The organism is Sphaerisporangium melleum (assembly GCF_014646695.1).
Lineage (GTDB): Bacteria > Actinomycetota > Actinomycetes > Streptosporangiales > Streptosporangiaceae > Sphaerisporangium > Sphaerisporangium melleum.
The window spans coordinates 118152-175822 of the sequence record NZ_BMNT01000013.1 but is presented as its reverse complement, the minus strand read 5'-3'; the positions used below and the strand labels follow the sequence as shown (position 1 = coordinate 175822).

At 73.4% G+C, this 57671-nt stretch carries 47 protein-coding genes (2 of these 47 cut by a window edge); 23 read left to right on the top strand and 24 right to left on the bottom strand.

The genetic code is table 11. The annotated features are described in order from the left end of the window. Positions 1–1158, top strand: the 3' portion of a protein-coding gene (locus tag IEY93_RS13760) for a PucR family transcriptional regulator (protein ID WP_189163416.1). Its footprint begins 381 nt before the window's first position; the window shows 1158 of its 1539 coding nt (coding positions 382–1539); its start codon lies off the left edge, out of view; it ends in the stop codon at positions 1156–1158. Here the strand turns inward: IEY93_RS13760 and IEY93_RS13755 are convergent. Continuing rightward, complete coding sequence (locus IEY93_RS13755; RefSeq protein WP_189163415.1) at positions 1112–1756, bottom strand: TetR/AcrR family transcriptional regulator; 645 nt, start codon at positions 1754–1756, stop codon at positions 1112–1114. The two genes, IEY93_RS13760 and IEY93_RS13755, sit on opposite strands and share 47 nt — an antisense overlap. 227 nt (positions 1757–1983) lie before the next feature. Here IEY93_RS13755 and IEY93_RS13750 point away from each other — a divergent pair, with 227 nt between their 5' ends. Next, positions 1984–3411 (top strand): aldehyde dehydrogenase family protein, encoded by a 1428-nt coding sequence (locus IEY93_RS13750; RefSeq protein ID WP_189163414.1) that lies wholly within the window; start codon positions 1984–1986, stop codon positions 3409–3411. Between the two features lie 142 nt (positions 3412–3553). On the opposite strand, the gene IEY93_RS13745 is transcribed toward IEY93_RS13750, so the two are convergent. After that, on the bottom strand, positions 3554–4693 hold the full coding sequence (locus IEY93_RS13745) for a trypsin-like serine peptidase (protein WP_189163413.1): 1140 nt from the start codon (positions 4691–4693) through the stop codon (positions 3554–3556). Positions 4694–4744: 51 nt separating this feature from the next. After that, complete coding sequence (locus IEY93_RS13740; protein WP_189163412.1) at positions 4745–5884, bottom strand: trypsin-like serine peptidase; 1140 nt, start codon at positions 5882–5884, stop codon at positions 4745–4747. A 282-nt stretch (positions 5885–6166) separates the two neighbouring features. On the opposite strand from IEY93_RS13740, the gene dxr reads away from it, so the two are divergent. From dxr to IEY93_RS13705, 7 genes are all read left to right on the top strand, one after another. Further along, positions 6167–7477 (top strand): 1-deoxy-D-xylulose-5-phosphate reductoisomerase, encoded by a 1311-nt coding sequence (gene dxr, locus IEY93_RS13735; protein WP_189163411.1) that lies wholly within the window; start codon positions 6167–6169, stop codon positions 7475–7477. 139 nt (positions 7478–7616) lie between these two features. Then, positions 7617–8786, top strand: coding sequence for a flavodoxin-dependent (E)-4-hydroxy-3-methylbut-2-enyl-diphosphate synthase (gene ispG / locus IEY93_RS13730; protein WP_189163410.1), 1170 nt, complete (start codon positions 7617–7619; stop codon positions 8784–8786). A gap of 119 nt (positions 8787–8905) precedes the next feature. Further along, entirely contained in the window at positions 8906–10027 is a 1122-nt protein-coding gene (locus IEY93_RS13725) for a PP2C family protein-serine/threonine phosphatase (RefSeq protein ID WP_189163409.1), read from the top strand. Positions 10028–10206: 179 nt separating this feature from the next. Next, positions 10207–11796 (top strand): alpha/beta hydrolase, encoded by a 1590-nt coding sequence (locus tag IEY93_RS13720; RefSeq protein ID WP_229691109.1) that lies wholly within the window; start codon positions 10207–10209, stop codon positions 11794–11796. A gap of 47 nt (positions 11797–11843) precedes the next feature. Beyond that, positions 11844–12686 carry a GNAT family N-acetyltransferase gene (locus tag IEY93_RS13715; RefSeq protein WP_189163446.1) on the top strand — a complete coding sequence of 281 codons (843 nt, stop codon included), beginning with the start codon at positions 11844–11846 and terminating at the stop codon, positions 12684–12686. A 34-nt stretch (positions 12687–12720) separates the two neighbouring features. Continuing rightward, on the top strand, positions 12721–13506 hold the full coding sequence (locus IEY93_RS13710) for a HipA family kinase (RefSeq protein WP_203968050.1): 786 nt from the start codon (positions 12721–12723) through the stop codon (positions 13504–13506). 98 nt (positions 13507–13604) lie between these two features. Further along, positions 13605–13997 (top strand): DUF3037 domain-containing protein, encoded by a 393-nt coding sequence (locus tag IEY93_RS13705; RefSeq protein ID WP_229691112.1) that lies wholly within the window; start codon positions 13605–13607, stop codon positions 13995–13997. Position 13998: 1 nt separating this feature from the next. On the opposite strand, the gene IEY93_RS13700 is transcribed toward IEY93_RS13705, so the two are convergent. Then, positions 13999–15366 carry an alkyl sulfatase dimerization domain-containing protein gene (locus tag IEY93_RS13700; RefSeq protein WP_189163406.1) on the bottom strand — a complete coding sequence of 456 codons (1368 nt, stop codon included), beginning with the start codon at positions 15364–15366 and terminating at the stop codon, positions 13999–14001. Between the two features lie 277 nt (positions 15367–15643). On the opposite strand from IEY93_RS13700, the gene IEY93_RS13695 reads away from it, so the two are divergent. The 3 genes from IEY93_RS13695 to IEY93_RS13685 are packed head-to-tail and all read left to right on the top strand — an operon-like array spanning position 15644 to position 20642. Then, positions 15644–17242 (top strand): outer membrane protein assembly factor BamB family protein, encoded by a 1599-nt coding sequence (locus IEY93_RS13695; protein ID WP_189163405.1) that lies wholly within the window; start codon positions 15644–15646, stop codon positions 17240–17242. Then, positions 17239–18135 carry a hypothetical protein gene (locus IEY93_RS13690; RefSeq protein ID WP_189163404.1) on the top strand — a complete coding sequence of 299 codons (897 nt, stop codon included), beginning with the start codon at positions 17239–17241 and terminating at the stop codon, positions 18133–18135. The genes IEY93_RS13695 and IEY93_RS13690 overlap by 4 nt, the downstream gene beginning before the upstream one ends. Continuing rightward, positions 18129–20642 carry an outer membrane protein assembly factor BamB family protein gene (locus IEY93_RS13685; protein ID WP_189163403.1) on the top strand — a complete coding sequence of 838 codons (2514 nt, stop codon included), beginning with the start codon at positions 18129–18131 and terminating at the stop codon, positions 20640–20642. The genes IEY93_RS13690 and IEY93_RS13685 overlap by 7 nt, the downstream gene beginning before the upstream one ends. Here the strand turns inward: IEY93_RS13685 and IEY93_RS13680 are convergent, their stop codons facing one another. The 5 genes from IEY93_RS13680 to IEY93_RS13660 all read right to left on the bottom strand — a co-directional run bounded on the left by IEY93_RS13680 (position 20643) and on the right by IEY93_RS13660 (position 29608). Then, positions 20643–21713 carry a hypothetical protein gene (locus IEY93_RS13680; RefSeq protein WP_189163402.1) on the bottom strand — a complete coding sequence of 357 codons (1071 nt, stop codon included), beginning with the start codon at positions 21711–21713 and terminating at the stop codon, positions 20643–20645. Continuing rightward, entirely contained in the window at positions 21710–22048 is a 339-nt protein-coding gene (locus IEY93_RS13675; protein WP_229691108.1) for a PadR family transcriptional regulator, read from the bottom strand. The genes IEY93_RS13680 and IEY93_RS13675 overlap by 4 nt, the downstream gene beginning before the upstream one ends. A 162-nt stretch (positions 22049–22210) precedes the next feature. Beyond that, entirely contained in the window at positions 22211–25858 is a 3648-nt protein-coding gene (locus IEY93_RS13670) for a S8 family serine peptidase (protein ID WP_229691107.1), read from the bottom strand. A 429-nt stretch (positions 25859–26287) separates the two neighbouring features. Then, positions 26288–28966, bottom strand: a complete 2679-nt coding sequence (locus IEY93_RS13665; RefSeq protein ID WP_189163401.1) for an ATP-binding protein — start codon at positions 28964–28966, stop codon at positions 26288–26290. A gap of 3 nt (positions 28967–28969) precedes the next feature. Further along, positions 28970–29608: a helix-turn-helix domain-containing protein gene (locus IEY93_RS13660; RefSeq protein ID WP_189163400.1), complete on the bottom strand. Its 639-nt coding sequence runs from the start codon at positions 29606–29608 to the stop codon at positions 28970–28972. A 134-nt stretch (positions 29609–29742) separates the two neighbouring features. On the opposite strand from IEY93_RS13660, the gene IEY93_RS13655 reads away from it, so the two are divergent. Continuing rightward, on the top strand, positions 29743–31995 hold the full coding sequence (locus IEY93_RS13655) for an MMPL family transporter (RefSeq protein ID WP_189163399.1): 2253 nt from the start codon (positions 29743–29745) through the stop codon (positions 31993–31995). Between the two features lie 73 nt (positions 31996–32068). Beyond that, entirely contained in the window at positions 32069–32605 is a 537-nt protein-coding gene (locus IEY93_RS13650) for an NUDIX hydrolase family protein (RefSeq protein WP_189163398.1), read from the top strand. A gap of 83 nt (positions 32606–32688) precedes the next feature. Here IEY93_RS13650 and IEY93_RS13645 read toward each other — a convergent pair whose 3' ends face one another. Beyond that, positions 32689–33390 carry a CHAP domain-containing protein gene (locus IEY93_RS13645; RefSeq protein ID WP_189163397.1) on the bottom strand — a complete coding sequence of 234 codons (702 nt, stop codon included), beginning with the start codon at positions 33388–33390 and terminating at the stop codon, positions 32689–32691. Positions 33391–33860: 470 nt separating this feature from the next. Here IEY93_RS13645 and IEY93_RS13640 point away from each other — a divergent pair, with 470 nt between their 5' ends. Beyond that, positions 33861–34502, top strand: coding sequence for a PaaI family thioesterase (locus tag IEY93_RS13640; protein ID WP_189163396.1), 642 nt, complete (start codon positions 33861–33863; stop codon positions 34500–34502). 21 nt (positions 34503–34523) lie between these two features. On the opposite strand, the gene IEY93_RS13635 is transcribed toward IEY93_RS13640, so the two are convergent. Continuing rightward, positions 34524–35696 carry an alpha/beta hydrolase gene (locus IEY93_RS13635; RefSeq protein ID WP_189163395.1) on the bottom strand — a complete coding sequence of 391 codons (1173 nt, stop codon included), beginning with the start codon at positions 35694–35696 and terminating at the stop codon, positions 34524–34526. On the opposite strand from IEY93_RS13635, the gene IEY93_RS13630 reads away from it, so the two are divergent. The 3 genes from IEY93_RS13630 (at position 35578) to IEY93_RS13620 (ending at position 39878) form a co-directional block, all read left to right on the top strand. Beyond that, positions 35578–37647 (top strand): phosphatidylglycerol lysyltransferase domain-containing protein, encoded by a 2070-nt coding sequence (locus tag IEY93_RS13630; RefSeq protein WP_307837553.1) that lies wholly within the window; start codon positions 35578–35580, stop codon positions 37645–37647. The genes IEY93_RS13635 and IEY93_RS13630 overlap by 119 nt on opposite strands. Further along, the gene (locus IEY93_RS13625; RefSeq protein WP_189163393.1) at positions 37644–37781 is read left to right on the top strand and encodes a hypothetical protein; all 138 of its coding nucleotides are present in this window, start codon (positions 37644–37646) and stop codon (positions 37779–37781) included. The genes IEY93_RS13630 and IEY93_RS13625 overlap by 4 nt, the downstream gene beginning before the upstream one ends. 504 nt (positions 37782–38285) lie before the next feature. Then, positions 38286–39878: an MptA/MptB family glycosyltransferase gene (locus tag IEY93_RS13620; protein WP_189163392.1), complete on the top strand. Its 1593-nt coding sequence runs from the start codon at positions 38286–38288 to the stop codon at positions 39876–39878. Here the strand turns inward: IEY93_RS13620 and IEY93_RS13615 are convergent. Further along, a complete protein-coding gene (locus IEY93_RS13615) occupies positions 39875–41464 on the bottom strand; it encodes an NsdA family TPR-like regulatory protein (RefSeq protein ID WP_189163391.1) in 1590 nt (529 codons plus the stop codon). The genes IEY93_RS13620 and IEY93_RS13615 overlap by 4 nt on opposite strands. Before the next feature lie 297 nt (positions 41465–41761). On the opposite strand from IEY93_RS13615, the gene IEY93_RS13610 reads away from it, so the two are divergent. Next, on the top strand, positions 41762–42166 hold the full coding sequence (locus IEY93_RS13610; protein ID WP_189163390.1) for an ATP-binding protein: 405 nt from the start codon (positions 41762–41764) through the stop codon (positions 42164–42166). Positions 42167–42249: 83 nt separating this feature from the next. Here the strand turns inward: IEY93_RS13610 and IEY93_RS13605 are convergent, their stop codons facing one another. The 12 genes from IEY93_RS13605 to IEY93_RS13550 all read right to left on the bottom strand — a co-directional run bounded on the left by IEY93_RS13605 (position 42250) and on the right by IEY93_RS13550 (position 54678). Next, positions 42250–42603: a VOC family protein gene (locus IEY93_RS13605; protein ID WP_189163389.1), complete on the bottom strand. Its 354-nt coding sequence runs from the start codon at positions 42601–42603 to the stop codon at positions 42250–42252. Between the two features lie 372 nt (positions 42604–42975). Continuing rightward, a complete protein-coding gene (locus tag IEY93_RS13600; RefSeq protein WP_189163388.1) occupies positions 42976–45510 on the bottom strand; it encodes a serine/threonine-protein kinase in 2535 nt (844 codons plus the stop codon). A gap of 449 nt (positions 45511–45959) precedes the next feature. Beyond that, positions 45960–46610, bottom strand: a complete 651-nt coding sequence (locus IEY93_RS13595; RefSeq protein WP_189163387.1) for a MerR family transcriptional regulator — start codon at positions 46608–46610, stop codon at positions 45960–45962. A gap of 103 nt (positions 46611–46713) precedes the next feature. Next, positions 46714–47436, bottom strand: coding sequence for a TetR/AcrR family transcriptional regulator (locus IEY93_RS13590; RefSeq protein WP_229691105.1), 723 nt, complete (start codon positions 47434–47436; stop codon positions 46714–46716). 500 nt (positions 47437–47936) lie between these two features. Continuing rightward, on the bottom strand, positions 47937–48299 hold the full coding sequence (locus IEY93_RS13585) for a hypothetical protein (protein WP_189163385.1): 363 nt from the start codon (positions 48297–48299) through the stop codon (positions 47937–47939). Between the two features lie 43 nt (positions 48300–48342). Then, the gene (locus IEY93_RS13580) at positions 48343–48879 is read right to left on the bottom strand and encodes a (2Fe-2S)-binding protein (RefSeq protein ID WP_189163384.1); all 537 of its coding nucleotides are present in this window, start codon (positions 48877–48879) and stop codon (positions 48343–48345) included. Continuing rightward, positions 48876–49814 (bottom strand): FAD binding domain-containing protein, encoded by a 939-nt coding sequence (locus IEY93_RS13575; RefSeq protein WP_189163383.1) that lies wholly within the window; start codon positions 49812–49814, stop codon positions 48876–48878. Before IEY93_RS13575 ends, IEY93_RS13580 begins: the two co-directional genes overlap by 4 nt. Further along, positions 49811–52168 (bottom strand): xanthine dehydrogenase family protein molybdopterin-binding subunit, encoded by a 2358-nt coding sequence (locus IEY93_RS13570; RefSeq protein ID WP_203968048.1) that lies wholly within the window; start codon positions 52166–52168, stop codon positions 49811–49813. Before IEY93_RS13570 ends, IEY93_RS13575 begins: the two co-directional genes overlap by 4 nt. A 237-nt stretch (positions 52169–52405) precedes the next feature. Then, on the bottom strand, positions 52406–52810 hold the full coding sequence (locus tag IEY93_RS13565) for a type II toxin-antitoxin system VapC family toxin (RefSeq protein ID WP_189163382.1): 405 nt from the start codon (positions 52808–52810) through the stop codon (positions 52406–52408). Beyond that, positions 52807–53073 carry an antitoxin gene (locus tag IEY93_RS13560; protein ID WP_189163381.1) on the bottom strand — a complete coding sequence of 89 codons (267 nt, stop codon included), beginning with the start codon at positions 53071–53073 and terminating at the stop codon, positions 52807–52809. The genes IEY93_RS13565 and IEY93_RS13560 overlap by 4 nt, the downstream gene beginning before the upstream one ends. A gap of 235 nt (positions 53074–53308) precedes the next feature. After that, complete coding sequence (locus tag IEY93_RS13555) at positions 53309–54007, bottom strand: flavin reductase family protein (RefSeq protein WP_229691104.1); 699 nt, start codon at positions 54005–54007, stop codon at positions 53309–53311. A 326-nt stretch (positions 54008–54333) separates the two neighbouring features. Beyond that, a complete protein-coding gene (locus IEY93_RS13550; protein WP_189163380.1) occupies positions 54334–54678 on the bottom strand; it encodes a hypothetical protein in 345 nt (114 codons plus the stop codon). 152 nt (positions 54679–54830) lie between these two features. Between IEY93_RS13550 and IEY93_RS13545 the strand changes: the two genes are divergently transcribed. The 4 genes from IEY93_RS13545 to IEY93_RS13530 all read left to right on the top strand — a co-directional run. Beyond that, entirely contained in the window at positions 54831–55580 is a 750-nt protein-coding gene (locus IEY93_RS13545) for a GntR family transcriptional regulator (protein ID WP_189163379.1), read from the top strand. Positions 55581–55938: 358 nt separating this feature from the next. Then, positions 55939–56550 (top strand): GNAT family N-acetyltransferase, encoded by a 612-nt coding sequence (locus IEY93_RS13540; protein ID WP_189163378.1) that lies wholly within the window; start codon positions 55939–55941, stop codon positions 56548–56550. 196 nt (positions 56551–56746) lie between these two features. Next, positions 56747–57427 (top strand): copper homeostasis protein CutC, encoded by a 681-nt coding sequence (locus tag IEY93_RS13535; protein WP_189163377.1) that lies wholly within the window; start codon positions 56747–56749, stop codon positions 57425–57427. Position 57428: 1 nt separating this feature from the next. Continuing rightward, a protein-coding gene (locus tag IEY93_RS13530) for a DUF6986 family protein (RefSeq protein ID WP_189163376.1) crosses the window boundary here: on the top strand, positions 57429–57671 show its 5' end (the start). It continues 972 nt past the right edge of the window; 243 of the gene's 1215 nt are visible here — the first part of the coding sequence; its start codon is at positions 57429–57431; its stop codon lies off the right edge, out of view.

Below are 57671 nucleotides of genomic sequence, written 5' to 3'. Positions count from 1 at the left end.
TACGAGGAACTCGGCGACGCCTTCGCCGCCCAGGGCAGGCTGACCCGCGCCGCGCTCGGTGGCGGGGGGATGGCCGCGGTGGTCCGCCGGCTGGCCACGGAGATCCACGGCTGGGCGGCGCTGTTCGACGAGACGGGCGCCGTGCTGCACACCGCGGGCGCGGGCGCGGACGACGGCGCCGAGCAGGTACGGGACGAGCTCGGCCGGCTGCGCGGCACCGACGGCGCGCCCGCCAGTCTCGCGCTGTCCGGACCGCACGAGCACGTCATCGTCCTGCCGCTCGGCGACCAGCGGCGGATCAGCGGCTTCTTCGCCGTGGGCGGGCCGCGGCCGTTCTCCCCGGTCGGGCACACCGTCGTCAACACCGCCGGATCGCTGCTCGCCCTCTCCCTGGAACAGCGCCGCGGCCGGCTGGCCGCCGAGCGCCGCGTCAACGCGGCCGTGCTGCGGTTGCTGCTGGCCGGCGAACGCGACTCCGCCACCGACGTCCTGGCCGCCCTGCCCGCCGGGCAGGAGGCGAGGGACCTCCTCGGCGACGGCCCGCTGGTCGTGGTCGCCTGCCTGCCGGACGACGCCGAGGAACTGCAGGACGCCCTGCCGGGGTTCACCGCGCCGCTGGACGACCTCGTCGTGGCGCTGGCGCCCGCGGACCGGGCCGCGCCGCTCGCCGAGATCGCGGCGCGCGGCGGCCGGGCCGGGCTCAGCGCGCCGGTCGACCCGTCCGACCTGGTCACCGGCCTTTCCCAGGCGCGGCGAGCCCTCGCCTTCGCCGACCCGGTCATGCGCTTCCCCGACCTCGCCGGGCAGCGGCTGCTCGCCCTGGTCGACCCCGGCCTGCTGTCGGGGTTCGCCGCCGCGCTGCTCGCCCCGCTGCGCGAGTACGGCTCCCGGGCCGACCTCGCGGACTCGCTGCGCGTCTACCTGGAGTGCAACGGCCACTGGGACGCGGCCGCGCAGCGCCTCGGTGTCCACCGGCACACGCTGCGCTACCGGATGCGCCGGGTCTCCGAACTGCTCGGCCGCGACCTGGACGACCCCGGGGTGCGCGCCGAGCTGTGGGTCGCGCTCGCGGCGCCGGAACCCGGCCGCAGGGAGCCGGTCGCCCGGGAGGTCAGTACGGGTAGGGCTGGCCGTCCTTCTGCACCAGGTAGCGGCTGATCGCGGCCAGCGTCACCGAGGCGTAGACTCGGTCGCCGTTCAGGAACCCGGCACGTTCCAGGCTCACGGCGCCCTGCGCCGCCGCCCACAGGCAGTCGGCGATCTTGCGTGGCTGGGTGGGCACCAGGTAACCGGCCGAGATGCACTCGGCGATGGCCCGGTCGAGGATGTTCATCGCCGCCCGGGCGAGCGTGCGCGCCCGCTCACTCGGCTCGAAGCCGGGGATCGCCTTCTCGAACATCACGCTGTAGTACCCCGGCTCGGCCAGGCACGCCTCGCGGTAGGCCGGGCCCAGCGAGGTGAGGTACTCAAGCGGGTCGGGGTGGCGGGGGACCGCCGCGAGCGTGCGGCGGAACCGCTCGAAGCCCTCCAGGTAGAGCGCTTCCGCCAGCCCTTCCTTGCTGCCGAACATGGTGTACACCACGGTGGTGGCACACCCGGCCTCGGCGGCGATGCGCCGGACGGTGAGGCTGTCGGCGCCCCGGGTCACCAGTAGCTCGCCGGCCACCGTGATGAGCCGGGCACGCAGCTCATCCTGGGAGGACTGGTTGCCCGGCGTGTAGGCGCCCTGGAGGCCGAGCGGCGCAGGCGAACCCATGAGCGACTCAGCCCCTTCTCCCCGCGGATCCCACGCGGACCCGCATCTTGACTTAACCATGTGTCGCGACCTTCAAACCGTCATGCGACAGAAAACATCCGGAAAACTCGGCATGTTCGTTACAGAACGGGGAAAGAATGTTCTTTATGCGGAGTGGAGCGATCCCGGTGAGCGCTTGTCCGCAGTGGAGTAGCGCCCCGGTTCGCGGGAAGGCATAGCGTCGGCTCATGGACGTACGCCCCTTCTGGCTCGCCGGTTCGCCCGCGACGGGCGAAGACGAGCTCACGGTGACAAACCCCCACGACGGCCGGGTCGTCGGCGTCGCGTCGGTGCCGGACCCCGGCCAGGTGGAGCAGGCGGTGGCGGCCGCGCACGCCGTCCGTAAGCAGGCCGCCGCCCTGCCGATCCACGTGCGCGCGGAGGCGCTGGCCCACATCTCGCGCCGGCTGGCGGAACGCGCGGAGGAGACGGCCCGGCTGATCAGCGCCGAGAACGGCAAGCCGATCTTCTGGGCGCGCGGCGAGGTCGGCCGCGCGGTCTCCACCTTCCGCTTCGCGGCCGAGGAGACCCGCCGCTTCAGCGGCGACGTCCAGCGGCTCGACACCGAGCCCGCCGCCGCCGGCCGCCTGGCCTACGTCTCGCGTCAGCCGTACGGGCCGGTGCTGGCCGTCACGCCGTTCAACTTCCCGCTCAACCTGGTGGCGCACAAGGTGGCGCCCGCCATCGCGGTCGGCGCGCCCGTGATCGTCAAGCCGGCGCCGGCGACCCCGCTGTCGGCGCTGCTGCTCGGCGAGATCATCGCCGAGACCGGCCTGCCGGAGGGCATGTTCTCGGTGCTGCCGGTGCCGAACGAGCGCGCGGGGGCACTGGTCGACGACCCGCGCCTGCCGGTGGTGTCGTTCACCGGGTCCGGGCCGGTCGGGTACGCCATCAAGGACCGCGTGCCGCGCAAGCACGTCACGCTCGAACTCGGCGGCAACGCCGCGGCGGTCGTGCTCGCCGACGCCGACCTCGACTGGGCGGCCTCCCGCGTCGCGCTCTTCTCCAACTACCAGGCAGGGCAGAGCTGCATCGCCGTCCAGCGGGTGATCGTCGAGGAACCGGTGGCCGAGGCGTTCACCGCCAAGCTCGTCGCCGCCGTCGAGGGCCTGGTCGTCGGCGACCCCGCCGACGACAAGACCCAGGTCGGGCCGCTGGTGTCGGTCGAGGCGGCCGAGCGCGTGGAGCAGTGGGTGGCCGAGGCGGTCGCCGCGGGGGCCACGGTGCTCACCGGAGGCACCAGGGACGGCGCCACCGTCGCCCCCACCGTGCTGACCGGCGTCCCGCGGGATGCCAAGGTCGTCAGCGAGGAGGTCTTCGGCCCGGTGATGGTCCTCCAGCCGGTCGCCTCGGTGGACGAGGCGTTCGCCGTCGCGAACGACTCCAGGTTCGGCCTGCAGGCGGGAGTCTTCACCTCCAGCCTGGAGACGGCCTTCCGCGCCGGCAAGGAGCTGGAGGTCGGCGGTGTGATCATCGGGGATGTGCCGTCCTACCGCGCCGACCAGATGCCCTACGGCGGGGTCAAGGAGTCCGGCATCGGCCGTGAGGGCCTGCGTTCGGCGATGGAGGACTACACCTACGAGAAGGTCATGGTGCTCACCGGCCTGACCCTGTGACACGGGCCGGTCGTGGCCATGAGCCCACCGGAGTGCCGGGTGACCGCCGCGCCGGCCAGGGGCGCCCGGCCCGCCTCCGCCTGTGAGAGAGCCGTGATCGCGGGCCGGTGCGCCCGCGGCACGCGCGAGGATCGTCGCCACGTCAGGCCCGCTGCGCCGCCTCGAACAGCCGGCGGGCCTGGTCTCCCAGGTAGGGCCCGTACATCGTGCCCGGGTCGTCGCTGTACTTGAAGCTGCTCACCGACGTCACCACGCCCTCCCCGGTGGCCGGGTCGAAGGAGCTCAGCCACGGCCCGCCGCTCGAGCCCGCGGTCAGGTCACAGCGCATGCCCTGGTCGTGGGTCTGGCCGTGCGGATCAGGGCCCGTCCCGCCCGCGCAGTACATCAGGTGCTCACCGTCATAGGGCGGGTCGGCCGGGAAGCCGAACCCGGCCGCCGGCCGGCCACGCGGCACGCCGAAGCCGATCCGCTGGCCGCCGACGACCTCGCCGAGGTGCCGGCCGGCCACGGGGTTGACCGCGACCATGCCGAGGTCGTGGCTGTCGTCGCCCTTGCGCGACCACGGCTCGGGCACCAGCATGCGGCGGGCGGTGAACATCCCGAAGGGCCGGTCGCCCGCCTTGTAGCCCGGCACGAACGTCCAGTTCTCCGCCCAGGCGCCCGTGCCGTCCTTCACGCAGTGCCCGGCCGTGACCACGACGTCCAGGTTGCGGCTGCGCACCGCCCCCGCCGAGCAGACGTAGTCCACTCCCCGCATGGTGAGGAAGACCCGCCCGGTGGTGCGGGTGACCGCGCCGCCGGAGGCCCACCGCGCGCCGCTCGTGCTCACCATCGGCCTGCCCGCCGTCGTTCCCGCGGCCGAGGGCGCGCGGGTCGCCGGCGCGGTGCCGGGCGCGCCGGGGTGCTCGCGGGGAGGTGCGCCCGCGGACGGCCGGACGACGGGCGGCCGCACCGCGGCGAGGCGCAGCGGAAGAGCGCCCAGAGCCGGTCGGCCGATCGAGGCCAGCGAGCCGAGCAGGCCGCCGGGCAGCGCGCGCGCCATGCGCTGTGGCGTCCAGTACGCCAGGACGCGGCGCTGATCGACGGCGGTGAGGGCGGCCGGGCGCCGGGCCACTCCCTCCGTCGCGGCGGCCGCGGCGGAGGGGACGGGTAAGGAGGTGGAGGAGGCCGCCGGGGGACGATGGCCCCCCGGCGGGACGACCCGCGCGGGTGCGGCGGGACCGGTGCCGCCCGGCCCCGCGGCGAGCGACACGGCGGCGATCAGGGGGAGGATCGGGGTCATGGCTCCCGAGTGTGGACTACGGATGGTCGCCTTGCGGATACTTTCGGTAAATCAGGCGGCGTCCTGGTTCTGCGCCGCGTTGTAGACCGCCTGGGCCTCCGCGCCGAAGTACGGGCCGAACATCCAGTACGGCGCGAAGTTGTACTTGAAGCTGTTCACCGAGTTCAGCGTGCCCGCGCCGGTGCTCTCGTCGAAGCCGAGGAACCAGCCGCCGCCGCTGGAGCCGCCGGTCATGTCGCAGGTGAGGCCCTGGTCGGTCGAGACCAGGTAGTCGTTGAACACCCGGCCGCCGCAGTAGATCAGCCTGGACCCGTCGTACGGGCTCGCCGCGGGGTAGCCGAAGGCGTACATCTGCCGTCCGCGCGGCTGGTTGAACGCGATGCCCTGCCCGCCGACCACGTCGACCAGCCGCCGCCCGTCGAGCGGGGCGACCACGGCCGCGGCCATGTCGTGGTTCATGTCCTCGCTCGCGTTCCACTGGGGCGTGGTCAGCAGGCTGGTGGCCACCCAGGTGCCGTGGGGGCGGTTGCCGGCGTTGTAGCCCGGCACGAACACCCAGTTGGTGTGGAAGGCGCCGCCGAGCTTCACGCAGTGCCCTGCGGTGATCACCACGCTCTTGTTGGCACTGGTGACGGCGGTGCCCGAGCAGGAGGCGTTGCGTCCCTGATAGGTGAAGAACACCCGTCCCTCGGTCGCGGTGATCGCGCCGCCCGCCGTCCAGGGGGCGCCGCCCGAGCGGGCCGCGAGCGCTGAGCGGGACGGCGACGGGGGCGCGCTGGGCGAGGCGGAGGGAGAGACCGAGGGAGAGGAGGACGGCGCGGGGGGCGCGGGCGTGGTGGGCACGGCCTGGGTGGGGGCAGGGGAGGCGGGCGGTTCGTCCGCGGCGGCGGCGCGCCCGGCCACGTGCGCGCCGGGGGCCACCTGGGTGACCTTGCCGCCGCCCGCGGTGCTGGTCGTCCGTCCGCCGCGTGAGCGCACCAGGTCCAGCGGCCGGGCGGCGGCCATCTTGGCCGGGGTCCAGAACCGCTTGACGTCGCGCTGCTCCTTGCCGGTGTCGGCGGCGCCGTGCACGGAGGGCCGGGGGGCGGCCGACGGCCGGGCCGCCTCGGCGGTCGAGGCGTTCAGCAGGATGCCCGCCGCCAGAGGGGAGATCGCGAGAACGGGGATGAGACGTCGTACCGTGCGCTGCATGCGGGGTCCTCCATGCGATGGTCGCGGCGGCCGGGCCGCGCGCCGGGGCGCCGTGTGCCTCCCGGCGGCGCGCGGCGTCCTCACGCGGGCCCGGCTCCCGCGGGGTGGGGTGCCGTGCTCTGACCGGGGAAGGTAATGCCGCCCAATTCGGCATTTCTCGCGATTCGTCGAGACCGGTATGACGGGTTTCGGGCATTGAGCTGCTCGTTTCCCACCAGTCGCAGCCGTGACGGCCGGCCGGAACGGCGGGCGGTCCCCCGCCGGGCCGCGATAATGGGGGGCATGCAGACCCCTCTCGCCGGCGGACCCGCGGGCGCGGTCCCGGCCGCTCCGCCATCGACGGGCGCCGTTCCGACGGGCTCGGCCGCCGCGGGCGACGCCCAGCAGGCCGCCCTCGCCGGACCGGCAGGCCCGTCCCGCCCGGACGAGCCGCGTTCGATCGTCGTGCTCGGCTCCACCGGCTCCATCGGCACCCAGGCACTGGAGGTCATCGAGCGCGACCCCGCGCGGTTCCGGGTGGCCGGGCTGGTCGCCGGAGGCGGGCAGATCGAGCTGCTGGCGCGGCAGGTGCGGCGGTTCCGGCCCGAGGTGGTCGCGGTCGCCGACGAGCGGGCCGTCCCCGAACTGCGCGAGGCGATCGGCCCGGTGCCGGTGCTCGCCGGCCCCGAAGGAGTGGCGCAGGTCGCCGCCTGGCCCTGCGACCTGGTGCTGAACGGCATCACCGGCGCCGTCGGCCTCACCTCGACGCTCGCCGCGCTGTCGGCGGGCCGGGTGCTCGCGCTGGCCAACAAGGAGTCGCTCATCATCGGCGGCCCGCTGGTCAAGCGGCTGGCCGGGCCGGGCCGCATCCTTCCGGTCGACTCCGAGCACTCGGCGCTCGCCCAGTGCCTGTGGGCGGCCGGGCCGGGCGGCTACGACCCGGCACAGGTACGGCGGCTGGTGGTCACGGCGAGCGGCGGGCCGTTCCGCGGCCGCGGGCGGGACGAGCTGGCCGATGTGACCCCCGAGCAGGCGCTCAAGCATCCCACCTGGGACATGGGGACGGTCATCACCCTCAACTCGGCGACCCTGGTCAACAAGGGCCTGGAGGTCATCGAGGCCAACCTGCTGTTCGACATCCCCTTCGACCGCATCACCGTGGTCGTCCACCCGCAGTCGGTCGTCCACTCGATGGTGGAGTTCGTCGACGGGTCGACCATCGCCCAGGCCAGCCCGCCCGACATGCGGCTGCCCATCTCGCTGACCCTGGGCTGGCCGTCGCGGGTGCCGGGCGCCGCCGCCGCGGTCGACTGGACCAAGGCCCACACCTGGACCTTCGAGCCGCTGGACGACGAGGCGTTTCCCGCCGTGGCGCTGGCGCGGCACGTGGGGGCCGAGGGCGGCACCGCCCCGGCCGTCTACAACGCCGCCAACGAGGTCTGCGTGGCGGCGTTCCTCGGCGGGCGGCTGCCGTTCCCCGGCATCGTCGACACCGTCGCGGCCGTGGTCGCCGAGCACGTCGTGACCCCGGCGGACACGGTGGAGGAGGTCCTGGCCGCCGACGCCTGGGCCCGCGCCCGGGCCGGCGAGCTGGTGGCCGCCCCGGCGCGGTGACCGCCGGAGGCGAGCCCCGATGGACCCGAGCACGGTGGCCCGGAGCCCCGGCTTTGTCGGGCCAACGCGTGTTCCGGTCCACCCGGGTCCCTAGACTGGGGATCGTCCTGACGCTCATCGACCAAGGTGCTGGAAGAAGATGACATCCGTAGAGCTGGGCATCCCTTCGGTTCGGAGCAAGCCGATCGCCGAGAGGCGGGTGTCGCGGCAGATCATGGTCGGTTCGGTGCCGGTGGGCGGGGGCGCCCCGGTCTCGGTGCAGTCCATGACCACCACCCTGACCGCGGACATCAACGCCACGCTGCAGCAGATCGCCGAGCTGACCGCCGCCGGCTGCCAGATCGTCCGCGTCGCCGTCCCCTCGCAGGACGACGCCGACGCGCTGCCCGCCATCGCGCGCAAGTCGCAGATCCCGGTGATCGCCGACATCCACTTCCAGCCGAAGTACGTCTTCGCCGCCATCGACGCCGGCTGTGCCGCGGTCCGGGTCAACCCCGGCAACATCAAGAAGTTCGACGACAAGATCGGCGAGATCGCCAAGGCCGCCTCCGCGGCCGGCGTGCCGATCCGCATCGGGGTCAACGCCGGCTCGCTCGACCCGCGCCTGCTGGCCAAGTACGGCAAGGCCACCCCTGAGGCGCTGGTGGAGTCGGCGCTGTGGGAGTGCTCGCTGTTCGAGGAGCACGGCTTCCGCGACATCAAGATCTCCGTCAAGCACCACGACCCGGTGGTCATGGTCCAGGCCTACCGCCTGCTCGCCGCGCGCTGCGACTACCCGCTGCACCTCGGCGTCACCGAGGCCGGCCCCGCGTTCCAGGGCACGATCAAGTCGGCCGTGGCCTTCGGCGCGCTGCTCGCCGAGGGCATCGGCGACACCATCCGGGTCTCGCTGTCGGCGCCGCCGGTCGAGGAGGTCAAGGTCGGCACCGCCATCCTGGAGTCGCTCAATCTCCGCGAGCGCGGGCTCGAGATCGTCTCCTGCCCCTCCTGCGGGCGGGCCCAGGTGGACGTCTACACCCTGGCCGAGCAGGTTCACGCCGGGCTCGACGGGCTGAAGGTCCCGCTGCGCGTCGCCGTGATGGGCTGCGTGGTGAACGGTCCAGGCGAGGCCCGCGAGGCCGATCTCGGTGTCGCCTCGGGCAACGGCAAGGGCCAGATCTTCGTCAAGGGCGAGGTCGTCAAGACCGTCCCCGAGTCGCAGATCGTCGAGACCCTCATCGAGGAGGCCCTGCGCCTGGCCGAGGAGATGGGCGTCGAGGTCGACCTCGACGACGACGAGGCCCCCGGTCCGCAGGTCGTCGTCGGCTGAGCCGCACGACGCGGGCCCCGCTCGCGCAGTGCCGCCCGAAGCGGCCATGAGCCTCCCACCCGCCGGAGTTCCGGCAGGTGGGAGGGGGTGGGATTTCGGCGAGCGGGCCACCGTGGTGTATGCATGAAGGTGTGCGGCACGGGCGCTCGGCACCTCATCCGCACCGGTGGTGGCGATCGGGCCACGCGCTGGTGGCGATCCCGTTCGTCGTCATCATCTTGATCACCGTTGCTGATATCGGCACCCCTGCCGAGGTCCGCCTGACCCCGTTGCTGATCACCGCGCCGGCGATCACCGGGGCGTTCGCCGGGCCGCGGATCACGGGGTTCATCGGCGCGCTGACCATCGGTGACCAGCTCATGCTCGACATCCACGCCGAGGTGCTGGGCAGGCGTCCGGTGCAGACCGAGCTCGCCGCCACGGTCGTGGTCACCGCGTTCCTGGTCGTGTTCACCTACCTGCGCGACCGGCACCGCAAGGTGCTCATCCGGGTCCGCTCGGTGGCCGAGGCGGCCCAGCGTGCCCTGCTGCGCCCGCTGCCGCCCGACATCGGCCGGCTGCGGTTCGCCTCCCTGTACCTCGCCGCCGAGCAGGAGGCGCAGATCGGCGGCGACCTGTACGCCGCGGCGCGGGCCGAGCGATCGGTGCGCGTCCTCGTGGGCGACGTGCGCGGCAAAGGGCTTCCCTCGGTGTCGGAGGCCGCTTTGCTGCTCGGTTCCTTCCGCGAGGCCGCGCGCCGGCGCGCGACCCTGCCCGAGGTGGCCGCCTACCTGGACGAGAGCGTGCGCGCCGACCTGGCCGAGCATCTCGGGAACTGCACCCACGCCGAGGAGAACTTCATCACCGCCGTCCTGCTGGAGATCTGGCACGACCGGCCGGTGGTCGAGCTGGTCGACTGCGGGCATCCGCCGCCGCTGCTGCTGCGTGATCGGCAGGTGACGGCGATGCAGTCGCCCAGTTCCTCGCCGCCGCTCGGCCTCGGCGACCTCGCCGAGCCGTCGTACGAGACGGAGACCTTCGACTTCAAGGCCGGCGACGTTCTCCTGCTCTACACCGACGGGGTCATCGAGGCCCGCAGCCCGGACGGGCGCTTCTACCCGCTGGCCGAGCGGCTGCTGGAGTGGAGCGGTGACGAGGCGGACAAGCTGATCGAGCACGTCCGCAGCGACCTGCTCGCCCATGTGGGCGGACGCCTCGCCGACGACGCGGCCATGGTGGCGATCCAGCGCCTGCCGGACTGACGGCGGCGGGACGCCCGGCCGGTCCGCAGAAAGGGCCGATGCCACCCCCGTCACCCTTGATCTATTACGCGGCGCAATCGAATGACTACAGATCGGTAAACGTTGGGCCCGGTCACCCGCCCCGGCGCGCTCCGGTCCGGGAACATCGCCTCTGCCACAGCAGCAGAGGGAGTTGACGGGTGAAGCGCGTTTTCTGTGTGATGGCGGGTGCGGCCACGCTGGTCGCGGCGGCCACGGTGCTGCCGGGTGGGGCGCGGGCCGCCGCGCCGCCCGGCGGTCCTTCCTGGGCCGCGTGTCCAGGGCCCAAGATGCTGGTCTCGGCCGAGTGCGCGACGGTGAACGTCCCGCTCGATCCCTCCCGGCCCGAGGGGCGCACCATCGCCCTCGCGCTCAGCCGGGTGAAGGGCGCCGAGTCCCACGACCGCCGGCAGGGCCTTGGTGTGCTGCTGGTCAACCCGGGCGGCCCCGGCGCGCCGGGCGTCAACCTGGCGAGGTACGTCGCCGCCGCGCTGCCCAAGGACGTCGCGGAGCGGTACGACATCATCGGCTTCGACCCGCGCGGCGTGGGCGCCAGCGAGCCCGCCATGCACTGCGTCGACCACAAGAAGCACTTCGCCGCGCCGCGCCTGGACGAGGTGCCGGCCAACGACGCGGCCGAGGACGCCCTGCTGGCACGGGCCAGGCAGTACGCCGCGGCGTGCGGCGCCCGCTGGTCGTGGCTGCTGCCGCACATGAACACCGAGAACTCCGCGCGCGACATGGACGCCATCCGGCAGGCGCTCGGCGAGGAGAAGATCAGCTATCTGGGCTACTCCTACGGCACCTACCTCGGCGCGGTCTACGCCACGCTGTTCCCGAACCGGGTGCGGCGGCTGGTGCTGGACAGCGTGGTCGACCCCGAGGGCGTCTGGTACGACTCGAACATCGCCCAGGACTACGCGTTCGACCGGCGCCACCGCCAGTTCCTGGCCTGGGTCGCCAGGCACCATGACGTCTACCGGCTGGGCCGCACGCAGACCCAGGTGAGCGCGGCCTGGTACGCGCTGCGCCGCCGGCTCGCCGAACGCCCGGCCGGGGGCATCGTCGGGCCGAGCGAACTGGGCGACATCTTCACCGTCGGGGGGTACACCAACGCGGTCTGGCCGCAGTTCGCCGCGGCCTTCTCCGCCTACGTCCGCAAGGGCCGCTCCGACGGCCTGGTGGCCGCCTACCAGCGCCACGTGGACCATGACGCCGCGGCCGAGAACAACTACGCGGTCTACCTGGCCGTGCAGTGCCGCGACGCCGAATGGCCGCGCGACTGGTCCCGATGGAAGGCCGACACCGCCCAGGTGAACGCCAAGGCGCCGTTCATGGCGTGGTCCAACGCCTGGTACAACGCGCCGTGCGCCTTCTGGCCGGCGAAGGGCGGCCGGCCGTTGCGCGTCGGGAACGTCGGCCACCTGCCGCCGATCCTGCTCGTCCAGTCCCGCAACGACGCCGCGACACCGTTCGCCGGGGCGCTGCGGGTGCGCGAGCGGTTCCCGACCTCCCGCCTGCTGGTGGAGGGGGGCGGCAACCACGGGGTCTCGCTCGGCGACAACTCCTGCGTCGACCGGCATCTGGCCGCCTACCTGCGGGATGGGACCGTTCCCGGCGGCGGGGCCGAGCAGCGCGCGGGCCACCGGCCGGACGCCGAGTGCGAGGCGTCCGCCGAGCCCCGGCCGTTGCCGGCGGTCGCGGCGACCGCGGCGCATTCGAAAACGGCCATGGCGACCAACAGCCGATAGGGTCGGTTCGTTCCAAAATCGGGACGGTCGCGTAGGCTAAGCCCGTGATGCTGCGAACATCGGCGTCGCGCGTGCTCGACGACCAGGACCGCGAAGAGGTGCTCACGCTCCTCGACGCGGACCCGGTCGCCAACGTCTTCGTCGCCTCCCGGGTGCGGTCCGTCGGCCTCAGCCCGGCCCGGCTCGGCGGGCAGATGTGGGGATTCGGCCCGCGCGGCGGGCTGACCTCGCTGTGCTACGCCGGTGCCAACCTCGTCCCGGTCAACGCCGGGCCCGAGGCGGTCCAGGCGTTCGCCGACCGTGCCCGCAGGCAGGGCCGGCGCTGCTCCTCGATCGTCGGCCCGGCCGACGCGGTCGAGAAGCTCTGGGAACGGCTGGAGCCCTACTGGGGGCCCGCGCGGGCCGTCCGCTGGGCCCAGCCGGTCATGGCCACCTCGTCGCCCTCGGCCGTGCCGCCGGACCCGCTCGTGCGCCAGGTGCGTCCCGAGGAGTTCGCCACGCTGCTGCCGGCGTGCGTGGCGATGTTCACCGAGGAGGTCGGCATCTCGCCGGACCTCGGCGACGGCGGCGCGCTGTACCGCTCCCGGGTGGCCGAGCTGATCCGCATCGGCCGGTCCTATGCCCGCATCGAGGACGGCCAGGTCGTGTTCAAGGCGGAGGTCGGGGCGGTCACGCCGCAGGTCTGCCAGATCCAGGGCGTGTGGGTGCACCCCGACCACCGGGGGCGGGGGCACGCGGTCGCGGGCATGGCGGCCATCGTCGGCCTGACCCTGCGGCACTTCGCCCCGGTGGTGTCGCTGTACGTGAACGACTTCAACGTCGCCGCCCGCGCGGTCTACCGCCGGGTCGGCTTCAAGGAGGTCGACACCTTCATGTCCGTACTTTTCTGACCTTTCCGGCGCCTGCCGCGGCAGGTCCGCTGCGATGTTCCGGCTGCGGCCTGGGTACCCTTGGCGGGTGCTCGAAGAGGTGACCGCGACGCGCTACGTGACCCCGCTGCGCGAGGGGGGTTCGTTGCCGGGCGTCGTCGAGGCGGACGACCTTGGGACCTACGTCGTGAAGTTCCGCGGTGCGGGGCAGGGGCGGCGCGTGCTGGTCGCCGAGATCATCTGCGCGGAGCTGGCCCGCCGGCTGGAGCTGCGCACGCCGGATCTGAAGGTCATCGATCTCGATCCGCGCATCGGCGCCCGCGAGCCCGACCAGGAGATCCAGGACCTGCTCCAGGCCAGCGAGGGCCGAAACCTCGCGGTGGACTTCCTGCCGGGAGCGCTCGGCTTCGACCCGCTGGCGTGGACGCCGGACCCGGGCCTGGCCTCGCGCGTCCTGTGGTTCGACGCTCTCGTGCACAACGTCGACCGGAGCTGGCGCAACCCCAATCTGCTGGTGTGGCACGGGAACATCTGGCTGATCGACCACGGCGCGGCCCTGTGGTTCCACCACAACTGGCCCACCGCCGACCCGCAGCGCCGCTTCGACGCTCGCGACCACGTGCTGGCGCCCTTCGCCACCCGGGTCAAGGAGGCCGACGCCGAGCTGCCCGCTCTGATCACCGAAGACCTGCTGCGCACGGTCGTGGATCTGGTGCCCGGCGAGTGGCTCGACGGCGAGCCGGGCTTCGCGGACGCGGCGGCCGTGCGGCAGGCGTACGTCGACCACCTGCTCGCGCGCGCCCACGGCCCGCGTGCCTGGCTCCCGGAGGTCCCGCGATGAACACCGCGCAGGCATACCCGTCCGCGACCGGCGACGGGGCGGGCGCGGAGCGGGCCGCCGGGACGCGCTCGTCCGGCGACCGGCGGGCGGAGGCCCCGGTGGAGCGGGCCGTGTACGAGTACGCGGTGATCCGGGTCGTGCCCTGCGTCGTCCGCGGTGAGTTCCTCAACGCCGGGGTGATCCTCTACTCCCAGCCGCACGCCTACCTGTGCGCCCGCACCGAGCTGGACGGCTCCCGGCTGCGCGCGCTCGACGAGAGCATCGACCTCGCGGAGGTCGGGCGCGCCCTGGCGGCCTATGAGCGGGCCTGCTCGGCCGACTCGGGCCCGCTGCGCGGCGAACCGCTCGGCAGCCGGTTCCGCTGGCTGACCGCCCCGCGCAGCACGGTCGTCCAGACCGGGCCGGTGCACGCGGGTCTCACCGGCGACCCGGCCGCCGAGCTGGAGTGCCTGCTGGACCGGCTCGTCCGCAGGGGAGCCGGCGGGCGATAGGTCACCTGCGCGCCCGGCCGCCGGCATCGGGGGCGGCGGGCTCGGGACCGGTCTCGGCGGCGGGCACCCACCACAGCCGGCCGCCGGCGATCTCGTGGTACACGTCCAGCAGGTCCTGGCCGGTGGTCACGCTGCGCGACTCTGCCGCCGCCCAGGTGTAGACGCCGCGTGACATGGTGGAGGTCTCCTGGCGCACCCGCAGGGTGTAGACCCGTGCCCTGATCTCGTGCACCTTCGGGTCGCCCGGGTCGGCCTGCGCCGCCAGTTCGGCGAGCTGGCAGGCCAGCCGCAGGTCGCCGTCGGCCGCCGCGGTCGCCGCCCGCGCGGCCAGGGCGTGCGCGCCGCCGGTCAGCTCCGCGAGCGCCCGGGCGAGCACCTCGTCGGGCGCGGGCTTGAGGTGGGCCGGGTTGCCGTCGTGCCAGCCGCCGTACAGCCGCCACACGTTGCGCACGACGAACTCGGGCTCGTCGTAGTGCGGCTGCAGGTAGGGCCGGCAGGCCAGCGCCTCCGGTGGGCTGACGGCGTGGATGACCTCGTCCAGGCGGGCCCCGGCGTTCATCAGTTCCAGCGTCTGCTCGACCAGCGCGTCCAGGTAGTCGGCCGTGTCGATCAGCGCCTGCCGCACCCGGGCGGCGCCGACGATGGGCAGCCCGTGCCCGGGAAGCAGCACCTCGGCCGACAGGCCCGCCATCCGCCGCAGCGCGAGGGCCCACTCGTCGGGGTAGCGCTGGACCTTCTGCGGGTTGCCGGCGTTCGGGGTGACCCAGATGAACAGGTCACCGGTCAGCAGCACGCCGCGTTCGGGGAGGAACGCCCAGGTCGCGTCGTCGGTCTCCCCGCGGGCGTGCCGCAGCCACAGGGTGACGTCGCCGAGCGAGAGCGTCATCTGGTCGTGGTAGGTGAGGTCGGGCCGGCGGAACGCCGTCGGCCAGGCCATGCGGGTGAAGCCGAACTGGCGCTGATTGATCACCGTGTTGTACCCGGCGGTCCGGGCGTACCGGGCGAACCGCGCGGCGACCATCTCGTGCGCGATCACCTGGATCCGTGGCCCGTCCTCGGCGTCGAACGGCTCCATGCCCGCCACGTGGTCGAAGTGGCCGTGCGAGAAGATCGCGTAACGGACCGGCTCGTCCGACCAGGCACGGATGGCCGCGTGCATCGCGCGCGCGTCCACGGTGTTGCCCGTGTCGAACAGAGCCAGGCCGTCGTCCCCCCTGATGCCGTACACGTTCCCGAAGCCGGGCCACATGACCACGCCCTCGGCGACCTCCTGCGCCCCCCTCGAGCGCAGGTCCCGCAGTGGCACCTCCTGCGGGGACGCCGACCCGCGCCAGACGTTGTCCGCGTGCTCGAGGATCGGCGATGTCATGCCCCCCAGCATGCCCCGGGCCTGCCGCCGGCAGCAGTAGGGAGATCCCTACACCTGGCCGTGTCGCCCGGCCGAATTCCCGTTTCACTGCGGGCACTAATTAGTCGGATGAAACACCGATATCTCGGCTTTTTCGACCAAACGGGACAGGAAACGACGCAGGTCACGGGTGACTCCGCGAATTCGGGGCCGAATGTCAACGCGCGACGCCTGTCCCGCGACATATTGGTGATCCTGAAACTCTCCAGGGCCGTTCCTTCCACCGCTGTGAGGTTCCGTGCGCCGAGTCCAGCGCCGGGCACCCGCCAAGGCCGGGCTCGTGCTGGCCGCCGCCGCGCTGCTCGCCGTCCCGGGCGCGCAAGGGGTGCCCGCCGATGCCGGCTTCGCCGTTCCCGAGGCCGCACCGCCGGCGTCCGGCGTCACGGTCACGGTCGACGACGGCGTCGCCGAAGGGCGGGACGGGCGGCGGCGGACCGTGTGGCGCTCCGCCGCGACCGGACGTGCGATCGGCACACTCGACGGCACCGCCTCCTACGGCCGGTACCTGGTGCGGGACGCCGAGGCCGGGCAACGGTTCTACTTCAACGAGGACGACGGGAAGGCACGCCGGATCACCGTCGTGGACGCCCTGACCGGCTCGGTGCGCTGGACGATGACCTCCGGCCGCAGGGAGGACGGGCCCGGCCGGCCGTACTTCTACCTGCTCGGCCTCGCCGCGGGGCGGGCCATCGTGGACGTCCCCGCGCTCGGCGCCGTCCATGCGCTGAACCTCGCCGACGGCGGGCTCGGCTGGACCGCACGGCTGCCGGACGGGTGCCGCAGCCTGAGCCGGGAGGCGAACGTCGTCGATGGCGAGCCGAGCCGGGTGGTCGACGAGCGGGAGGCCGCCCTGCTGGCCCGGTGCGACGCCGGGCGCGTCCGCCTGATCCGCATCGACGCGCGCACCGGCGCGCTCGGCGGGCAGACCACCGTCCGCCCGGCGGGCGAGCCGAAGCTGCACCTGGCGCACGGCGTGGCCGTGGTGACCACACCGCACTCGATCTCCATCGTCACCCCCGGCGGCAGAGTGGCCTACGAACGCGCCCGGGCGGGATGCCAGTGCGACGCCGCCGTCGCCGGGGACACCGCCGTGGTCATCGCGCAGGACGGGTCGGCAGGCGGTACCGAGGTGGCGGTGGTCCGCCTGCGCTCCGGGGAGGTGGTCGCCCGCCACGCGTACTCCAAGGCAGAGCTCGCGGGCGGTGATGACCGTCGCGGGCTCGTCTTCGTGGGCAGGACCGTCCCCTATCCGCTGATGATCTGGAATCCCATGGAACCGGTCGACGTGTGGGACGCCCGGGCCGGACGCCTGCTCACGACCATCGCACCGCCGCTGACGGCCGAGAACGACGCCGTCCGGGCCGCGGCCATCGGCGGGGGATGGGGTGCGCGCGGTGGGGTGGCGGCGGGCGCCTGGCCCGACGCCTGCGCGCTGATCCCGCCGGAGGCGCTCGCGGAGCGGACGGGCACCGCCTACCTTCCCGGCGCCGCCGGGCGAGGTCCCGCCGAGCTGGGCCTGGCCACCCCGGTGTCGTGCGCCCTCGCGCCGCGCACCGCCGGGCGGACCCCGGTCACCGTCACGGTGAGCTGGGTGTACGGCTCCGAGGAGCAGGCCACGGCGGCGATGCGCACCTTGCGGACCAACGGCACCATCTCCTCCTCGGCTTCATCCGCGCGTGTCCGCGGGGCGGGCGAGGCGGTTCACATCGACGAGATGAAGGACTCGATCATGATGCGGGTGGGATCCACGCTCGTCCTCGTCGAGGCGTACGGGGAGAGTTCGACGGCCATGGACGCGGCTCGGATCGCCGCCGGGCGATTGGGAGAACGCCGGTGACCCGCGCGAAGTCCAAGCGGACGACCTCCGCGAAATCCAAGGGCCGCAAGCCCGCGCAGGCGCCGCCGGCGTCTCCAGCGCAGGAGGAGGCCCCCGCCGGCACGGACCCCGCGGAAGACGCCGAGCCGCGCAACCCGGTCGTGCGGACCCTGAGCAGGTCGGCGGGCTGGCTGGTCACGACGATCGCGGGCGGCCTCGCCACCATCATCGGCGGCGTCCTGCTCGCCGGCTGGCCCCAGGTGCAGGACGCCTGGGCCGACCACTGGGAGACGCCGCGGCTGGAGCACACGATCTACAACCCGATCAGCACCGGAGACAGGTTCGCCTTCCACCAGGTGCTCACGGGCGGGCCGGGTCGCCTGCTGAACGGCGCCGACCCCGATCCGGCCAAACTGGAGGCGTTCGTCGCCCGGGAGCATGGCGCCGTGATCGGATCGATGAACGTGTCCCTGGTGGTGCAGGGCCGCCGGCACCGACCACTCCGGATCCTGGACGTGCGCCCGCGGGTCCGCCGGTCGATGGACAGACCCAGCGGAACGTGCTTCGTCGTGCCCAGCTCCGGCGGCACCGACAAGTTCAAGATCGAGGTCGATCTGGACGAGGTGTACCGGGGGAAGGGGCCGAGCCGGTACCTGGAGAAGAACATCGACCTGGCCTATGACGAGATGGCCACCGTCGATCTCACCGTCACCGCCGAGGAGCGCGCCTACGACTGGGACATCCAGGTCGACTACGTCTACGATGGCGCCGCCACCGTCCAGCACGCGTACTTCACCGCCGAGGACGGCGGCCTCTTCCGCGTCACCGGGCAGGCGCCCGCCTACCGGGTGGCCTACACCTCGCGGACCTTGGCCGCGGTCTTCCGGCGGGCCGAGCGGAACGCCTCGTGCTGACCCGCCGGGATCGGGCACGACGTCCTCGGGCCTGGGCGCGGGCGGCGTTCGCCGTCGTCCTGATCACCTGCGCGCTGCCGGCCGGGGCCGTGCCCGGGACGGTCCGCACCGGCGAGGCCCGGACACGCTGGCAGGCGCGGTACCCCGCCGGCACGTACGGCGACGCGGCGCTCGCCGGCGGGGACGTCCTCGTGGTCACCGGCGCGCTGCTGGCGGCGGTGGACGCCGCGAGCGGCCGGGAGCGCTGGCGGCGGCCGATGCCCGACGGGCGGGTGCTCGACTGGCTCGTCCCGGCGGGGCGGGTCGTGCTGGCCACCTCGCGTGCCACGCCGACCGGGGATGCGAGTGTGTTGCGGGCCGCGTCGTCGGCCGACGGCAGGGAGGTGTGGCGGCGCGACGGGCTGAGCAGGGCCGGGGTGTGGCGGGCACCCTACGCGGGGGAGGAGGTCCGGGTCATCCCCGCCTGGGCGGCGGGTGACCGCCTGGTGACCGGAGTCGATCCCGGCACAGGGGACATTCGCTGGACGTGGCGGCCGCCCGCGGGCTGCGGCACGCCGGTGATGTCGGCGTCCGCGGGTGAGACCGTCGTCGTGGCCATCGGCTGCGGGACGGGCGTCGCACTGGTCGCCCTCGACCCGGCCGCCGGGCGGGTGCGGTGGCGGGCGGACGTCCGGTCCGTCCAGGACATCCGGCTCCTCCCCGCGGCGGTCGCCGTGACCGGCGGAGAAGGGCTCGTGCTGCTCGACGCCGGCACCGGGCGGCAGGTGACCCGGATATCGGAGTGCGCCCCCGACTGCGCGCCGCCCCGGGCGTCCGGCGGGCGCATCCTGCTCGCCTATCCGGCGGGGGACGCCGAGGTGCTCAGCGCTGTGGGCACCACCCCGCGGGCCGCGGCGACCGCCGGACCAGGGCCCGGCACCGGGGCCGAGACGCTGTGGCGGCTGGTCGAGCGGGCGGAGCCGGGAAGGGAGGCGGCCCGGCACTCCGGGTTCGTCGTCGACGCCACGCCGGGCGGGCTCGCTCTCGGCCTGCTGTACGACGGCACGGCCCCCGGGTGGGCCGCCGACCTGATCGACCCGGTCCGCGGAGTGCTCGGCAGGTGGATCCTGCCGGTGCGCTACCGGCCGTTCGGCATGCGGGGCAGGACGGTGTTCGCCGTCGAAGTCGCCGGTGGGCCCGGCATGGCGCGGTCGCTCAACCTGGCCGCGGTGGACCTCCCCCTGGACGGACCACCGGTCACCGCGCCCGCACCCGACCCGTGCGACCTGCTGGCCGGCACCCCAGGACTGCGGGCCGTGCCCCCGGTGCCGCCCTTCTCCGAGGTGGCCCGCCTGACGTGCGACTTCGTCGACGCGCGGGGCATGCGCCTGACCGTCGGGGTGTGGAGCGCGCCGGGCCCGCAGAGCGCGGCCGATCTGTGGCGGCAGGCCCGCGACACATCGGAGGGCCACGGCCTCGACGCCGCCGGCGACGAGGCCTTCGGGTCGGGCCCGCGCGACGGCATGATCGTGGCCCGGCGGGGCCGCCACATCGTGTGGGTCTCCTCTCCGTACTTGCCCTTGCACGACCGGCTGACGGGCCTCATGGCCGAAGCCGTGGCCCGTCTCTACCGGGTACCGCAGACCGTGCGTCCACTGGCGGCGCCCAGTCCCGGGCCGGTCCCGGCCGAGGGAGGGGCACCGGTGCTCACCTTGCCCGGTACGGCGGTCACCCTCCGGACCGCCGATGACGCCCGGCTGACCCTCGCCGGGTACCGCCTGCGGGGCGGCACCTACCTGCGCGACCGTTCCGGCCATCTCGCGCCCTGGGCCGGGGCGGCGGTCACCGTCTCGCCCGACGGCCGATGGGCGGTGCGCATCGGGGACGGTGCGTGGCTGGACATCGCCGACCGCGCCACCGGGCGGATCCGCCGGGTCAAGGCCATGCCCGGACTGTACGGCCCCTCCTGGTCGCCGTCCGGCGCGCTGGTCCTGACCAGGCGCGACGAGGCGCGTTTCGTGCTCGTCGACCCGCACGCCGGGCGGGTCCGCCCCGTCTGGACCGACGACGTGGGAAGCGACACCCTGGAGTCGCCGTTCCACTGGGACGCCGGAGGGCGGACCGTCAGCGCGTCGTACACCTCCATTGGAGAAAGCGCCATCCAGGGGCTGCTGCGCTCGTTCGACCTCGGTGGACGGCGCGTCGGCGAGCTGTCGGGCGTGGGGGACACCGGGACCGGCGTCGACGACTGGCTGTCGCCCGGCCGGACCCGCTTTCTGGCCCGGTGCGAGCGGCGCCCGCAGGACCTCTGCGTGCACGACGCGGCGACCGGGCGCCTGCTGGCCCGGCCGGAGCCGGGCGGCGGCCGGGTGGTGGCCTGGTACGACGAGGAGCACCTGGTGGTGTGGCGGCGTGAGATGACCGGTTCCCGGGCGCTGGTGATCGACCTGTACGGCGAGCCGGTGCGGACGCTGGCGACCACCGACGCCGCGGACGTCACCCTGGAACCGCTCTGGACCCACTCCTGATCAGCAGGACGACGGCCCGGCTCCCGGCGATGGGGCCGGGGGCATCGTGCGGATGCCGAGAACGGCCAGGGTGAGCGCGCACAGCAGCAGGGCCGCGATCTGGGCGATGCCGACGGCCGTCATGACCCGCGACACGGGGTCGGCGACTCCGAGTTCGAGGCGGACCAGGCGGCCGAGCATTACCGGGACGGCGAGGATCGCCAGCGCGACCGCTGGCACGGGCGAGCGCCGGGCCGGGACGAGCAGGTGGACGCCGATGCTCGCTGCCCCGGCGAGCAGGAGCGCGAGAGAGGCCAGCCCGGGCAGGTCCAGCCAGGGCCAGATCCACGACCAGGTGGCCAGGCTGATGGGCGGCTGCTGCGACCAGGTGCCGGCAAGAGTGAGAAGGCCGGACAGCAGGACCCCGGCGGCGACGGGCAGGACGGCGACCCGCGGCGGCCGGCGGATCGCGGGGGCGTCGCGGTGGAACCCGGCGAACAGGGCGAGCACCGGCACGGCGTACAGCACACCGTTCAGGGTCATGACCGTCACGGCCGTCCTGGTGTCCAGGCTCCACAGCTTCAGCAGGTCGCTGGAGGCGGCGGCGACGGCGAGCAACGCCAGCGGTTTGGCGGCACGCGGGCAGCCCCTGGTGAGCGCGGCGAAGGCGGCGACCCACAGCAGGGCGGTGAACCCCTGGGCGATGTCCCACAGCCGGTCGGCCGACTCCGGCGCGGGAAGAGCAGGCTGAGGGGCGGCGGACGGGCCGAAGAGCCCGTAGCGCGCAAGAAACCGCCAGAAGACCATCCAGCTCATCATGGCGTGGAAGGCCAGCCCCAGGAGGGCCACCAGGCGGACGGCCTGTCCCCAGGCGAAGGATCTCGGGCCCGTCCCCGCGCCGCCGAGGCGCGCACGGACCGACAGCGCCGCCACACTCAGGATCTCCGACCAGCGCGGTCGGGGGTTGTCGGCGTCCGTGAGGTCGCCCGCGCCCTCCAGGAAGGTGTTGACCATCTCCTCCTGGCGCTCGGCTCGGTAGGAGGCGGGCAGCAGTCGCAGGACGTGCCGGTAGCGCTTTTCCAGAAGACTCATGCCGTACCCTCCGCGTACCTGGCGCGCAGCCGGCCGCGCGCGTGCTCGGCGTTCTCGGCCAGTCGTGCGGCCTCCTTCTCCAGGGCGCGCGCCCCGGACTCGGTGAGCCGGTAGTAGCGGCGCAGCCGCCCCTGCCACACCTCTTCGCGGTCGAGGGCGACCAGTTCGTCACCGGTGAGCCGGTCGAGGACGCCGTACAGGCTGCCGATCTTGAGTAGCGTGCGCCCGCCTGACAGCCTCTCGACCTCCTGGACGATGCCGTAACCGTGTCGCGGCTGGTCGGCCAGTGCCGTGAGGACGAGGAACGCGGGCTCCGTCATCACCCTGGGAGTCATACCGGCAAGGATAACTTGTCCGCCAAGATATAGGGAACGAAGGAGTGCGCGCATGCGGACGCCCCCGCCGGCGATCCAGGACGCTGGATGCCGACGGGGGCGTGATCAGGGCAGGTGCCGGGGATGGGTTCGCCGGCGCCGCCTCACCCGCTGATCGTTCGCTCAGGGCTGGCGGAGGCCGAAGGCGCGGGTGATGGTCTGGGTGACGCCGCCGCCGTTGTGCTGCCCGGCGGTGACCCGGATGGACACGAAGCCGGCCCGCTGCGGCGCGTTCAGGGACGTCCGCCAGGTGCCCTTCTTCTCCTTCAGGCCCTGTCGCTGCCAGGTCGCGCCGTCGTCGTAGGAGACGTCCAGCGTGAGCGAGGAGACCGCGTCCTTGGCGCCGCCGCCGTTGAGCACGACCGGCGTGATGGACAGCTCCGGCCTGCGCCCCGCCCGGCCTTCGGCGTCCAGATCGGTGCCGTAGTCCAGCTGGACCAGCGGGATGGCCTCGAACTCCTTGTCGGGGGCGCCGGAGGTGAAGCGCCACTCGGTCGTGGTGGCGGAGGAGTAGGGGCCGATCTGGCCGCCGCTCTTGGTCTCGACGACGATCCGGTAGGGCAGTTTCTCCCGCTCCAGTCCGACGTTCAGCGAGGGCCAGCCTTCGAACTGGACCAGTCGCTTGTCACCCTGGTACATCGAGATCCGCTGCCACACGCCCGGCTGGCCGGACCCGCCGCTGTGCGCGGCTCCCGCGTCGCCGAACCCCTGGATGTAGGCGCTGAGTCCGTACTCGCCGCGGAACGGGCCCTCGGCGCTGATCATGCGTGGCCGGGTGATGGGGCCGAACCAGCGGTCCCGCTGTACGCTCCCCGGCCGATAGGACAGGGGCTCGGACTTGGCGGACCCGAAGTCCTGCAGGCCGGCGGACTGCTCCCAGATGATCCCCTCTCCGGCGGAGACCCAGTCGGTACGCCGTCCCGGGGCGACCGGCTCGGGGGCGAACGGGGGAGCCGAGTACCACTCGTACGGCGGGTGGTCCACCCGCCACTCGCTGACCTGCCTGCCGGTCGGCGGGGCGAATTCGAGATCGATTCGGGCGAGGTCGCGGGGATCGGTCTTGGCGGAGGGGTCCGCGGGCACCGCGCCATCGTGGTAGTCGACCAGGTCGTACAGGTACTCCGGCACCGGGTGGGCCTCGACCGTCAGCCGGGTCTCCTTCCTGCCCGCGGAAGTGATCTCGTGGATCAGGTCTTCTCCCTGGTCCAGGGTCAGCGAGGCGACCGGGATCGGCCCGGAGGAGACGCCGTCGGCGGCGCCGTACCAGTCGCTCTTGCGGCCGGTGCCGTCGTTGACCACCAGGAGCAGCGCCGCACCGGCGGTGTGCGCCGCCGCGGCCCGATCTGCGGGGGTCACCGCGTCGCCGTCGCGGACGACCACGACCTTGCCGCGGGCGGACTGGCCGGCGTAGTCGGCCGTTGATCCGTTGCCGGCGAAGACGGCGGGAAGGCGCGAGGTGCCGTCCGGCATCGTCGGGGAACCGGGCTGCACCAGGGCGTCGTCGAGGCTGCGGCCGCGGTAGTCGATCTTCAGCGGCGTCTGCTCGGCGCGGAATCTGGTGGTGAAGACGAAGCTGCCCTTCTTCACCTTCTTCGTGGGTAGAGCCCACAGGCTGTCGTAGGCGACCGGAGTCATGATCGTCTCCTTCAGGTCACCGTTGCCGCCGGGTGCGGGCCGGCTCGAGGTGAAGGAGCGGTAGATGTCGACTCTGCCGGCGACGACGCTGGTCGGCTTGGGGGTCGCCACCTTCACCTGGCGTGCCCGTGAGGCGTCGAGCTCGACGGTGCGGTCGCTCGTCAGGTCGATCTCGGGAGCGATCAGCACCGCCATCCCCAGCGAGTGGGCTCCGTGCAGGCCTTCCACGTCCGGAAGCGACAGGACCGTGTAGGAGCCGGGGGCCCAGCGGCTGGTGAGCGTCCCGTCCGGGACCCACATGAAGGTGCTTTCCCCGTCGGCGCTCCTGATCTCGACATTGTCGCTCACGGGCCGCCCGGCGCGGTCCTTCAGGTGGACGGTGAGGTCGTACCTCTCGGACTCGACGGAGACCCCTACGGTCGTGTGCACCTCGCCGGTCGCGTACCGCGCCTTGACCTGGGCGGTGTAGCGGCCAGGGGCGAGCCCCTCCGGGTCCACCGTGAGGTCGACCGCCGAGGTGCCACGCGCGGGCACGGTGACGTGGCCGGCGGCCGTCGTGAACGCCTGCGCGGGGGCATCGCCACGGTCGGTGGTGAGCTCCAGGGTGATGGGGGCGTCAGTGGTGTTGGTGTAGGTGATCTTCCGCTTGACCGGCTGCCGCTGCTGCTCGGACGACCAGCGGACCAGACCGGCGTCCACCGATCCGCTCGCGATGACCTGGTCCTTCAGGTAGGCGGCGGCCACGTCCAGCCGGCCGGCGCCGGCCTGGTAGGGGCTGTAGTCCGGGGTCGGCACGCTGGTGCTCATCAAGGCGTCCTTGATCTGCCGCGCGGACCAGTCGGGGTGCTTCTGCGCCAGCAGGACGGCCGCCCCGGCGACGTGGGGCGTCGCCATGGAGGTGCCGCTGTCCTCGCGGTAGAAGCCCTCGCCCCACTCCAGGTACTGCGAGCGCGCCGCCAGCACGTTCACGCCGGGAGCGGTCAGGTCGGGCTTGAGGGCGTCGTCACTGAGGCGCGGCCCGGCGCTGGAGAAGTCGGCGAGGTGGTCGGAGGCGTCCACCGCGCCGACGGTCAGCGCGGCGTCCGCGGTTCCCGGCGCGGCGACGCTGTAGGGGCCGGGGCCGTCGTTGCCCGCGGCGACGACGAACAGCGCGCCGGTCTCGGCGCTCAGCCGGTTGAGCGCCTGGCTCAGCGGATCGTCCTGGGTGTGCCAGCCGCCGACGCCCAGGCTCATGCTGATCACCTTGGCGTGCTCGGTCCGCGCCGCCCACTCCATGCCCGCGATGACGCCCGAGATGGGCCCGGAGTTGCTGTCGTCGAGGACCTTGCCCACCACCAGGTCGGCGCCGGGGGCGACTCCCCGCTCCTTGCCGCCGGACGCGGCGCCCGTCCCGGCCAGGGTGGAGGCGGTGTGGGTGCCGTGCCCGTTGCGGTCGGTGACCTCCTGACCGGGGATGAAGCTCCGGGACGCCGCCACGCGGCCGGCGAGGTCCGGATGGGTGGTGTCCACGCCGGTGTCCAGGATGGCGACCCGGACCCCGGCGCCCGTGCCTCCCGCGGCCCAGGCCGCGGGGGCGCCGATCTGCGCGGTGGTGTCGGCGAGGGCCGCCTTCGCCTTGCCGTCGAGCCACACCTTGCCGATGCCGTCGGCGAAGGGAGGCTCCGGTGTGCCGCCGGTCCGCTTCGCCGACGGCCGGTCACCTTGGCCGGTGCGGGTGAGAGCCGACCAGAAGGCCGTGGCCGTCGAGCGCCGGGCACGGACCGCGTCAGCGTCGACGGAGGGAAGGCTCAGGGTGACCTCGGCGCCGGGCAGCGCCGCGCTGGGCGAGGGGGCCGATGGGCCGTTCGTGGCGCCGGACCGGCGTGCGGCCGAGTCCTTCTCGCGGGTGACGATCAGAGGGAGGTCGGCGCTGTGCCCGTCGTCGTAGCCCTGGGCCATCAGCCGGGTCACGTTGAAGAGCTGCTTGTCCAGCCGGTCGGCCGCGATGTAGGCGACGGCCTCGTCGGGGTAGACGTAAATGTCCTCGCCCTCGGTGGCGATGCGCACCGAGCCGGTTGCTCCCGGCGCGCGCCGGACGTCCACCGAGGGAGATCCGCCGGGGCGCGGGGTCAGCGTCACCCTGTCACCGGTGATCAACGTGATGGTGACCGGCGCGCCGCCGGTCGCGGCTGAGGACCCCGTGGAAGGTCGAACAGGAGAGGCACCGTGCGCCGCCGCGGGGACGGCCACGATGGCGAGAAGAGCCGCGGCGACCGACGCCGCGGACTTCCGGGGGGTAGACAGCCTCACATGGCCTCCAGAGTTGGTGAACGCAGGAATCCGATCACCTCCGGAGAGGCCATGTAAAGTTCTTGAATTTATTACTTTCTAGCTGTACTTTGCACTTTCATTGACTATTCCGGCACATGACCGCATATCGGACAGTCGTGTAGCGGGTGCATCGAGAGCCCGCTCGTACGGGCCTCGGAGCCGGCGAAGGCGGAGCCCGGCGACCTGGAGCAGGCACCGGAACGCGACCCGTCCGGACGCGGCGGTGCCGTGATCGGCCGGGCTCGCCGGACGGCGTCAGAGCTCGCCGCGTTCGTGGGCGAGGGCGAGCTCCACCCGGGAGCGCAGGCCGGTCTTGGCGTAGACGCGGGAGAGGTACACCTCCACGGTCTTGCGGCTGTAGTGCAGCTCGCCCGCGATCTGCGGGTTGGACATGCCGGCGGCGACCAGCTCGATGACGCGACGCTCGGCGGGGGTGAGCCCGGCGGCAGGGGAGGGGGCGAGCCCGGCGCTCGCCAGGGCCCGGCCGGCACGGTCACGCCAGGGGACGGCGCCCAGGTCGGCGAAGATGGCCTGCGCCCGCGTCAACTGCGCGCCGTCGCCGGCGAGCGCACCGAGCACCAGACGGGCCTTGCCCTCCTCGAACCGCAGCCCGTCCGCCCTCGCGGCCTCCAGCGCGCCCTCGGCCCGTGCGGCGTCCCCGAAGGTCATGGCCATGGCGAGGTCGGCGGACATCCGGGCCCGGGGTGTGCCGGTGCCGGCGGCCTGCGCGAGGTCGGCGGCCGCGGCCCGGGCGGCGGCCAGGTCGCCGCCGGTGACGTGCATGTTGACCCGGACGGCGAGCTCGCGGTGCCGGACGTCCGGAGGGCCCGCGGCGGCCTCGTCCAGCAGCCGGGCCGCCGCGGCGCGATCGCCGAGGGCGAGCGCCCGGCGGGCCTTGAACAGGGCGCGCAGCGACCGCTGGAGCACGCAGTTGGGCGGCGGGTCGTCCAGCAGCCGTCCCGCCTCGTCGTAGCGCCCCTGGTCGAGCAGGATGTCCACCTCGATGTTGCGCAGCAGCGCGGCGTTCTCCCACAGGCCGGCCTCGGTGAGGGCCAGGGCGTCGGAGCGGATCTCCCGCAGGGCGTGCTCCCACTCGCCGCCGAGACGGCGCACCACGGCCATGGTGCGGGCGTGCTGCCCGGCGATGTCGCGCCAGCCGAGGCCCCGGTAGATCTGCTCGGCCTGGGAGAGCAGGTCGAGCGCCCGGGTGCGCGCCCCCGCGCTGGCCAGGATGTGCGCGGCCGACTCGAGGGCGGCCAGCCGCCCGGCGGGGGGCAGCGCCGCCGAGGCCGACAGCAGAGCCGTCAGCGCGCGTTCGGTCCGCGCCCACCGGCCCTTGATGATCGCGTCGCCGGCGAGCGCGCTCAGGGCGATGACCAGGTCCTGCGGCGGGCAGCCGGGCAGCGCGCGCCAGGCGGCCCCGGCCGCCGCGTCGGCGGAGTCGAGGCCGAGCTGGGTGCCGATCACGGCCTGCTGGGCCAGCAGGGCGGTCGGGTCGTCCGCGTGCGGGAGCTGCTCGGCGGCGATCGACACCGCCAGCTCGTACCGGCCCATGGCGTGCGCGGCGTTGACCACGGTCTGGGCGGTGCGGGTGTGCCGCCGGCCCGGCGTCAGCACGGCCAGGGCGGCCCGCCCGGCGCGCAGGGCGTCGGCCGGGCGGGAGCCCTTCCAGTACGACAGCGTCTGCCGGGAGAGCAGCACGCCGGCCTCCTCGGGCGGGGCGAGCTCGGCCGCCCTGCCGTACCAGTGCGCGGCCGACAGCGGCGCCGTCCAGCGGGTCGTCTCGGCCGCGCGCAGCATGGCGGTCAGCGCCTCGGCGCCCGAGCCGCCCTCGGCCACGTGGGTGGCCCATTCGAGCACCGTGCGGGTGCCGTCCAGGCCCCGGTCGCGCAGCAGATCGGCGATGCGGGCGTGGACGCGGCGCCGCTCGGCCGGGCCGAGGTCGGCGTACAGGGCCTCGGCGACCAGCGGATGGGCGAAGTCGTAGGCGTCCCCGCCTGCCGGCAGGACCAGGCCGTCCCTGATCAGCCCGTCGAAGGCGCGCTCGGCCTCGGCCGCGTCCAGGCCCGCGACCTCCGCGAGCACGGGGAGGTCGGCCAGGCCGGCCGGCCGCGTACGGCGCAGCGCCGCGAGCACCCTGGCCAGGCCGCGCCCGCCCTGGTCGCGCTGGAACAGCCGGCTGAGCAGGGCGCCCCGGCGCGGCACGGGGACGGCGGCCTGCACGGCCCCGCCCTGCACGAGGGTGAGCACGGCCTCCCGGGCGAACCACGGGTTGCCCCGGCTCTCCTCGTGGATCCGGCGCACGGTGGCCTCGCTCGGGGTGCGGCCGAGCAGGCCGGTGACCAGCGCGGCGACCTCCTCGCGTGACAGCGGGCCGAGCCGGATCGCCAGGTCGGCGTCCATCGCGGGCGGGCGCCGGGCGGTGCCGGCGACCACCAGGCCGCGCACCCGCCGGGGAAGGTAGGACAGCGCGCTCAGGGTGTCGGCGTCGGCGAGGTGGAGGTCGTCGATCGCCAGGAAGGTGCGGCCGGGCAGCGCCTCCAGCAGGTTGGCGGTGCGCACGGCCGGGGCGGCGCCGGTGGCGCCCAGGGCGGCCTGGTCGATGGCGTCCAGCAGTTCCCCGAGTGGCTCGCCCGCCGCGGGGTCGGTGCGCAGCGTGCCGAGGGCGTCGGCGAGCGAGGCGTAGGCCAGACCGCTGCCGAAGTCGCGGGCCTGGCCGTGCAGCACGCGGTAGCCCATGGTCGCGGCCAGCGCCTCGGTCTCGGCGAGCAGGTGGCTCTTGCCGATGCCGGCCTCGCCGTGGAACAGCACGGTCAGAGGCGGGTGGAGCAGCGCGGCGGCCAGCCGGCGCAGGACGGCGAGCCGGTCGACCGGCTCGGCGGCGTCGGCGGGGGAACCGGGGAACGGTAAGGGAGCCTCCTCAGAGCCGGCCACCCGTCACCGGGCCCGGACGGAGGAGGACCCGTCGCGGGAGGTGGCCGCCGCCGAGGATGACGCGCCGCCGGGTGGGGAGGCGGTGTCGCCGCGAGGGGGGATGGCGTCGTAGGCGGCGAGCGCGGCGGTGAGCAGCAGGTCGCGCACGGAATCCTCCGGGAGGTCCATGGTCTGGACCACGGCCAGTTGCAGCGCGCCCATCACCGCCCACGCGCGCACCCGGGCCGCGGCGCCGGGCGCCGGCCCGGCCAGCCGGGTGTGGATCTCGTCGCGGAAGGTCCGGATGGCGTCCCCCCGGGACCCGGGAGCCGCCTGGTCGGCGCCGCCGATGTCCTCCATGAGCAGGCCGATGACGGTGCGGTGCCGGACCACGAAGCCGGTCAGCGGCGCGACGAACCCGCGCGGGTCGTCCCCGTGCTCCGCGCCGAGCAGGGAGAACAGGTCATCGGCCGCGGGGGCGATGAGCTCGGCCGCCAGGCGGTCCTTCGGGTGGAAGTGGTAGGCCACGGCCGTCTTGGTCAGGCCCACCCGTGCGGCGATGTCGGCCAGGGACGTCGCGGCGTAGCCGCGCTCGGCGAACAGCTGCTGGGCGGCGGCGAGGATGCGGGCACGGGTGTCGCCGCCACGATCGAGTGTGGTCATCGTCTCACTTCTCGGTGCGATCCGGCATTCCACGATATTCCCGCCTAAGCTTTGAACGTACGATCTGTACGGTCGTACAGAACATTGTTTCCGCGGCGTTTCCGATTCCTCAATAGTGTCTGGGACGGTCACCGATGGCTAGGTTGCTCGGCCGGTTGGGCGGGTGGTGCGCGCGGCACGGGCGCGTCGTGCTGGCGGCATGGATCATCCTGGCGGCGGCGCTGACCGCCGGGACGCTGGTGTTCGGACGCCCGGTCAGCAACAACGTCTCCATCCCCGGCAGCGACGCCCAGCGCGCGCACGACCTGATGCGCGACGGCTTCGGCCCCGGATACGACACGGGTGGCACCTTCCAGGTCGTCCTGTACGCCGCGAACGGCACGCTCGTCTCCGACGAACGCGAGCGCGCGGTCGACACGGCCATGACGCGGATCCGCGAGGTGCCGCACGTGGTCCAGGTGGACACCCCCTACCGCATGGGCGGCATGTCCCCCAGCCTGGCCATCGGCGTGCTCACGGTGCGGCTGTCCGGCCAGGAGGAGGGCACGCTCGCCGAGACCTCGCGGCGGATCTCGGCGGCCGTGCAGCCGGTGCGCGCCACCGGCGTCGAGGCGGTCGTCGCCGACAACGGCACCCCGGCCGACAAGGAGATCACCACCGGATCCAGCGAGATCATCGGCCTGGCCTGCGCGCTGCTGGTGCTGCTGCTGGCCTTCGGCACGCTGGTCGCCGCGATGGTGCCCATCTTCACCGCCATCGTCAGCCTCGGCGTCGGGCTCGGCGTCATCGGCCTGCTCGGCCACCTGGTCGACGTGCCCAAGCAGGCGTCGGTCATGGCGTCCATGATCGGCCTCGGCGTCGGCATCGACTACGCCCTGTTCCTGCTGTCGCGGCACCGCAAGCTGCTCGCCGACGGCGTGCCGGTGCACGAGTCGGTCCGCCGCACGACCGAGGGCGCCGGCGGGGCGGTCTTCTTCGCGGGCGGCACGGTGGTCATCGCGCTCAGCGCGCTCCTGCTCGCCGGGTTCCCGCTGCTGCGCACGCTGGGCTGGATCACCGGCATCTCGGTCGTGTGCGCCGTGCTCACCTCGCTGACGCTGGTGCCGGCCCTGCTCGGGCTCCTCGGCCACCGGATCAACGCGCTGCGCCTCCCGTTCACCGGGCCCCGCCGGGAGGGGGCGCACTCCGGGACGACCGGCTGGGCCGCCCTCGGCACCTGGGTCGCCGGCCGCCCCTGGCGGGTGCTGGCGCTGGCCGCCGCCGTGCTCGGCGCCCTGGCCGCCCCTGCCCTGGGGCTCAAACTCGGGCCCATCGACGACGGGTACGCCGACCGCGGCCAGGACGCGCGGCGGGCGTACGAGCTGATGGAGGCGGGGTTCGGCCCGGGCAGCAACGGCCCGCTGATCGTCGTCGGCGAGCTGGACGCCAAGGTCGCGGTCAGCGACCCGCCGGCGCAGATCGTGACCCGCATCGGCGACCGCCTCGCGGACGTCCCCGGCGTCGCCCACGTGTCGCCTGCCAAGATCGATGTCTCGGGCCGTTCCGTCCTGTTCTCGGTGGTCACCGACTACGCGCCGAGCGATCCGCGCGCCTTCGGTGTGGTGGGCGAGGTGCGCGGCCTGGACGTCCCCGGCGTGCGGCTGCACGTCGGCGGCGAGGTGGCCGGCATGACCGACGCCAGTGACCGCATCGCCGAGCGCACCCCGACGGTGATCGGCGTCGTCGTGCTGCTCAGCGCCCTGCTCCTGCTGCTGGCCTTCCGCGCGCCGATCGTGGCGTTCAAGGCGGCGCTGATGAACCTCGTCTCGCTGGGCGCGGCGTTCGGCGCGCTGGCCATCGTGTTCTCCTACGGGCTCGGCAGCAGGCTGGTCGGCATGGACCCGCCGGTCTCGGCCGGGGGCTCGTACCTGTCGACGCTGTTCTTCACCGTGCCGATCGACTCGTACGTGCCGCTGATGCTGTTCGCGGTGCTGTTCGGGCTGTCGATGGACTACGAGGTCTTCCTGCTGACCTCGGTGCGCCAGGCCTTTCTTCGGTCCGGCGACAACCGGCGCGCGGTCGCCGAGGGCCTCGGCGCCACCGGACGGGTGATCACCTCCGCCGCGCTGATCATGGTGGTGGTGTTCGTCGCCTTCATCGCCTACCCGGACCCGCTGGTCAAGGTGTTCGGCGTCGGCCTCGCGGTCGCCATCGCCGTGGACGCGACGATCATCCGCGGCCTGCTGGTGCCGGCCACGATGGTGCTGCTGGGCCGGCTCAACTGGTGGTGCCCCGCCTGGCTCGACCGCATCCTGCCCGACCTGTCGGTCGCCGGCCACGGCGAGGACGACGATCCCCCGAGCGGCCAGGACCAGGACCGGACCCTGGTCACCACATCCCGGTCCTGAAAGCGAGACACCCGCTCGTGCTCATTGCCGGACCGGAGGCGTACCGCGGGGGAAGGGGAAGTACGATCAGCAGATGACCGAAAAGACCGGAACCGCACCTGGTTGGCTCGCTCCCGAGGAGCTGGAGTCGGTGCGGGGGCGGATGCCGATCCTCTACGTCGACGCGGTGCCGGTTCGAGTGGACGAGGCCGGTGTGGTCACCCACGTGGGCCTGCTGCTGCGCATCACGCCGGACGGGGCGGTCAGCCGTGCCCTGGTCTCCGGTCGGGTGCTGCACCACGAGCGGGTACGCGACGCGCTGCTGCGGCACCTGGAGAAGGACCTCGGCCCGGTGGCGCTGCCGCGGGTTCCCGTCTCCCCGCAGCCGTTCACCGTCGCCGAGTACTTCCCGACCCCGGGTGTCACGGCCTACCACGACCCGCGCCAGCACGCCGTGTCGCTGGCCTACATCGTCCCGGTCGCCGGTGACTGCCGGCCCCGGCAGGACGCGCTGGACCTGGTGTGGTTCACGCCCGAGGAGGCCGCCTCGCCGATGGTGCAGCAGGAGATGACCGGCGGGCAGGGCGTTCTGGTGAAGCAGGCCCTCGCCCACGTCGGCCGGCTGACCTGACCTTCGGGCGCGGGCGCCCCGGCGGCGTCCGGGCTCGGTGGAGGGTGCCCGCCCCGCCGGTGAAGGCGGGACGGGCGCTTTGGTCATTCGCTCCGCGGGCGGGCGGAGGCGGGGCCCGCGAGGGCGCGCCGGGCCTTGTGGCAGGCGACCAGGACCAGGATGGCGATGAGCAGCGGGACCAGCAGCGCCGCGGCGCCGGGCGCCTCCCGGCCGCCGGCGAGATCGCCCGCTGTGCCGGGCGTGGCGGTCATGGCCGGCGCCAGCGAGAACTCCGCGGCCACGGGCTTGAGGGCGACCGCCTTGCCGGCCAGGGCCTTGGCCTGTGCCTCCTGCTTGACCCTGACCTTGTCCGGGTAGCCGTACCCGACGACGTAGGTCTGGTCGCGGACCTTCTCCCGGGCGTACTGCCCGTCGATGTTGCCCTCGATGGTGTGGATGGTGTCCCCGTCGACGGAGGTCACGATGCCGACGTGATCGATACCGTCGATGGCGCCGGAGCCGCTCCAGTCGTAGAACACCAGCGCGCCCGGCTCGGGGGTCGTGCCCCAGGCGCCCTGCTCGACGAACCACTCGGCGTGGTAGGGGGTGAAGGCGAACTGACCGAACCACTTCTGGTAGCCGAGCCGGTGCGCGGCCCACGACAGGAACATGTCGCACCAGGGCTGGGCCGAGTAGTCGGAGTCGAACTCCACGTTCTTGCCGTACCAGTCTCCGTACTTGGTGTATCCGCCGGCCTGCTCGCTGTAGCCGATCTGGGTCCGGAGCAGGTCGAGGAGCTTTCGCATCTCAGGCGACATGGGAAGTGAGGGAACCTTCCGTGTGTACGGCCGGCGCGGGGGCACCGGCTTCGGCGGGGCGCCCACGCCGGCGAGGGGCGTCGCCGGCCCGGCCGGGCGCCGGATCGGCGGGGGTACCGGTTCCGGCGGCGGCCGAGGGCCGGCGGGGGGTGCCGGTCCGGACGCGGACATGACCGGCTGGGGCGCCGGTCGTTGACGTGGGGACGGGTGCCGGTGGGGGCCGCCAACCCGTGTGGCAGGACGTTAGTCAGGAAAAGCCCAGGTCAAAAGGGGGCCAAGGGAGGGCCTGGCGCTGGCTGCCGATCGCCAGGGCACACCGGAAACCCTGTCCTGGCCGGGGTTTGCGCGTCCTGGCGGCTCCGTGGCGACGCATTCCACGAACCGGATTTCTTTCCACAAACTTGACTAAAACCGTCAGAACCGAACGGCATTCGGAGGTGCGGCCTACAATCGGCGTCATGATGCCCGACCTCGCCCCGCCGCAGGAGTCCGACGGCGAGGCCCGCCTCGCGGCTCTCGCCGTGCTCGCCCAGCACGCGCGCGACCTGACCGACGCGGTCGCCCTGACCGACGTGCCCGAACGGGAGCTGCGCGCGGTGACGGCCGAGCTCGCCGCACTGACCGATCGGCTCGGCGCGGCCCGCCGCACGGCTCCGGCGCAGCCGGACATCGGGCCGGACGGCCGGTTCCGCCACCTCGGCAACGCCGTCGTCGGCGACACGAACCCGCACGCGCTCCCGCTCGTCATCGAACGGCGGCCCGAGGGCGGCGTCCGGGCCGGCATCACCTTCCGCCCGGTGCACGAAGGACCGCCCGGCCTGGTGCACGGCGGCGTCAGCGCGATGATCCTCGACCATCTGCTGGGAGAGGCGGTGGCCGCCTCCGGGCGGGCCGCCATGACCGGCACCCTGAGCCTGCGCTACCGCAAGCCCATCCCCTACGGCACGCCGGTCGTCGGCACGGCCGCCGTCGGCCGCACCGAGGGACGCAAGACCTGGGTCGACGGCATGATCGCCCTGCCGGACGGGACGCCGCTGGTGGAGGCCACCGGCCTGTTCATCACCCCGTCCCAGTGGGCCGAAGTCGTCCTCGGCGGCTGAGCCCGGCGGTCACCGGGCCGGTCACGATGGCGGGGACGGCGTGACGGCGGGCGCCGGGTCGGCGGGGACGCGCAACTGCTGCGCCAGCCAGGGGAGGGCCTGGGGCACCTCGCGGCTCCAGGTGTTGAAGTTGTGCCCGCCGCTCGGCAGGATCAGCGACGAGGCCTGCATCGGCGGCCGCACCGCCGCGAGGAAGTCCAGCGTCGCGCGGTAGTTGGACTCACCCTTCTCGCTGGTGGCGACCAGCACCGAGATCGGCGGCGGCGGCAGGTGGGTGATCCGCCACATCAGGTCGTTCTCGTTCTGCAACCGGCGGTCGCCGCCGAACAGGTCGCCGGTCGTGGCGTCGATCGGTGCCCGGTAGTAGCCCGACAGGGACGCCACCGCGGAGTACGCCTCCGGGTGGCGCATGCCCATCTTCAGCGCGCAGTAGCCGCCGGTGGACGCGCCGAGAATGCCCCAGCTCGCGGCGTCCGACCCCAGCCGGTAGGCGCCGGCCAGCGACGAGGGCACGTCCTTGGTGAAGAACGTCTCGACCTTCGGCCCGTCGGGCACGTCCATGCACTCGGTGTCGCGGGGCGGCGCGACGGTGGGGCGCATGAGCACCAGGACCGTCGGCGGCATCTCGTGCCGGTGGACGGCACTGGCGGCCACCATCGGCATGTTCATCCGGGTGATCAGGTTGCGGGCGTCCCCCGGGTATCCGGTCAGCGCCACGATCGCAGGGAAGCGCGTGCGGGCGTACCTCTTCTCGGAGTACTCCGGCGGCAGGTAGACGTACGCGGGGGCGCTCAGCCCGGAGGCCGACCCGGAGATCACGACCTGCTGCAGCCGCCCGGCGGGGCTTCCCTTGCCGTCCGACGGCGCGCGCGTGGTGCGCACCACCTGGACCCCGCCCGCCTGGCCGGGGCCGGCCCCGTTGCCGCCGGCGTCCGCCACGATGGGCGCGACGGCATCGTCCCCGGTGCCGAACAGGTCGTTCCAGCCGGCGTAGAAGCCGAAATAGTTGTTCACGGCCAGGGCGACCGCGAGAAACGTCAGCAGCTGGTTCCCCAGCAGCACGCAGACCCGGCCGATGATCGCCGGCCAGGTGCGGGCGCTCAGCCGCGGCCAGATCCACCACACCGACACGACCAGGCCCGCGACGGCGAGCAGGCACATCAGAAGCTGCAGCTTCAGTGTTGTGAGTGCCAATTCGACTCTCCCCCGGTCTCGGCCGTGCCTTCGCGACCGCCATGGTGAAGGCCGCCTGAAAGTCATCCGGCCGCGATATGGCCAAGATAAGGATGTATCACCTCACGGACATTCGAAGCACGGACCTCACCCTCTAGTGTGTCCTGACGTGAACGAATGGAGACGCCTTTCGCGAATGCTCGTCTCGCGATCCTGGGTGCCCGCTGCGGCAGGATATGCCGCTTTTTTCGTCGGAATATTGGATATCGTGCGCGGAATCGCGCCGCATTTCCGGCGTAGCCGGGTCAGCCTGATCGCCGACGTGCTCCCCGGTACGGTCACCTCCCTGGCGGCGGCGGCCTCGCTGCTGGTGGGCGTCCTGCTCGTCATGCTCGCCCACGCGCTCCGCCGCAGGAAGGCGCGGGCCTGGCGCGCGGTGGTCGTGCTCCTTCCGCTGGGCGCCGCGGTCGAAGGCCTGCGCTGGCGGCACTCCGCCACCGCCGTCATCAGCCTGGTGCTGTTCGCCGTCCTGCTGATCAACCGCGGCGAGTTCCACGCCCTGTCCGACCCCCGCTCACGCTGGCGGGCCCTGGGAAACCTCCTCGCGTTCGGCGTCCTCGATCTGGGCATGGGCTGGATGATCGTGAGCGTGCACCCGGCCACGATCGTCGGCGACCCCTCGGCGGGCGAGCGGCTGCGCCACGTGCTGCTCGGCCTGGCCGGCATGCAGGGCCCGGTCGAGTACTCCCTCGACGGCACCGCCGACCTGGTCTACTTCTCGCTGGCGGGCCTCGGCGCGCTCACCGCGATCACGACGCTCTACCTCGCTCTGCGCCCCGAGCGGCCGGTCGCCGCGCTCGGCGACGAGGACGAGGGCCGGGTGCGCGCCCTGCTCGACCGGCACGGCCGGCAGGACTCCCTCGGCTACTTCGCCCTGCGCCGCGACAAGAGCGTCATCTTCTCGCCCTCGGGCAAGGCCGTGATCGCCTACCGCGTCGTCGCCGGGGTGATGCTGGCCAGCGGCGACCCGATCGGCGACCCCGAGGCGTGGCCGGGGGCCATCAGGTGCTTCATGCAGGAAGTGCGGCGGCACGCCTGGGTGCCGGCCGTCATCGGGTGCAGCGAGATGGGCGGTGAGATCTGGACGAGGGAGGCGGGGCTGTCGGCGCTGGAGATCGGCGACGAGGCGGTCGTCGACGTCGCCGGTTTCACCCTGCAGGGGCGGGCCATGCGCAACGTACGCCAGATGGCCGCCCGCACCGAGCGAGCGGGCTACAAGTGCCTGGTCCGGCGGGTGCGCGAGCTCAGCGAGCACGACCGGGAGCAGATCCGCGCCGCCGCCCGCTCCTGGCGCGGCACCGAGACCGAGCGCGGCTTCTCCATGGCCCTCGGCCGTTTCGGCGACCCCGCCGACGACGACTGCGTGGTGGTCACCGCGCACAAGCCCGGCCGGGACGGCGGGGAGCGTCCCGGCGGAGACCTGCGCGCGGTGCTGCACTTCGTGCCCTGGGGAAGTGGCGGCATCTCGCTGGACCTGATGCGCCGCGACCGGGACGCCGACCCGGGGCTGAACGAACTGCTGATCGTCAAGACGCTGCAGGCCGCCCCCTCGCTGGGCGTGACCCGCGTCTCCCTGAACTTCGCCATGTTCCGCTCGGCCCTGGCCCGGGGAGAGCGCCTCGGCGCCGGGCCGGTGCTGCGGGCCTGGCGCGGCATCCTGGTCTTCCTGTCCCGGTGGTTCCAGATCGAGTCGCTGTACCGGTTCAACGAGAAGTTCCGGCCCTCGTGGGAGCCGCGCTTCCTGGTCTATCCAACGGCGCGCGACCTGCCCCGCATCGGGGTCGCCGCGCTCCGGGCGGAGGCGTTCCTGAGCGCCGGCCGGGTCTTCCCCCTCCGGCGGCGCCGTTCCGGAGCGGGCACCGCGCCACCGGGGCCGGCGGCCTCCCCGGGGCCGCTTCCGATCTCTCCGTGACCCCGGAGTACATTCCGAATTTCGCGATATTCACTATTTTTCTGGCCGTTGGCGGGGATGTCCATCCGGTGGTGGACAAAGGTGATCTTCTGCTTTCGCGGCCGTTGCACGAAGAGGTCGGGCGTGTGGGTTGATCGGCGGCCTGTGCTCCGGGGCGGCGGGGCGCGAATAATGCGCCGGATCGTGCGCACCGATACCGATGAGAGGAATTCTCCGGGTTTATTGGTGACTGCGAAAGGGGTGCGATTCGCCGCCATGATGGGCTGCCGCATCGTCGACTCCGTGCGCATGTGTCCGCCTGGCCGAGGTGACGGATCGCACGGTGCGCTGCGCGCCCGGAACCTAAGGTGCAATGGCGGTCGATGCCGACGAGAGGCGTGATTCGCGGGCGCGATCGTCGCCGGCGGGCCCCGGCGTGGCGTACGTTCGGTGCTCCTCCGCCGCTTCCTGGTTCGCGGGCACGACCGGTGATCGCCGGTAGGCCCGTCCGGTGGCCACGCGCGGCGGCGACCGGTCCGATCTACCCTTAAAGTGGCACTTCGCTGGACAGCTCCCCGTGCACCGAACAGGCGTTCGCCGGATACGCATGTCCGCGACCCCTCCCGTGCGCGCCGATGTGAGAGGACCGGCCCGTGCAGATGACGGCTCGACCCGCCACGCGCCCGCCGGCGGCGGATCCGGTTCCCGCCGCGGCTCCCCGCCAGGCCCGGCTGGCCGGCCACGCCGGGCTCGGCCTGATCGCGCTGGCCGTCGTCCTGATGGCGGTCATCGGCCTGCTCGGGCCGTCCGCGGCGGTGCCCGACGTCGGCGGCGACGGCCCGCCGTGGTCCCTGCGGGCCGCCCCCGCCGACCTGGCGGTGCTCGTCCTGTGCTGGACGGTGGTCATCGCCGGCGGCCTCGGCCTCGCCGTCGCGCTCGGCGGGCTGCGCCGCGGCTGGCGCCCGCCGCGCGGCCTGATCCCGGTCGCCGCCGTGCTCGCCGTCGCCGTCCTCGCGGTGCTGCCGCCCGCGGGCTCCACCGACGTGCTGAACTACGCCGTGTACGGCCGGATCGCCGCCCTCGGCCACGACCCGTACGTCACCACCCCCGCCTGGCTGCACGAGATCGCCGACCCCGTCGGCCGGTACGCGCCGCTCGCCTGGCGGCACGCCCCCTCGGTGTACGGGCCGCTGGCCACCTGGGCGCAGGCCGCCGCCGCCACGCTCGGCGGGGGCACGATGGCGGGCACCGTGCTGCTGCTCAAGCTCCTGACCGCCGGGGCATTCCTGCTGACGGCGCTCATGCTGGACCGGCTCGCCGGCCCTGGCCGCGAGCGGCGCCTGCGCGTCCACCTGCTGTGGACCCTCAACCCACTGATGCTGTGGCACGTCGTGCTCGGCGGCCATGTGGACGGCCTCGGCGCGGCCCTGCTGGTCGCGGCCCTGCTCGCGCTGGGCCGGGGCGGCGTGGCCGCGGGCCTGGCGGCGGGCGTGCTGCTCGGCGCCGCGGCCGCGGTCAAGGCCCCGTTCATCCTGGCCGGGGCGGGTCTGGCCTGGGCGGCCCGGCGATCACCCGCCACCCTCCTGGCGCTGGGCATGGGCGCCGGCACCGCGCTGCTCGCCGCGTACGCGACTCAGGGGCCGGAGGCGCTGAGCAACCTGCTGGGCAAGATCGGGGCGCACTCGCTGGCCGATCCATGGCGGGTGATCACCGACGCGATGGGCCTCGGCGTGCAGTCGTCCGTGCTGGAGGGGCGCCTCGCGCTCGCCGCGGGCATCCTCATCGCGGTGCTGCTGTGCCTTGGTCTTCCGCCCGGGCCCGCGGGCTCGCACCCGCGGATGCCGGCCGGCGCCGCCGCGGCCCTCGCGCCGATCACCGGGGACGGCCGTGGCGTCCCGTCCCTCGGGCAGGCCGCCGTACGCCCCGCTCTGGCCTGGTGCCTGGGCTGGCTGCTCACCTCCCCGGTGGGCCATCCGTGGTACGACGCCATGGTGTTCCCGCTGCTCGCCCTGATGCCGGCGGGCCGGCTGGACGGGTTGACGGCCGCCCGCGGCGTCGTCACCGGTCTCATCTACCTGCCCGGCGCGGTGGGCGTCCTGACCCCGGCGGCCTTCACCCAGTGGATCTTCGAGGTCTACCGTCCCTGGGTCGCCCCGCTGGCCGCGGACCTGATCATCATCTGCGTGGTGGGGCTCGCCGTGGCGGGCGCGTTCCGCCACAGAGCGAGAGCCCGGGGCGGTGGAGCGGCCTAGGCGATGAGCCGGGTGACATGCAGTCGCTCGTCCAGCGCGGCCACGCTGCGGGTGCGGTGCCAGGGGCCGAGCTTCTCGCGCGTCTCCATCACCGAGCGCACCAGCCGGGGAGAGGTGTTGCGCGCGGCCAGGCGGGCCGCCTCACCGAGATGCTCGCACGCCTGCTCGATGTCACGCAGCTCCAGGTGGGCCTGGGCCGTCTTCAACCGGATGTAGGCGGCGTTGCGGACGAACGCCGGGTCGATGCCGGCCGCCGCGGTGGTGGCGACATCCAGCGCCCGCGCCGGGTCGCCGGTGTCGAGCAGGCAGCCCGCCTTGGTCGACAGATATTGCCCCTCCCCATAGAAGGGGACGAGCCGGGCCCCCGGATCGTCCGCGGCGGCGCCGTGCAGCTCGCGCTCGGCCTGCTCCACCGAGCGGAAGCAACGGGCCTGGTCCTGGCGTCGCTCTCCCCGCGCCGATCGGCGCACCACGGCGGCGTAGGCGCGGGCGCCGACGTCGCACGCGTAGGCGGTCAGTAAGCGGCTGCCCGCCCGCTGCCCCCAGGCGAGCGCCCCGAGCGCGTGCTCGACGCCGAGCCGCGGGTCGCCGCGCCAGGTGGCGAGCTGGCTCCAGTTCGCCAGCACCATGCTGCACATCGCGTCGTCGTCGGCCTGGTGCGCGGCCTCACGCGCCTGCGCGTAGTGGTGGTCCGCCCCGCGGAAGTCGTTCAGGTTGAACAGCATCCAGGCCGTGCAGCGATGGATGTCGGCGAGCAGCGACAGCGTCTTGGCGCGCATGTGCCCCGGCACGCCCGCCGACAGCAGTCCGGCGACGAGCTGCCGCTGCGCGAGCACCGTGGCCAGCGCGGCCTGCGGCCCGAGCGCGTCCTCCTGGCGCATGGCGTGCCGCAGCACCGCCTGGACGTGGCCGAGCGTGGCGTCGTCCACCCTGCTCGGATCGGCTCCCGCCATCGCCGGCCGCTGCGACTCGTCTGCCCTGTCGGCCAGAGGCGAGGCGTAAGCGGAGGTCGCCGCCGCCCCGATGAGGGCGAGAGCGTCACGTCGGTTCATCTGTGTTGCCCAATCGGTGAATGCCTGGACGAGCCGGTCGTACTCCCGCTCGCGCTGTTGCGCCGGAGACATCGGCCCGGGAAGGGGTTGGGAAGGAAGCACGGCCTGGATCTCGCTGAAGGCGAGCGTGGCCGGACGGGGCGAGGGCACGGCGTCACGGGCGCGGGCGGCCATCACGTTCTGGTCGGACGCCGTGTGGTCCTCGCCGTCGACCAGGTCGCGCGCCCGGCACCCGTATATGCGGGCCAGCCGGTTGAGCCCGGCCACCGGAGGCTCGTTGCCGGTGATCGCCGGCCAGGCCTCCCACGAGCCGAGCTTACGGACGCTGAACGGCTCGGACGGCCACAGCGCCCTCCACTCGTCCACCACGCGTTCCTGCGTGTACCGATGGGCCTCGCGGAACGCCTGACGGGAGTTGAGCCGGTAGCGGCGCTGGAACTCCCTCGCGATCTCGGTCCACGTCGCCCCCCGGTCCCGTAGCTCGGTGGTGAGGCGGTCCATCTCCTCTTTGAGGCTGCGCGGTTTCCGCGGCATAGCAATACCCCTCCGTGCCCCCGTGTGTATCGCCGACACCGAGAGTAGCCAAAGTAGCCACCCGGCTACGCTGGGTTGCCGGTAATCGGCGGCCGGATCGCCGGTTTCCGCGCCGTCCGGCCGCGCGCCGCCCGGAACAGGGGTTCCGCGGTACAGACACACCCTGCCCCGTCGCCTGTTGACGCCGATGCCGCCCGCCCGAAGGTAAAGGTCCACCCCGTTAGCCGGATCGGGGGTCCGGGTGCGGGGCCGTGTCGCGGCCGGCGCACCCCGAGCGAAAGGCCAGGGAGATTCGAGATGATCAGCATCCCGTCATGTCCCCGCGAGGTTCGCTGGGAACTGCGCGCCGAGCCGGGCGTCACGGCCGAGTGCCGCGCGGTGGTCCGCGAGATCCTCGCCGAGTGGGACCTGCACGACCTGATCGACGACGTGGTGGTCGTCGTCACCGAACTGCTCGCCAACGCCCTCGTCCACGGCGGGCCGCCCGTGCGCGTCGCGCTCGGGATGGCGCCGGGCACCGTGACCGGGTCGGTCACCGACCACGGGGACGGCTGGCCTCAGCCGCGTCCCGCCGACACCGACGCCGAGCACGGCCGCGGGCTGGGCATCGTCGCCGCGCTGACCGACAGCTGGGGGGTGGCGCCGTTGCCGGGCGGGGGCAAGAGCATCTGGTTCACCCGCTCCCGGCGAAGCGGGGGGTGAGGCGGCGGGAAGTGCGCGGTGGCTGATGCCGGGGAGAGGGCGCCGCCTGCACGTCCTGGAGCGGCACGCGGGCCGCATGCCCGTCAGAGCGGCGAGTAGAGCACCAGGACGTTGCCCGACGGGTCGCGCAGCACCGCGCGGGTCTCGTGCGGCCCGGCCTCGGGACCGGCGAGCAGTTCGGCGCCCGCCGCGACCAGCGCGTCCACTGTCCCGGAGAGGTCACCCACTTTGTAGGACGGCGCCGTGGCCGTCCCCGCGACCTGCTCGGCCGGCGCGGCGAGCGCGATGGTCACTCCGCCCGCGTCCAGCGCGGCGAACCGGTCGCCGTCCCTGAACTTCACCGTCAGGCCGAGGGCCTCCACGTAGAAGGCCAGGGCCTTGTCCAGGTCGTCCACCGGGATCAGGACGTTGCCGAGCTTCTGCGCGCGCGTGCTCACCGGGACCTCCACCGGGGTAGACCGTGCCGATCATCGCTGGGTCGGTGCCTGCCGACGCCGATCGGCGCCGCCGGCGTCCACCCGAGAGTCTTCCCGACGATGGCCCGCCGCGCATCCGATCACTTGCGCAACGCCGCACCCGGACCGCCGCGCGTCCACGGCGTGCGACCGTCGCCTGGCGGGTGACGCGCGCTCCACCCGCCGAAGACCCGCGTCCCTTACCTGCCATGGCGGTTAAGCAGCCCTGCCACGCTGCTTGGGGGCATCGCAGGTCAGCAGGGAGTGTCCCCGCACGTGCACGGGGCGCGGGATCACCGGCCGGAGCCTTGGCGAGCGTGCGGGACCCGCTCAGGGCGCTGCCCGTCGGCCGGGTCAGGTCAAGATCGGGCCGTCGCTCGTCGGCTCGTCCCGCGGTTCCGTGGAGGGCGGGTCGTCGGGCTCGCCGGGCGGGTTCTCCTTCGGCGGGTCGCTCTCGGTCGGGTCAGGGCTCGGCTCGGCGCAGGGCTCGCCTCTGCGGGTGCGCTGGGCCGAGTCGCTCGCCGTGCCGAGGGCGCTGGTGACGGTCACCGTGACCGTTCGCACGTCCACGTATCCACAGCGGGGAGCGGCGAACCGGACGGTGAACACCCGGTCGTAGACCGAGCCGCCCGACAGGGTCGCCCGGCGCGCGGCCGAACGGGTGACCGTACCGTCTCCGGCCCGGACCGACTGCTGGAAGGCCGCCGCCAGCCTGACGGCGTCCGGGGCCGCGCTTCTGACCCTGACCCGCAGGGTGCGCCCGTCCCAGGAAGAGATCGACACCGTCGGCGGGGCGCACTTCGGCCCGTCGACCGCGACCTCCTTGGCCTGGGTGCCGTTCGGCGCCGCGGGCTGGGTGGTCACCCGGACTCCGAAGTAGACCGTCTCGCCGCAGGGGACCTTGCCCAGGTCACCGGACAGTGACAGCGCGTAGGAGGTGTCGCCGGACAGGGGGCGGGTCGCCCGGTCCACCACCTGAGCGCCGCTCTCACCCTGCCTACGGGTGAACTCGGCGGAAAGCCGCACCTCGCCCGGCCCGCTCGTACGCACGCCGACCCGCGCGGCCTTGCCGTTCCATCGCACGGTCAGCGCGCCGACCGAGGGCGGCGGGCACGCATCCCCCTTGACCGTGACCGTCCGGCTGCGCGCGCCGCCGTCCGCGCCGGGCGCGGTGGCCACCGTGACCTGCCGGTAGACGGTGGTGCCGCACGCGGGGGCGGGGAAACCGGCCGCGGCCTGGCGGGTGTAGGCGGTGGACCCGGCCAGCGCGAACGTCTGCGCCGGCCCGGGGGTGAGGCGGGAGCGCGAGGATCCCTGGGCGAAGTGGACGGTCAGCGTGACGTTCTGCGAGGTGGAGGTGCGCACCTGAACCGTCGTGGCGCGCCCGTCGAACGCGGCGATGGCCAGCTCGCGCACCGTGACCGGAGACGGGCTCGGCGTCGGAGTGGGCGTTGGCGTCGGGCTGGGCTTTGGACTCGGGCTGGGACTGGGCTTCGGACTTGGGCTAGGGCTGGGCGTGGGGCTTGGGCTTGGGCTGGGGGTGGGCTTCGGACTTGGGGTCGGGCTCGGGCTGAGGGTGGGCTTTGGGCTGGGGCTTGGACTGGGGGTGGGCTTTGGGCTCGGCGTGGGCTTCGGGCTCGGGGTGGGCGTCGGCGTGTGCTGCGCCGCGGGCGAGCCGTCACCGCTCGGCACCGGGTCGGGAGAGGTGTCCACGGCCGCCGACGGCGGGGACTCGGGCTCGGAGGCCGTCTCCTGCGGACTCGGTGAGACCGGGGCCTTGGCCGGCGCCTTGCTCGGCCCGCCCTGGGGGACCTCCACGACGGCCCGGGTCGGGGATGTCGCGGCGGCCACGTCGCGCACCGGCGTGCCCCGGTTGACGGCCAGCCCGATGATCAGCGCGCCCACCGCGACGATGCCCGCGCCCGCCAGCAGCCGCCCGGGGTGGCGTACCCCGCGCAGGGGGCGCAGCGGGCCGCGCAGCACCGTCTCGGCCAGACTGGTGCTGGTCTGCGGCGCCTGGTCCGCGCGCGGGAACTTCAGCGCCAGCAGCGCGACGAGCTTGGCCAGGTGGCGCCGCCCGCGCTCCTCCCACTCGGGCCCGTACGCCGCGATCGCCGCCGTCTCCAGTTCGGCGACGAAGGTTCTGGCCGTCGCCGGGCGGTCGGAGGGGTTCTTCGCCATGCCGCGGGCCACCAGGGGGCGCACCGAGCCGGGCACCGCTTCGAGCGGGACGGGGGCCGCCTGGTGCTGGTGCCGCAGCGCGGCGGGGTGGTCGGCGCGGTAGGGACGGCTCCCGGTCAGGCACTCGAAGAAGACGCAGGTGGCGGCGTAGACATCGGTCGCCGGACCGGCCGGCGCGCCGTTCCACTGCTCGGGCGCCATGTAAGGCGGCGTGCCCGAGGGCAGGCCGGGCCGCCCGGCCGGAGTGGCGATGCCGAAGTCGGCGAGCTTGCTGAACCCGTCGGCCCGCACCAGGACGTTCTCGGGCTTGTAGTCGCGGTGCACGATGCCCGCGGCGTGCGCGGCGGACAGGCCGAGCAGGGAGCCCTTGAGCACGACCAGCGCGGCCTCGGGGCTGGTGGACCCGTGCTCGTGCAGAATCGTGCGGAGCGAGACGCCGTTGACCAGTTCCATGACGATGGCCGCACCGAGCGGGCTCTCGACGTACTCGTAGAAGCGCACGATGTTCGGGTCGCCGATCTCGACCATCGTGCGCGCCTCCTCCCGGAAGGCGGCGAGGAAGCGCGCGTCGGACCGCAGTTCGTCGCTGAGGTATTTGATCGCCACATGGGCGCCGGTCTCGGTGTAGACGGCCAGGACGACCCGGCCGCTCCCGCCGGAGCCGAGCACGCGTTCTTCCCGGTATCCCGGTACGGACCAGGCGTCCATCTTGTCCCCTCGGCGCGATGATGCTCCTGACTCCCCAGACGAAGGTCTCACCCGATACGCCGGTTGTCACGGATTTGGTAGATCATTGCGGTGACGATTCGATTACGGAAGGTATGCCCGTTAAGCATAGGTCAAGGTCGGGGCGGCTTTCCGGAGGGGATCCATCACGAGCAGACCAAGCCGCTGGGTGGCACAGAGGTCACGGAACGGGCCGCCGACGGCCGTGCCGAGCCCGGCGAACCCGGGTGGCCGCCGTCTTGGCTGCTTCTGTCCGGCAGGACACGGAAGACCGTCATGGAGCCTCGCGAGGTCCGGCCCGGACGGGCTGTCAGGGACATCACCCGGCCGGCATGTCCACGCGCGGGCGCAGGAGGGCGCCCCGCCGGCAGGTCACGCAACGGGGGGGCGGCACCTCCGGGGCGCAGGCCTCTCCCGGCGGGTACGCCGTTTCAGGCGTCCGGCTCGGGCGGGATGCCGAGCAGGCGGGCGGAGGCGGACTCGTGGGCGATCCTGCGCAGCACGTCGAACACCTTGCCGTACAGCACCGTGCCGACCACCAGCGACTCGACGGCCACCTCGCGGGGGCCGTCCATCGGCACCTTCCCCATCTCGTACGCGGCCACCAGGCCCATGACCGTTTCGGCGTAGTGGCGCAACTCGTCCTCGTCGGCGGCGCGTCCGAGCTGCTCCAGGCGCATCAGCACCTGCGCCAGCTCGTCCCGGGTGGGGGCGCCACGGGTGACCTGCCAGCCGAGCCCGTCGATCAGCCGGTCGACCCGCTCCCGCGCGGCGCCGTACACCTCGTCGGCGGGATCGGTCTCAACGGGAGGGGACAGGGCGTAGTGGGCGGTGCCGAGCATCCGGTGGACCGGCGTCTCCTCGTCCTCCACCGCCGCCACGATCTTGCCGATCGCGGCGACCGGCAGGCGGCCGACCTCCAGCAGGGCGCGGATCAGGCGCAGCCGGCGCAGGTGGGTGTCACCGTACTCGGCCCGTGTGGCGCCGGTGTGCTCGCCTTGGGGAAGGAGGCCCTCACGCAGGTAGTACTTGATCGTGGGGATCGGCACCCCGGAGGTGGCGCTGAGCTCGGAGATCCGCATGCCGCCATCGTAGCGCTTGGATAGTGACGGTATCCAATAACTGTGCCCGCCTCGGGCGGGCGGCGCCGTCGGAGCGGCGGCCGGGAGCGCCGCGAAGAGGGGCTCAGGTGTGCTGAGGAGAGCGCTCGCCGACGGCCAGGCCGTCGAACAGGATCGTGATGTAGTGCTCGGCGATGTGGGCGGTGTTGAGCCGGCCGCCCGGGCGGAACCAGCGCACGGCCACCCAGATGCTGTCGCGGATCATGCGGTAGGTCAGCTTGGGGTCGACGTCCGGCCGGAGCAGCCCCTCGCTCTGCCCGCGCTTGATCTGGCCGATCCACATGCGCTCGACCTCGTCCTCGGCCTTGATGAGGTAGTCGAAGCGGTCGCCGGGCAGGGAGCGCAGGTAGTTCCAGTCGTTCTGCATCACCGTGATCGCGGCCCGATGCGGCTCCAGGTTGCTGAAACCGATGCGCACCATCTCGGACAGGACGCTGCGCGCGTCGCCGCCCCTGGCGAGGACCTCGCGGTAGCGCCCGATAATGTCGTCCAGGAACGTCGACAGCACCTCGTCGACGATCGTCTCTTTGGAGTCGAAGTGGTGGTACAGGCTGCCCGAGAGGATGCCCGCCTCGTCGGCGATCTGGCGCACGGTCGTCGCCTGGAACCCCTTGCGGGCGAAGAGCTCGGCGGCGAGCTTGACGAGGTGCTCGCGGCGCTCGGAGGCCGAGCCCGCCGCGGCCGTGCGCCGCGCCGCGCCCTGGCGCCTGGACGTCGGGGAGTCGCCGGCCGAGCCCGCCTCGCCCGCGACCGCCGGCGCGCCGCCGGAGTTCTTTCGCGTGTTCACGTCCTCCATTATGGGCCTCCGCGCAATCGCTTGTTCACGGCCGAGCATCGTTAGACGCCTGCTCATCCCATGTTCCATGCTCGGCCAAGCGCTTGCTAGCAGCAGTTCGAAAGAGGTCGCAGGGCTGCCTCGCCGGATCTGACCACCACGGAAGTGGGACGCCACCGACGCCAGGAGGCCGCGGTCGCTGCCCGAGACGATGGCGCCGCGGTTGCGGTCGATGATGCGGACGCGAACCATCACCTTCGCACCCCGGCATCGCTCCGGCCCACGGCCGCCGCCGGGGGACGGTCCCTTGGGGCGCGGGGTCGGCAGGAGCTCCCCGGCTACGGGTGAGCCGGAACCTTGGCGCGGCCGGACTCGGCGCCGGTCCGGGGGATCGGCCGTACGGACGCGGGAGCCCGCCGCGAAACCTTCGCCGTGGTGGCGCGCGTGGGCGTACCGGCGAGGACGGGAGGGAACGCGGCCGGGGGGAGCGTGGAGCGAGGGCTCCGGCCTGGTCACAGGAACGCGTAGCACTCCACTTCGGCCCGGCGGTAGGTCAGGCCCTTGGCCACGGAGTCACGCACGCACCGGCGTTCGCGCTCGCTGAGCTTCAGCTTGCCGCAGACGGTCACGCCCGAGTAGGTGCGGCAGTCGAGGTCGGGCGCCCTCTCGCCGATGCGGTAGTCGCGCTGAACCTCGGCCCGGCAGTCGGAGCGCGCCTGCGCGGTGTCGGCATAGCGGCATTGACGGGTGAGAATGCGGTATTGCTGGGCGCTCACCTGCCGCCGGTCGTCATGACCGGGTGGCCCGCCGCCGGCGGCGGTGGCGCCGAACATGGTCGTCGTGACGAGCACGACCGCTGTGGTGAATTCTCTCATGACTCCCCCCGGTCATGAGTTTCTTACCCAGCGTGGCGTCTTCTCAAGAACCGTCCGCGTCGCGGCCTTCCGGCTCGTCGTGAAGCGTGTGTTCCCGGCGTCCGATCCGCCCGGCCCGTGCCCGGGCGGCGCGCACGACGGCGCGGTGGATCGGGGTGTAGCCGGTGCAGCGGCACAGGTTCGAGCCCACCACCGCCTCCAGCCGCTCGGGGTCGTCCGCGAGACCGGGGTCGTCCTCCAGGGCGGCCGCGGCGACCATGAGGAAGCCCGGCGTGCAGAAGCCGCACTGCAGCGCGTGCTCCGCCGAGAACGCCTCCTGAAGCGGGTGCGGGCGACCATCCGGTCCGGCGAGACCCTCCACCGTGCGGATGCTCCTCCCGTCGCACTGCACGGCCAGCACCAGGCACGACCGCACCGCCTCGCCGTCCAGCAGCACCGTGCACGCCCCGCACACCCCGAGCTCGCACCCTAGATGCGTCCCGGTCAGCCGGCAGTCCTCGCGCAGGACATCGGCGAGCGCGCGCCGCGGTTCCACCTCCAGCGGATGCTCGCGGCCGTTGACCGACAGGGTGATCCTCATCGCGCGCCTCCCGCCTCGCGATCGGCCTCGCCATGCGCCCGCAGGTCGGCCACGGCCCCGGACAGGGTCCGCGCGACCAGCACGGCGATGGCCTGCCTGCGGTACTCGGGGTCGGCGTACGGCTCGGCGACGGGCGCGGCGTCGTGTTCGGCGGCGATCCGGCCGGCCTGGGCGAACGGATGACCCGGAGGCGGCGTTCCGCCGCCCTCGGGCGGGGCCGCCGCCGCGCCGAGCAGCGAACGCTCGGCGGCCCGTGCCCGCACCGGCCGGTCGGCGCAGCCGGCCAGCCCGATGCGGGCGCCCGCCACCACGCCGTCGACCACGGTCAGCGCCGTGACCACGGCGACCTGGGCGAAGCAGAACGCGGTGCGCCGGTGCTCGGCGAACGCGACCCCGGTGCCGGCGTCGAGCAGGGGGACGCGCACGGCGGTGATCAGCTCCGCCGGGGCGCGCGCCGTCGCGTGCGGCCCGAGGAAGAAGTCCCGGGCCGCGGCGACGCGTTCCCCCGCGGGCCCGCGCAGTTCGACCTCGGCGTCCAGGGCGACGGCCATCGCGCACCACTCGGAGGCGGGGTGAGCCCAGGCGAGGCTGCCGGCCATCGTGCCACGGGCGCGGATCGGCGGATGGGCGATGTCGGCGACGGCCAGCGAGAGCAACCGGCCCAGCGGGCCGGGCGCCACGCCAGCAGACTCGAACGCCCGGTGGCGGACCAGCGCGCCCGCCACCAGCGCTCCCTCCTCCACCCGCACCTGGCCGAGCCCGGTGATGCCGTTGATGTCGACCAGCGCGTCCGGGCGGGCGCGGCCCAGGCGCATGTCGAGCAGGAGGCTCTGCCCACCGGCCAGCACCCGTGCGTCCCGGCCCGCCGCCGCGAGCGCGTCCACGGCCTCGCCGACGGTGGCCGGCGCCAGGTAGTCGAAGGCGGGGAGCTTCATCGTCCGCCCTCCACCCCCTGATCGCCCTCCGTCCCTCCGTCTCCGCCGAACCCGCCTTGCGCGGCGCGCGCCGCCCGCCACACCACGTCCGGGGTCAGCGGCATCTGGATCAGCGTGGGATCGGGGAGACGCAACGCGTCGGCGACGGCGTTGATGATGGCCGCGGGGGTGCCGATGCACCCGGACTCCCCGGCCCCCTTGGCGCCGAGCGGCGTGACCGGGGTCGGCGTGATCGTCGTCAGCACCTCGATCGGCGGGACCTCGGCGAACGTCGGCAGCAGGTAGTCCAGCAGCCCGTTGGGCAGAAGGGGCACCCCCGCCTCGTCGTAGGGCACCCCTTCGTACAGGGCCTGGCCGATGCCCTGCACGGCCGAGCCCAGAGCCTGCCCGTGCACCGCCGCCGGGTTGAGCACCACCCCGCAGTCGTCCACCGCGACCAGCCGCAGCACGTGGACCGAGCCCAGGTCAGGGTCGATCTCCACGACGGCCGCGTGCGTGCCGAACGGGAAGGCCATGTCGCCCTCGAACCGCTCGTCCACCCGGAGCGGCCCGGTGGCCCGCACCAGTTCGCCGAGGGAGAGGCCGGGCGAGACGCCCCGCACCGGGCGCAGGACGCCGCCCGACCAGGCCACCTCCGCGACCGGCAGCTCCCACAGCGTCGCGGCCCGCAGCCGGGCCTGCTCGATGAGGGCCTTGGCGGCCCGCTGGAGCGCCGCCCCGCCGATCTGCGCCGTGCGGCTGGCGTACGAGCCCATGCCCTCGGCCACCTCGCCGGTGTCCCCCTCGACCAGCCGGACGCGCGTCGCGGGCACGCTGAGCACCTCGGACACCAGGTCGGTGAAGGTGGTCTCATGGCTCTGCCCGGCCGCGGCGCCGCCGCAGCGGGCGACGAACGTGCCGTCCGGGCAGGCCTCGACACCGCCGAACTCGTGCAGCCCGCCCGGCTCGCCGCCGGACCGTTCGACGTAGCAGGCCAGCCCGATGCCGAGCGGCCGGGCGGCGGGATCGGCCCGGCGCCGTGCCTGTTCGGCCCGCCACCCGTCGTAGTCCAGGGTGCGCAGCGCCAGCTCCAGCGCGGCGGCGTAGTCGCCGCTGTCGTACCGCCGACCGGTCGGGGTGTCGTACGGGAAGCTCCCAGGCGGGATCAGGTTGCGCCGCCGCAGCTCGGCAGGGTCCAAGCCGAGCCGGCGGGCCACCTCGTCCACTGTGCGTTCCAGCGCGGCCGTCGCCTCCGGCCGCCCGGCGCCGCGGTAGGGATAGGTCATCATCGTGTTCGTGAGCACCGAGCGCACGGTGGCGTGCACGCGAGGGGTGGTGTACGGCCCGGTCGCCATGCGGGCGGTCTGCAGGGGAAGCCCCGACCCGAGGTGCGGGTAGGCCCCGACATCGGCGTCGATCGCCAGCTCGTACGCCAGCAGGTGCCCATCGGCGTCGGCGGCCAGCCGCACCCGCTGGTCCTGGCCGCGCCCGCGCGTCGCGGCGAGCAGCGACTCCATGCGGTCCTCGACCCACCGGACCGGCCGTCCCAGCCGCAGGGCCAGGTGCGCGGCCACGATGTACTCGGGGAAGGTCGGGCTCTTGGACCCGAACGCGCCGCCGCTGTCCGGCACGATCACGCGGATGCGGTCCGGCGGGCACCTCAGCAGCGCGGCCAGTTCCCGGTGCAGCCGGTGCGGCATCTGGTGCGAGCACCACACCGTCAACCCGTCCACGGTGGGGGCGGCGAGGAAGACGCGGCACTCCATCGGCGTGGGCAGCAGCACCTGCTGGCGGTATCGCGCCTCGACCACGACGGCGGCCTCACGCCACACCGTCTCGTCGATCGGCCTGCCGGCCGAGCCCTCCAGCGCGACATTGCTCAGCCCTTCGAACAGGGTCACCGGGCTCTCCAGCGCGGTGGCGGTGTCCACCATCGCGGGCAGCGGGTCGATCACGACCTTGACCTCGGCCGCTCCGTCCTCGGCCCGGTAGCGGTCCTCGCCGACGACCACGGCGACCGCCTCGCCGGCGTACCGCACCCGGTCGGTGGCCAGCACGGGCCAGTCGCGTCCGGCCACCGCTCCCGGCGTCGACAGGCCGGCCAGGAGCGTCGGCGGTACCGGTGGCAGGTCCGGCAGGCCGATGGCCGGCACGGCGCACGAGGAAACAGCGGACAGATCGGCGGCCGCCCAGGCACCCGCGACCCCGGGCACCAGCCGGGCCGCGGCGCAGCCCACCTCGCGCAGCCTGCCGTGCGCCACCGGGCTGCGGACGAAGGCCGCCTCCAGGCATCCGGGCATGTGCATGTCGGCGACGAACCGGCCGCGTCCGCTGAGCAACCGTTCGTCTTCCCGGCGGGCGTAAGCAGAAGACATGGGTCCCCCCGCTCCATCCTCACCGCCGCCCCGCCAAGCCCGCCCCCGCTCAAACCCCCCCACAGGCAAAGGTCCTCGCCTCCGCCCCCACAGGACCGCCCGGCCCACGTCTCCTCGGGTGGGGCTGATCGGTGGCCTCTGCCGCCGTGTCCGCGGGCTTCACGGACACGGCGGCAGAGGTGAAGCGAGCGGCGGGGCGGAGCGGCCGTGCGCTATGCCCACTGCGGGGCGCCGTGTCTACCGCATGTCGCTGCTGTCCAAAATGCGGACCTCGATGCCGGCCTTCTCTGCGACCTTCATCTTCACATCGGCTGTGACGAGAGGCGCGTCCAGAAGATGCGCCAGCACGACGTAAGCCGCGTCGTACGCGGTGAAGTTGTCACGCAGGTCGAGGATCTCGTGCAGCGCGCCCGTCATCTGATGGCGACGTACATCAAGGACCTGGAAGTCGGCGATCGCGTTGACCAGCCGGGCCGGGGTCAGCTTGCGGCCGAGAGTGCGCCCACGCAGGGCGCTGGCGACCTCGAAGTCCAGGAGTGTCGGAGCGTGTAGCTCGTGGTCGGCCATGAGCTCCATGAGCACCGGATCGGCGGAGTCGGCGATAAGTGCTTCCACCATCGCCGACGACTCGATAACGATCACGACGCATCACGCACGCGGCGGATCTGCTCGACGATCTCGTCTCTGGTGGGGCCGCCGCGGCGGTCGCGGCTGAGGATGCGCTGGACGACCTCGGCGTTGGTCGGGCGCCGGGGCTCGGTGGCGTCGGAGGCCTGGGCGGCGCCGGCCAGGCGCTCCAGCTCGGCGCGCAGGTAGGCCGTGAGGGTGAGCCCTCGGTCGGCCGCCTGGGACTTGAGGGCCTCGACGGTCTCCTCGGGGACGCCGTCGACCTGTACCGATGCCATGTCATGACTGTAGGCGTCTGTGTGCAGAGCGGACAAGGGGGATGTCGCTTTCCGTGTTGTTGACGTTACGGATGGCTACATCATGCCATGCGGAACGGCCGGCGCTTGCCTTTGTCCACAGGGCTATGGCCGTGTTCGAGGCTCGTGCCGTGCCCGATGGGGGAGAACGCGCCGTTGTGGAGCGCCACAGGCGGACGTCTGGCTCAGGCCGGGAAGCGGTCCGGGATGACCGGGGTCAGGGCTCGAAACGGCCGTAGTCGCCGCGGAAGAACACCAGTGGCCCGTGGTCGGCGTGCGCGTCCAGGGCCAGGACTCGGGCCACCACGATGCTGTGGTCGCCGGCGGGGTGTTCGGCCTCGACCACGCACTCCAGCCAGGCGAGCGCTCCGTCGATGAGCGGGCCACCGCCAGGTGAGGTGCGCAAGGACAGCCCGGCGAACTTGTCCCCGGCCCTGGCCGCGAGTCGCCTGCTGACGTGCTCCTGCCGCTCCGACAGCACGTTCACGCACATGAGTTCGGCCGCTCTGATGCGCGGCCATGTCGTGCTGGTGTTCGAGACGCAGAAGGCCACGAGCGGGGGGTCCAGCGAGACCGAGGTGAAGGAGTTGACCGCGAGGCCGCGGGGGAGACCATCGGCCGGGTCGACGGCGGTGACGGCCGCCACGCCGGTGGCGAAGCGTCCGAGCACGCTCCTGAAGTGCCGGGAGTCGGCCGGATCGCCTCCGGAGCCGGCGTCGCGCAGGGGGGCCCGTGTCCGGGAGCGGCCACCGGCGGGCGCCGGGCCCTCCGTGGCCGCGCGGGCCGCCGGATGCTCCAGCGCGTGCCCGTTCAGCGGCCTGGCCCGCCGTCCGTTCCCGCTCGTGTCGGCGGGCTCGGCGGCCCGTGCGAGCGGCAGGGGCGGAAGGGGAGGTGGAGCGCTCGGCCTGTACGTCAACGCCCCGTCCCTCCTGAACCGGAAACCGCGTGCTTCCCTGACCGTGCGAGTCTTCGCCGATCGAGGTGCGGCGCTTTCAGCATGCAACTTCAACCATGCTTCAGGTCAAGTGCTGATCGTGTGACGAGGGACACGTCAGGGGGTGCGAACAGCGGCACCTGCGGAGGGAGGTGGCGCGACGGCGGCCCCGGCGGGCGTACACGCCCTGGTCCGGGCCGCGGTGGTAACGGAAACGTGTCCTGGCGGGCGTGGGGGACCCGCCAGGACACGTTCCGCCCCGGCGCGACCTCCAGGACCCCGGCGAGGGTTGGGGTCCTGGAGATCGTTCATCGCACGGAGCCGGTGGGCGGCCGACCGCCGGAGTCGTGAGCCCGGGTGGTGCCCGGCTCCTCCTCGATCGGCCTGCGGAGACGGCGTTTGACCAGCTGAGCGGCGCCCGCGGGATCGTCCGACGGATGGGTGACGGTGAGCCCGTCCTCCGTCCACAGGAACGTGCCACCACGGCACCACACGGTCAGCTCGGTGGTCACCGAGAGCACGGACATCCCGTTCGCGCTGCTCTGGTAGGTGTGGGTGAACCCCTCACGGTGCAGCGCGTAGCGCAGGAGCCGCGTCGCCTCGCGGGGATCGTGCCAAGGCAGATATGGCGTGCCCGCCCGGACTGCCAGCACAGGCCCTCACCCCCTCGCCGCCGCCTCTTTGATGGATTTGTACCAACGTTTGGATAATGCGGGGTGGAGACGCTTGGGTCAAGGGGTTGTTTGCCGTCAGATCGAGATCGTCTAAATTCGTAGGTACAAAAGGACGCAACCGTAGGTGAGATTTGGCACGGTCGACGCTGTACCAGCAGGTGGCCGGCGAGCTGCGCAGGGCGATTTACTCCGGCGAGCTCGGGCCGGGCGCCCAGCTGCCGACGGAGATGGACCTCATGGACAGCCATGAGGTCAGCCGGAACACGGTACGCCTCGCCCTGGCCGAGCTGGAGAATGAGGGCCTGATCACCCGGATGCGCCGGCGCGGCAGCTTCGTCCGCGACCGCCGCGCCCTGCTCATGCGTCCGCAGGCGGAGCTGAACACTCCGCCCGGGGTGCTGCGCCGGGAGGCGTTCGCCGAGGCGGTCACCAAGGAGGGCCGCAAGCCCGGCCAGGAGATCGAGGTGTCGATCGTCCAGCCTCCCGAGGAGATCGCGGCCAGGCTGGAGCTGGAGGAGCACGTGCCCGCGGTGGTGCGGCGGCGGCTGCGCTACGTCGACGACCAGCCCTACAACACCAACGACTCCTACTTCCCGCACGCGCTGGTGCGCGACTCCGAGATCGCCCGGCCCGCCGACATCCTCCGCGGCGCCAACCGCGTGCTGGAGGAGCTCGGCCACCGCCAGGTGCGTGTCGTGGACGACATCTCCGCGCGCATGCCGACCCCGGAGGAGTCCGCCCGCCTCCAGCTCGAACCGGGAACGCCCGTCGTCGTCTACGTCCGCGTCGGCTACGACCGGGAGGACACCCCGGTACGGGTCGCCGTCTCGGTGCTGCCCGCCGACAAGCATCTGATCAGGTACGAGCTCGCGGTGAGCTGAGCACCGGCCCGGCCCGCTGACGGCGCGCCGCCGGGCCGCCCGGCTCCGGCCGGCGCGGCCGGGCCCGTCCGAGTCGTTCCGGCCGCCCGGCCACCGGCCCCGCGTGCGGCCTTGACCCGCCCGGTGACCGTCGGCAAGCGGCTCCGGTCCCGTGGTACGGCCGCGCCGTCGCGTGTGACGCCTGGTGATGGGGATGCGTTCGCCCGTCACGCGTGGTGACCTCCTCTTCCGCCCCAGGGCCCCCAAGGCCCGGCGGCAAGCGCTTTCGTCCCCGGCCTTGACTGATAGGGCCGCGCGCCCCCGGTCGGGCACTTTCGGTGCCCGAGGCGCTACCAGCGGCGACGAAAGGACGTTCCCCATGTACCCCCACACCCTCCAGTCGGCCGGATCGCTCACCCTGCGTAACGCCACTCCCGATGATCTGCCGGGCGTCCTCGCGCTCCTGGCCGAGACGGCGGGCTGGCTGCACAGCCGGGGCATCCGGCAGTGGCCCGCGGACGGCTTCCCCGCCGCGCGCATCGAGCCGCTCATCGCCGAGAGGACCCTGTACGTGCTGGACGGCGAGGACACCGGGGAGGACGGCGGCGTTCGTCCGCCCGCCGCGACGATGGCCCTGGACGACCACGCGGACCCGGAGTTCTGGCGGCGTGCCGACCACCCGGAGAGTGCCCTCTATGTGCACAAACTGGCCGTCGGGCGCGCCTTCGCCGGGCGCGGCCTGGGCGAGACCATGCTCGACTGGGCGGCCCTGCGGGTGGCGGCGACCGGCCGCAGGTGGCTGCGGCTCGACTGTTCCAAGAGCAACCCGCAGTTGCAGGCCTACTACAGCGGCCTCGGCTTCCGGCACGTGCGTACGGTGGATCTGCCGCACCGCGCCTCGGGTGCGCTGTTCCAGCGGGCCGCGGGGCTCGCCTCGCCGGTCGTCCCGCACGCGCGCCGCCGCAGGTCCGCGCACCTGGGAAGCCGGTGAGTCCTGGCCGCGGGCGCCCGGTGAGGGGTGGTCGAGGGCGTCGCTCGCGGCACTGCCCGCAATGTGGCGGCATGTCGCAGATATGGCCTCATGCCCTGGTAGATCATGATGTAGTCAGCCGAGCGTGGATCAATGGCAGGCTTGGCGGCGGTAGCGGTCCACTTTGGGACAAGAGGGTCCGATAACCTCAGGACTCATGACCGGATCGCTGCTGGAGGTGATCGCGCTCGACGTGCGCGACGCCGTGGCCGCAGAGGAGGGCGGCGCGGACCGTCTCGAGATCGTGGCCGACATGTCCGTGGGCGGGCTCACCCCCGCCCCCGAGACCGTGGCGGCGATCGCCGAGAAGTCCGCGCTGCCACAGATGGTGATGCTCCGCTCCAACGCGGGGTTCACGGTGACCCCCGGGGAACTGGAGGGCCTGGAGCGCGACGCCCGCGTCCTGGCGGCCGCGGGTGCGGCCGGCTTCGTCTTCGGTTTCCTCGACGAGCAGGGCAAGGTCGACCTGGCGGCGACCGAAGCGCTGATCCACGCGGTCACCCCGCTGCCATGGACCTTCCACCGCGCCGTGGACAACGCCGCCGACACGCAGGCGGCCTGGCGGGCCGTGCGACTGCTCCCCAACCTCGCCACCGTGCTCACCTCGGGCGACCCGACCGGCATCGCCGCCGGGCTCCCGATCCTGCGGGCGCGGGCCGAGGCGGGCGACGCGCCGATCACCCTGGCCGGCGGCGGGCTCAGGCCGCACCTGGTGCCACCGCTGCTGGACTACGGCGTGCGCGCCTTCCACGTTGGCAGCGCCGTCCGCTCATCATGGTCCACCCCGGTGGACGTCGAGCGGGTCCGCCGCTGGCGCGAGCTGGTCGACACCATCTGACATGGGGCTCCGGCACCTCACCCTCGGCGAGACGGTCGTCCCCGGCTTCGACGCGGCCCACGCCGCCCAGACGGAGCGATATCCCGGCTCCGCCGGAGCCTGGCAGCCCGTGCACACCGTGTACGTACCGGCGGACCGCTTCGGCCATCTCACGGTGCGGGAGTGGGGTGATGAGGCGCTGGCCCTGCTGGAGCGTCACCTGCCGGACGAGGCCGCTGTGGCATCGGTGTTCGGCCCGATGCCC

What these genes read in the sequence shown, in the direction of transcription:
- IEY93_RS13645 (WP_189163397.1), bottom strand. Translation starts at nt 33,390, where the DNA reads ATGCGAAAGCTCCTCGACCTGCTCCGGACCCAGATCGGCTACAGCGAG.
- IEY93_RS13745 (WP_189163413.1), bottom strand. Translation starts at nt 4,693, where the DNA reads ATGACCCCGATCCTCCCCCTGATCGCCGCCGTGTCGCTCGCCGCGGGG.
- IEY93_RS13540 (WP_189163378.1), top strand. Translation starts at nt 55,939, where the DNA reads ATGTACCCCCACACCCTCCAGTCGGCCGGATCGCTCACCCTGCGTAAC.
- IEY93_RS13575 (WP_189163383.1), bottom strand. Translation starts at nt 49,814, where the DNA reads ATGAAGCTCCCCGCCTTCGACTACCTGGCGCCGGCCACCGTCGGCGAG.
- IEY93_RS13655 (WP_189163399.1), top strand. Translation starts at nt 29,743, where the DNA reads ATGGCTAGGTTGCTCGGCCGGTTGGGCGGGTGGTGCGCGCGGCACGGG.
- IEY93_RS13755 (WP_189163415.1), bottom strand. Translation starts at nt 1,756, where the DNA reads ATGGGTTCGCCTGCGCCGCTCGGCCTCCAGGGCGCCTACACGCCGGGC.
- IEY93_RS13595 (WP_189163387.1), bottom strand. Translation starts at nt 46,610, where the DNA reads ATGCGGATCTCCGAGCTCAGCGCCACCTCCGGGGTGCCGATCCCCACG.
- IEY93_RS13585 (WP_189163385.1), bottom strand. Translation starts at nt 48,299, where the DNA reads ATGAGAGAATTCACCACAGCGGTCGTGCTCGTCACGACGACCATGTTC.
- IEY93_RS13640 (WP_189163396.1), top strand. Translation starts at nt 33,861, where the DNA reads ATGATGCCCGACCTCGCCCCGCCGCAGGAGTCCGACGGCGAGGCCCGC.
- IEY93_RS13675 (WP_229691108.1), bottom strand. Translation starts at nt 22,048, where the DNA reads ATGACTCCCAGGGTGATGACGGAGCCCGCGTTCCTCGTCCTCACGGCA.
- IEY93_RS13725 (WP_189163409.1), top strand. Translation starts at nt 8,906, where the DNA reads ATGCATGAAGGTGTGCGGCACGGGCGCTCGGCACCTCATCCGCACCGG.
- dxr (WP_189163411.1), top strand. Translation starts at nt 6,167, where the DNA reads ATGCAGACCCCTCTCGCCGGCGGACCCGCGGGCGCGGTCCCGGCCGCT.
- IEY93_RS13570 (WP_203968048.1), bottom strand. Translation starts at nt 52,168, where the DNA reads ATGTCTTCTGCTTACGCCCGCCGGGAAGACGAACGGTTGCTCAGCGGA.
- IEY93_RS13740 (WP_189163412.1), bottom strand. Translation starts at nt 5,884, where the DNA reads ATGCAGCGCACGGTACGACGTCTCATCCCCGTTCTCGCGATCTCCCCT.
- IEY93_RS13580 (WP_189163384.1), bottom strand. Translation starts at nt 48,879, where the DNA reads ATGAGGATCACCCTGTCGGTCAACGGCCGCGAGCATCCGCTGGAGGTG.
- IEY93_RS13610 (WP_189163390.1), top strand. Translation starts at nt 41,762, where the DNA reads ATGATCAGCATCCCGTCATGTCCCCGCGAGGTTCGCTGGGAACTGCGC.
- IEY93_RS13660 (WP_189163400.1), bottom strand. Translation starts at nt 29,608, where the DNA reads ATGACCACACTCGATCGTGGCGGCGACACCCGTGCCCGCATCCTCGCC.
- IEY93_RS13715 (WP_189163446.1), top strand. Translation starts at nt 11,844, where the DNA reads ATGCTGCGAACATCGGCGTCGCGCGTGCTCGACGACCAGGACCGCGAA.
- IEY93_RS13560 (WP_189163381.1), bottom strand. Translation starts at nt 53,073, where the DNA reads ATGGCATCGGTACAGGTCGACGGCGTCCCCGAGGAGACCGTCGAGGCC.
- IEY93_RS13615 (WP_189163391.1), bottom strand. Translation starts at nt 41,464, where the DNA reads ATGCCGCGGAAACCGCGCAGCCTCAAAGAGGAGATGGACCGCCTCACC.
- IEY93_RS13650 (WP_189163398.1), top strand. Translation starts at nt 32,069, where the DNA reads ATGACCGAAAAGACCGGAACCGCACCTGGTTGGCTCGCTCCCGAGGAG.
- IEY93_RS13620 (WP_189163392.1), top strand. Translation starts at nt 38,286, where the DNA reads ATGACGGCTCGACCCGCCACGCGCCCGCCGGCGGCGGATCCGGTTCCC.
- IEY93_RS13680 (WP_189163402.1), bottom strand. Translation starts at nt 21,713, where the DNA reads ATGAGTCTTCTGGAAAAGCGCTACCGGCACGTCCTGCGACTGCTGCCC.
- IEY93_RS13600 (WP_189163388.1), bottom strand. Translation starts at nt 45,510, where the DNA reads ATGGACGCCTGGTCCGTACCGGGATACCGGGAAGAACGCGTGCTCGGC.
- IEY93_RS13700 (WP_189163406.1), bottom strand. Translation starts at nt 15,366, where the DNA reads ATGACATCGCCGATCCTCGAGCACGCGGACAACGTCTGGCGCGGGTCG.
- IEY93_RS13535 (WP_189163377.1), top strand. Translation starts at nt 56,747, where the DNA reads ATGACCGGATCGCTGCTGGAGGTGATCGCGCTCGACGTGCGCGACGCC.
- IEY93_RS13750 (WP_189163414.1), top strand. Translation starts at nt 1,984, where the DNA reads ATGGACGTACGCCCCTTCTGGCTCGCCGGTTCGCCCGCGACGGGCGAA.
- IEY93_RS13630 (WP_307837553.1), top strand. Translation starts at nt 35,578, where the DNA reads ATGATCGCCGGCCAGGTGCGGGCGCTCAGCCGCGGCCAGATCCACCAC.
- IEY93_RS13710 (WP_203968050.1), top strand. Translation starts at nt 12,721, where the DNA reads ATGTTCCGGCTGCGGCCTGGGTACCCTTGGCGGGTGCTCGAAGAGGTG.
- ispG (WP_189163410.1), top strand. Translation starts at nt 7,617, where the DNA reads ATGACATCCGTAGAGCTGGGCATCCCTTCGGTTCGGAGCAAGCCGATC.